A 56,865-nucleotide genomic window follows, 5' to 3' on the forward strand; every position below is an offset into this window, starting at 1 on the left:
TCGTGGGCGAGGCGTTCGTCGGGCTGTCCGATGCCGCGCTCGAATTGCATCTGGCCGAGCGCGCGTCGCGGCTCGGCCAGCAGATGAGCTATCGCATCCGAATGCGCAGCATCGACAACGTCGGGATGCTGGTCGAAGCGGGCATCGGACTCGCTATTTTGTCGGAGGCGTCGGCGCGCATGCTGGAGCGGCCCGCGCTCGTTGTCGTGCCGCTATCCGAGCCGTGGGCCACGCGCCGCCTGCATCTGTGCGCGCGCGACTTCCGCGCGCTTACGCCGCACGCGCGCCTGCTCGCGCAAACGTTGATGGACGGCGCGACGGACGGCGCAGCCGCGAGCTAGAACGGCCGCCCGACGATGAACGGATCGACCGCGCCGATCGCCTTGAGATCGCGGTTCGCATACGGCAGCCTGTGCAGCACATAGCGCATCGCATTAAGCCGCGCGCGCTTCTTGCAATCGGAGCGCACGACGGACCAGGGCGTATCCGCGCTATCGGTATGCGCGAACATGGCTTCCTTGGCGTCGGTGTATGCGTCCCACTTGTCGAGCGAAGCGAGATCGACCGGACTCAGCTTCCATTGCTTGAGCGGATGAATCTCGCGCTCCTTAAAGCGGCGGCGTTGTTCGGCGCGGCTCACGGAGAACCAGAGCTTGATGATGTGCGTGCCGCTTTGCGAGAGATGCCGCTCGAATGGGGGCACTTGCCGCATGAAGTCTTCGTATTCGCGGGGCGTGCAGAAGTCCATCACGCGCTCGACGCCCGCGCGGTTGTACCAGGAACGGTCGAAGAGCACGATTTCGCCCGCCGTCGGCAAGTGCTCGACATAGCGCTGGAAATACCATTGGCCGCGCTCGCGCTCGGATGGCTTTTCGAGTGCGACCACGCGCGCGCCGCGTGGATTCAGATGCTCCATGAAGCGCTTGATGGCGCCGCCCTTGCCCGCCGCGTCGCGCCCTTCGAAGAGAATCACGACGCGCTGGCCGGTGTCGCGCACCCACGCCTGCAACTTCAGCAGTTCGACCTGAAGCCGATACTTCTGCTTCTCGTACGCGCGCCGCGACATCAGATTCCGGTAGGGATAGCCGCCTTCGCGCCACGACGGCGACAGTTCGTCGTCCGGGTCGGGCGAGCCGCTGGCCGCTCGGAGAATCGGGTCGGCATCGAAAAGATGCTCGCGCAACGCCGATACTTCGTCCGGCGACATACCGCCGATCATGGTTCTGACGGTATCGACGACCGATTCCGGCTGCGTGCCCTCTCGTGGGTCGAATTGCTTCAGTATGTCATCGAGACTGCTCGTCAGCAGGTCACGCGCCGCTTCCACCGCGCCGTCCGTTTCTTCTCGTTCGATGGAGGCCAGCTCCGTTTGTGCCGCGATGTCGCCATCGCTCGATTCGGCAGTCTTACTTTGCGACATCAACTTCATTCCTTCTCAAGGTTGTTGCTCCGGTGTCTCTGTCTCTCACCTGGTTCGTCTTCAGGCGGCTTCGCGCGCCTTTTTCAAGACCGCGTACAGCTTGTCCTTCAGAAGCAGCTTTTCTTTTTTCAGCGATTCGATGGCGAAGGTGTCCGTGGGCGTGACGCCCGTCTCCATGTTGGAGATCTGATGATCGAGTTCGTTGTGGCGCTCGAAGAGCCGTGAGAAATGGCCGTCCTCGGTCTTCAGGCGCGAGATGAGATCGCGATATTCTGGAAACATGCTTGATCCTTTGGGTCGTTGAAAATTAGTATTTCGAAGTACATGTTACCGACCGGAGGAGCCGTTTTCTTAGACGAATATCAAGCGATGCTGCATTAGACCGCCGAGATCGAACCTGCCCGCACCTAGGCAAAACCCTCTTCCCGCCGGGTATCGTCCTTGCACACAATGATGTCGCCGGCCGGGCATCCGCGCGGCCGGCATGAGCCAAGGAGGCCGTCATGAAGAAATACCGCAATCGCGCGCAGGGCCGCGCCCTGCATATTGCGTTGATCGCCGCTGCTGGCTTGTGCTTCGCCACGGCAGCCAGCGCGGACAGCCAGGCCGCGAAGAAAATGGGGCAAATGGGCGTCATCAACCAGACCTTGCAGCCGAAGCCCATGAAACCGGCGACGCCGAACACGCCGAATGCGACCACGACCACGCCGAATTACAACGCGAATTCGACTTTCAACCCTAACGCGGGCAACACCGCGAACGGCGCAGCGCCCGGAACGGCCGCCGCCGCGGGCGCGAGTCCGAAGAAGTAACTTCAATTTGCGCGTCGGGCCGCATGCCGATCGGGCAGCGGCTCGGCTTTTCGACGGAGTTCCCCGACGAACCGGCGCGCGCGCATTCGCACACAGGCGCGCGCTTCCGATCTTTTATACTTGGCTCCAGGTCCAGCGTGCAAAGCGCGTATCCCTGAGTCCATGAAAAAGATCAAGCCCGGTCTCGTGCTCGAACTCGCCGCGAATCTGCTGCTTCCGTGGCTCGCGTACCGGCTCGCGCTGCCGTATTGGGGCGATGTCGGCGCGCTTTACGCATCGGCCGCGCCGCCGCTCGTGTGGAGCGTCGCCGAATTCGCGCGCTCGCGCCGGGTGGATGCGCTCTCCGCGCTCGTGTTGTTCGGCATCGCGCTGTCGATCGTGATGCTCGCGATGGGCGGCAGCCCGCGCATCCTGCTCGTGCGCGAATCGCTCGCGGCGGGCGCAACCGGCATCGTGTTTCTGATCTCGCTTTTCTTCGAGCGTCCGCTCGTCTTCTATCTCGCCCGCGCAACCGTCACACGCGAGCAGGAACACGGCGCGGAGCGCTTCGAGGCGTACTGGCGCGAAAGCGCTCCGCTGCGCATGTCGTTGCGGCTCATGACGCTCGTGTGGGGCGTCGGACTCTCGCTCGAAACGGTGCTGCGTTTCTGGTTTGCGTGGACGTGGCCCGTCGAGCGCTATCTCGTCGTCTCGCCGGTCGTGAGCTACGCGATTTATGGCGGATTGCTCGCGTGGACGTTCTGGTTTCGCGCGCGGCTTATCCAGCGTCAGGGAGCAAGCGCGTCGTCGCGCGACGGTCTGCTCGGCTAGGCTAGGCAAGCGGCGCGCACGTCGCACTGGCGATATGATCCGCGATCGCCGCGTTCACCGCGCAAGCATGCGTGAGCGGCCCCATATGTCCCGCGTCCGGCACGACGATCAGCTTCGCCGCCGGCATTAGATCGGGCAAGCTCTCCGCGATCAGCCGCGTGGGTGCGGGCGCGTGTTCGCCGCGCATGACGAGCGTCGGGATGCGCAGTCTCGCATACGCGCTCGCCGGCGTGGGCTCGTGGATCAGCGCGCGAAAATCGAGCGGCGCTTTCGGCACCCAGCGGGTAAGCATCGCCTGCACGGACGGCCGCAGCGCCGACCACGCGCCATGCCCGCCCCAATAGTCGACAAACGAACGCGCCGCGCCGCGCAGATCGCCCGCCACGACGCCCTCCGCGGTGCGCGCCGCGATTGCGAGAATCTCCGCGAATTCCGTCGCGCCGCGCGCGCCCATGCCCTTCAGCAGATGAAACGCCGAAGGCTCGTAAAGCGTGATGCTCGCGACGCCGTGGGGCCGCTCAAGGGCCGCGCGCAACGCGACGCCACCGCCATACGAATGTCCGACCAGATGCACCTTGCCGCGCTGACGATCGATGATCTCGACCGTGCGAGCCGCTTCGTCCGCAAGCGTGAACGCCCGCTCGCCGCTCCACGGCCCGACGCTGTCGCAGCCATAATGCTCCGGCGCCATCAACGTATAGCGCGCGTGATCCGTGTTGAGCGCATTAAGCGCATTGCGTGCGTCGAGCGTTTCGCCGAGTTGTCGCCATTGATTCGCGCCCGAGCCCGAGCAATGCAGCGCGATAACCGGCGCCGCCGTGTGTTCGTCGTTCGAAGCCATCATCGTTCGTCCTCGCTTTGTGATTGATCAGGCCTCGGTATCGCACGCGCGCATGCGGCGCTCAAGTTCGCCGATATCCGCGCACGATTCCAGATAGGCATCGCGGCGGCTATGCTCCGCACGGTCCAGCAGATTCCCGGTCCAGTGGATCAGATGCGGCAGCATTAAGTCCCTTCCGACATTGATTAGGTATCCCAACATGATTTGCTCCACTTGCGCCAACGAGTCGTTTCATGAAATGCCGGCCGAGCGATCGTGCAGGACGAGTAAAAACGGAGAGTCGCTGAGGCGGCGGTGTCGGTATGCAATGCAGCGACCGTGCCAGTTTCGCCAAACCTTTGTGCCACGAGGCCCGGCGCGAACTCAGTCGTGCGCGGGCCGTCCGGAGTGTCGGGCGCGAGCCAACGCTTTCGGTTCTGAAAGACGGCGAACCTCGAACATGTTTCCGGGCTTCGTCAGAAACGGCTCCTTGCGTGAGATACGGAAAAAGCCGCGAAAATATTCCCGTCGCAAGGGATCAAGCTTTCGCGACGCGGCGCCGTAAACAGGTCCGATAGCCGCGCAAAACGCATCATTCGCCTCGTCCGCCCATCGACCGGCTTCCCCCGAATGGCACGATAAGATACGGCAGCGTTCGATCTTTGCGCCCTACGTTCGCTCATTCGGAGACCAACGGCGTGCACAGTCGCCATTCGCTCACTTTCAGGATGACGCTGTTCATCGTCGTCGTCTGCGTGCTTCTGGTCGGCACCGATCTATGGCGCAGCGTCGCCGCGCGCCGCGTGCAGATCGACGAGATGACGTCGGCGACGTCCAACCTCGCGCGCGCGATGGCGCAGCACGCGAACGACACCTTCAAGGAAGCCGATACGACGCTCATCGGCATGGTGGAGCGCGTCGAGGAAGACGGCACGTCGCCCGCGGCGCTCGCGCGGCTGCATCGTTCGCTCGCGTCGCGCGTCGAGCAGTTGCCGCAACTGAACGGGCTCTTCATCTACGACAAGACCGGCGCATGGATCGTCAATTCGCAGCCGACGCTCGAATCGCGCTTCAATAACTCGGACCGCGAGTATTTCGCATATCACCGCACACATACCGATCAGGGGGCGCACATCGGGCCGCCGGTCAAGAGTCGCTCGACCGGAAAGTGGATCGTGCCGGTGTCGCGCCGCATCGATGCGCCCGATGGCAGCTTCGCGGGCGTCGCGCTCGCGACCATCGACATCGACTTCTTCTCGCGCTTCTACGACAGCCTCGATCTCGGCCAGTCGGGCGCGGCGGTACTCGTCCTGAACTCGGGCGTGATGCTCGTGCGCCGTCCGTTCGAGGACCGTTTTGTCGGCAAGAACGTGAACGACACGGCCCTCTTTCGCTCGCATATGGAACAGGGCGGCTCGGGCGTGTTCACGACGCGCTCGTCGCAGGACCACATCACGCGTCTCAATAGCCTGCGGGAATTGCAGGACTATCCGCTCTTCGTCGCGGCAGCGCTGGCGGAAGACGAAATCCTCGCGCCCTGGTGGCGCGACACGCTCTGGCACGCGTCCGTCACGACCGTGCTCGCGCTCGTCATCGCGATGTTCGGCGCGCGGCTCGTGCGCCAGGTCACGACGCGCACGCGCATCGAGCAGGCGCTCGCGCGCAGCCTCGCGACGACTCAGACCGTGCTCGACACCGCGATCAGCCCGATCATCACCGTGGACGAGCGCGGCGCGATCCGCTCTTTCAATTCGGCGGGCGAAAAGGTATTCGGCTACAAGGCGAACGAGGTCATCGGGCAAAACATCCGGATGCTGGTGCCGCCGCCGCATCTGGATTCGTATAACGAATACATAATGCAATTCAAGGGCGATGGCGGCGTTGCGACCGCCGACTGCGAACTCGCCGGACAACGCAAGGACGGTACCTCGTTTCCCGCGCATGTTTCGACGGGCGCGATGCGTCTCGATGGCGCTTTGCATTTTGTATCGGTAATTACGGATATTTCCCGGCAGCGAAAGGAACGAAGCGAACTGGCGCACGCGCGCGACCAGTTGCTGCTCGCGGCGGACATCGCCGAACTGGGCATCTGGTCCTGGGATCTCGCTTCGGGAAAGCTGCACTGGAACGCGCGCATGTTCGAGATTTATCAATATCCACCTGAGATGCTCGACAACGGCCTGCACTTCGAGCATTGGCGTCTGCGCATTCATCCCGAGGATCACGACGCGATCGTGGCGGGCCTGCGCGCGGCGGCCGCCGGAGAAACCGAGACCTTGCCGCCGTTTCGCATCGTCCTGCCCGACCGCACGACGCGGCGCATCCAGAGCGGCTTGCGCACGCAGCGCAACGCCAATGGAACGCCAGTCGTCATGACCGGCGTGAACTACGACATCACGGATCAATACGAGCTGGAGTTCCATCTGCGCAATGCGAAGGAACAGGCGGATGCGGCGAGCGCCGCGAAGTCGTCGTTTCTCGCGAACATGAGCCACGAAATCCGTACACCGATGAACGCGGTGCTCGGCATGCTGCATCTCGTGCAACTGACCGCGCTCGATGCGAGCCAGCAGGACTATGTGAGCAAGGCGGAAATCGCGGCCAGGTCGCTGCTGAGCCTGCTCAACGACATCCTCGATTACTCGAAGATCGAGGCGGGCAAGCTGCAACTCGACAGCCATCCGTTCGAGCCGGAGAAGCTGATGCAAGAGCTCGGGATCGTGCTCTCGGGCAATCAGGGCACGAAGGATGTCGAAGTGCTGTTCGACCTCGATCCGTCCTTGCCGGCGGTGCTCGTCGGCGATAGCTTCCGGCTTCAGCAGGTGCTCATCAATCTCGCGGGCAACGCGCTCAAATTCACGTCGGCGGGACAGATCGTCGTGGGCGTGCATCAAGTCGATGACGCGTGCGATGCAACCGGCGATGCAACGGGCGATGCGGTGCGCGTGCGCGTCGCGGTGAGCGACAGCGGCATCGGCATCAGCGAGCAACAACTCGGGCGCATCTTCGAGGGCTTCACGCAGGCGGAAGCATCGACGTCGCGCCGGTACGGAGGCTCCGGACTCGGGCTCGTTATCAGCAAGCGGCTCGTCGCGATGATGGGCGGCCAGCTCGAAGTCGAGAGCCGCGTCGGGGAAGGCAGCCGCTTCTGGTTCGACATTACGCTCGGCGTCGAAAGGGCGGACGCGTCGACGCACGACGACGGCGTGATCCTCGAACGTGGCGCGCGCATTCTTATCGCCGACGACAACGCGATCGCCGGCGAGATCATGTCGCGCACGGTGCATTCGCTCGGCTGGCGCGCGGACATCGTGACGAGCGGGACCGAGGCGATCGAACGCATCAGGGACGCCGCGTTGAGCGATGCGCCCTACGACATCGCCCTGCTCGACTGGCGCATGCCCGGACTCGACGGACTGCACGTCGCCAGGCAGATCCACGCGATGAAGGGCCGCGCCACGCCGCCGCTCGTGCTGCTCGTCACGGCGTTCGGCCGGGAGGTGCTCAGAGAGTCGCAGGAAAGCGGCGCCGCGCCCTTCGCCGGCTTCCTGACCAAGCCCGTGACGCCGAAGCAACTCGCCGCCGCAATCCGCGCCGCGCTGCCTCGCGGTATCGAAACGATGCGGCCCGGCACGCCGCCGCTCGCGAAAAAAGCCCGCCGCCTTGCCGGACTCGCGTTACTCGTGGTCGAGGACAATGCGCTCAACCGTCAGGTCGCCGAAGGCCTGTTGCTTGCGGAAGGCGCGTCCGTGACGCTCGCGCAAAACGGCCGTGAAGGCGTCGATCGGGTCATGGCCGCCGACGTGCTCTTCGATGCCGTGCTGATGGACGTGCAGATGCCCGATCTCGACGGGCTCGAAGCGACGCGCCTCATTCGCGCGGACGGCCGCTTCGCCGCGCTGCCGATCATCGCGATGACGGCCAATGCATCGGGTGCGGATCGCGACGCCTGTTTGCAGGCCGGCATGAACGAACACGTGGGCAAGCCGATCGATGTCGAGCGGCTGGTGACAGTGCTGCGAGAACACACTGGACACACGACGCCAGCGTCCGGCACGCAGCACACGAATGCGGATATCGAATCGATCATCGAGCCGCGCGATTCGATCGTCGCGCGCTTCGGCGGGAATGTCGATCTGATCCGCAACGCGATCGACGGCTTCGGCGCGCAGACGCGTAAGCAATTGACGACGCTTGCATCGGCGCTCACGGCGCATGACGTACAACGCGCGGCATCGATGCTGCATGCGATCAAAGGCAGCGCGGGCACAATCGGCGCGGCGGCGCTCGCGAAGCTCGCAGGCACACTTGAAAACGACGCGCATCTGCTCGAAGCAGCGCGCGCGAATGTGCCGCACATGCAGCGGTTACTTGCATCGAGCGTGGCGCAACTCGTCGATGAATTCGGGCCGGCTCAATCGCATGCGGAGGGTTCCGCGAACATCTCGTCGCTGAAAGACGAAGACTGGCGCGCGCGTCTTGGCGCTATCGTCGAATTGCTCGATGCATCGAATCTGCAAGCGATCGCGCTATCCGAGAAGTTGTCGCCGCATGCGCCGAACGCGTATCGCGAGGACTTCGGGCAATTTCTCGCGTGCGTGCGCGCACTCGACTTCGCGCGCGCATCCGAGATCGCGCGCGATATGCTCGAACAGGTCTGAGCGGAGCCGAAGACGCTATAAGTTAGTCGCCGTGCGCATCGCGAACGAATACCGGAAACGGATGAACGTTCGCGCCGCTCGCCGATTCCAGCAGCGCGCGCAATTCTTCCCGTGCCTTGCGCGCCGAAGCTAGCGCGCCTTGCACGCGCGCCTGCAAAACAGCGGATCTGGCCGGTTTCGCGATAACATCCGCCGCGCCCGCATCGAGCGTGCATCGCTCCGTTTCGACATCGTGTGCATCGGCAAGCACGACGATCGGCACGTGAGCCAGTTCCGACAGCAATGCGCGCACGGCTGCGCAAGGGTTATCGCAGTTACGCGCATCCAGCACGATTGCATCCGGCTCCTTGCTTCGTGCCAGACGCAGCGCGGCATCGCAATCCTTCACCAGGTCGAGTGCGCCGATGGCTTCGAGCGCATGCCTGTGCGCCTCGATCATGTCGTCCGCGAGGATGCCGAGCACACGCACACCCGTAGGCTTCGAGGCCGCCGCCTTGCCCTCCTGTTGCCGACGCGCCTGCGCTTGCATCACGCGATGCCGCAAACGAAGCTGTGCCCGCACGCGTGCCTGCAGGCGCGGCGCGACGAGCGGCTTGATCACGTAATCGGCCGCGCCGATGTTGAACGCGTCGACTTCGAGCGCGGGCGCGTCGTGACTGGTGACGAAAATCACCGGCACGCGCGCGAGCTTCGCATCGCGCTTGAGGATCTCGCAGACATCGAAGCCCGTCATGTTGGGCAGATTGGCGTCGAGAAGAATGAGGTCCGGCGTCGACTCACGCGCCAGCGCGAGGGCCGCCTCGCCGGTGGTGGCGAAGCGCTGGTCGGGAAACTCCGCGAGCATTTCTCCGATGATGCGAATCATCGCCGGGTCGTCGTCGACGAGAAGCAATCGCGGCTGATACGTTGAAGTGGAGCTCTCTGCTTTTTCCATGTTCGAACGGTTATTCATCAGACAAGAGGCACCCTCTGAACTCTACGCTCGCAATGCGAGCGCCGCAAACTCAAAAAATGCAACGAAGTGATTAATTATCTGATATTTCGTCGTTTGCCAACTTCGGTCGCACAAATACTTAAGTGACTAATCATATTCATAAGTAGATAAGTAAGTTATTCCGCCGCCGCGCCGAGGCTGCTTTCACGCTGGGATTGGCTTAGCCCGCTAAAGCACGCGCGTGCTGCCAATTTCCGCACGGGCGTCTCGCAAAAAATGCTATGACGTTTTTAATCGAATCCGCAGATCAATGTAAACATTCAAAATCGGCTTATCGTTTGCGAGGCTTTTTACATTGCGACATCCAGGCGCATACTGGCTTCCATATCTATAAAAGCCGGGGAAAAGCCATGTACGGGGAAGCCAGAACGCTCTATTTCGTGGGCCGCGTGTTATCGGACGATGTTTCCGAGCGTTTGTGCGCTCGTGGCTGGACAGTCGAGCGTATCGACCCGGCGAAGCCGCCCAAATCCGCCAAACACGGCAAACGCGCCGCCGCGGGTATTGTCGACCTGACGAGCCGGGGCTTTGCCCGAGATGCGGCCACGCTCACCGCGATGCTCGCAAGTTATCAGATCGGCTGGGTCGCGACCGTCGACGCCGAGCACGTCGATAACCCCGATATCTGCCGCCTGATTCGCGATTTCTGTTTCGACTATGTGACGGTGCCCTCCACCGCCGACCGTATCGTCGATGCAGTCGGGCATGCATACGGCATGGTCTCGCTGCGCGACACCGCGAACAGCGATCCGCGCAAGGACGATTGCAAGGAAGGCAGCATGCTCGGCTCCTGCGATGCGATGCAGGCGCTGTATCGCTCGATTCGCAAAGTCGCGATGACCGACGCCCCCGTTTTCATCTCGGGCGAATCCGGAACAGGCAAGGAACTCACTGCAGTCGCGATTCACGAGCGGTCGGTGCGGCGCGAGCAACCATTCGTCGCGATCAACTGCGGCGCGATTCCCGCGCATTTATTGCAGTCGGAACTCTTCGGTTATGAGCGCGGCGCGTTCACCGGCGCGACTCAACGCAAGATAGGACGCGTGGAAGCAGCCGACGGCGGCACGCTCTTTCTCGATGAAATCGGCGATCTGCCGCTCGAAAGCCAGGCGAGTCTGTTGCGCTTTCTGCAGGAACGCAAGATTGAGCGCCTGGGCGGACAAGGATCGACGGACATCGATGTCCGCATCATTTCGGCGACGCACGTCGACATGCAGGCGGCGATGCTCGAAGGACGCTTCCGCGCGGATTTGTACCATCGTCTGTGTGTATTGCAGATCGACGAGCCGCCGTTGCGCGTGCGCGGCAAGGATATCGAACTGCTGGCGAATCACATGCTCGATCGCTTCAGAAAGGATGCGAGCCGGCGACTGCGCGGCTTCGCACCTTGCGCGATTGCAGCGCTGCATAACTATGGCTGGCCCGGCAATGTGCGCGAGTTGATCAATCGCGTGCGTCGCGCAATCGTCATGTCGGAAGGACGGCAGATACTGGCAAGCGACCTCGAACTGGGCGAGTATGCAGAAGCCGCGCCGATGACACTTGCGCAAGCACGCGAAGCGGCCGAGCGGCAGGCTATCGAAGTGGCGCTCTTGCGTCATCGCGGACGTCTCGGCGAAGCAGCGGATGAATTGGGTATCTCGCGCGTCACGCTGTATCGCATGCTGACCGCTTATGGATTGCGCCCGAAATCCGACAGACCGCTGGAGGCGTCGGGCGGCTGACATGCCGCGCCCCGGCGCATGAATAGTGCGTGAATCATGATTCGCTTAAGAACGCCAAAGGGAACCTTCATTGGCGCGCATCGCTCCAACCACCGCATCGTGAAAGCCTGAGGTGGCATCGCGCAATTTGCGCCGTTAGCCCCGTCATGCATTTCCTCTCGTAGTCCGCTGGCGTATCTCGCGCCGCCAGAAACGCGCACTACGCAGTCTCGTTTCATTCATATGCGCCCGCCGAGTGTGTTCCGGCGCGCTCATATTGCGCTCATGCGCCATGCCATAAACTCGACTCGCACGCCGGATGCGTCGCGAATGCGTTGTGGCATGCCTAGCGAGTAACGTCGGGTTATCAGTCATGGTTTCGCATAACAATGCTTCTCTCGTTCGTCAATTTTCGAACTACGCAGTGCCCACCGTGCTCGCCGCATGGGTGTACTGCGTGCACTCCGTCATCAGCGGCATCTTCATCGGACGCCACGTCGGCCCCGATGCGCTTGCCGCGTTGAATCTGCTCGTCCCATTGCTTTATCTGCCTTATGCATTCAGTGTCATGATCGGCGTCGGCGGATCGACGCTCGTCTCGCGATTGCTTGGGGAGCGGCGCGAGCGCGACGCCGCCGAAGCATTCACGCAAGCGCTCTGGCTGCTCGGCTTATGTGGCGTTGCGTTCGCATTGGCGATTTATTTTTATGCCGATACCTTCGTGCAATGGACGGGCGCGCGCGGCGAGCTCGCACGCCTCGCAAAAGAATTCCTGCATGCGTATGCGCCATTCCTCCTGTTTCCGACCGCATGTTATGCGCTCGAATTGTTCTTGCGCATCGAAGGCGCGGCCAGATTCGGTCTCGTCTGCCTGATCGCGGGCGGCATCGCCGATGTCGCATTGACCTGGTGGATGGTGAGTCACATGCAATGGGGCATGCGCGGCGCGGCGCTCGCATCGGGCATCAGCCAGGCGCTCGCCTGCATGCCGATGCTGGCCTATCACTTTGTCAAGGCGCGGCACGTTCGCCCTGTCGCCCGTGCGTTCGCGCGGCTCGATCATGCGTGGCGCATGGCTTATAACGGCGGTTCGGAATTTCTCGGCGAGATAGCGCCGAGCGTCACGCTCTTCGCGTTCAATCACGCGGTTTTGCGCTGGCTCGGCGACACCGGTCTCGTCGCGTTCGCGGTCGTGGAATACATGACGATGATCGCGTCGGTAACAATGGTCGCGCTCGTGCAGAGCATGCAGCCGATCGTGAGCTTCCAGCGCGGCGCGGGCAATGCGCACGCCGTGTCGCGCGGGTTTTCGATCGGCATCGTGTTCGCCACCGGCTTCGCGCTCGCCGCCGCCTTCGCGATCCTCACGCTGGCGCAACCGCTCGGGGCGCTCTTCGTGCCCGACAGTCCAGCGGCACAGGCGCTTCTGCGCGACGCATTGCCGTGGTGCGCGCTCGCGTTCCTGCCGGCCGCGATCAACGTTGCGATCAGCGGTTATCTGACTGCGATCGAGGCGCCGCTCGCGTCGATGATCGTCGCCCTTTTGCGAAGCTGGTTATTGCTCTTGTCGATGCTCTGGCTTCTGACTGAATGGTTCGGTCCGCGCGGCATCTGGATGACCGTCGCTATCACCGAACTGGCGACGCTCGCGGTGAGCATCGTGTTATATCGCACGCGCGGCAGGCGCTTCGATTTACACGCCGCTACTACGACGAATCAGGCGCTCTTGTAGGCGATGAGTCCGGCCCATTCCCGGCCGTCGAGCGGGAAATACTCCGGATTCAGGCCGCGAGGACACGGCGTGAATTCCACGCATTCGAGGCGAAAGCCCGCACGCAGAAACTCGCGCGCAAGGACCGTCGGATCCATCAGGTTGACCGTTGCGGGCAAGAGTTTCGGCACGAGCGCGTAGCGGTCCGAATTCTCCGTTAGCCCGGGCCATGCACTACCCGATGCAACCGCGCGCTCGTAGTCCGGAATCATTTTCGCCATGAATCGATGATACGGCGTGAAACACAGCACGAATGCTTTGCCTTCGGGCTTCAGCCAATCGTATAACCTGGTTATGCCCACACGGAAATCATCGGGCGCGAGAAAATGCAGTACATGCGACGCGAGAATAGCATCGAGAGAAGAGGCTTCGAGATCGTAGTGCGGGAACGCGCCTTCCAGCAGAACGAGATTGCTCGCGAGCTCGGCCGGCGCCGCCTGCCGGATCTGTTCCAGTTGCGCGCGCGAGATGTCGTTCGCGATAACACGCGTGCGCTTGCTCAGCGCGGGCACCGACGCGGTTCCATAGCCCGCGCCGATATCGAGCACTACGCCGCCTCGCTTGCGCGCGAAACGAATGAACGCGCGCGTGTATTTCGACAGCGGGAAAGCCGAACCATGCCGGCTTTCCGTCAGGCGTTCACCGCTCATGTCTATCCTCGCGTTTCAAGCGTCGCGCGTCAGATGAAAGCGTCGATCGACCGATGCGAGCAAGCGTCTCGACAAGCGCGTGGCACGCCCTTGAATCAGCCGGTCCGACACGCGGGACAGGGCATAAGAGACGACGAGCACCGCGATCAGCGTCGTGCCGAATAGCGCGAGCGACGTCTCTCCATTCTTCTGCCCGAAGAAGCGGTCGAAGAAATGAAACGTCGTGTAGACGCAGATGAAGTGCCAAAGATAAATACCATAACTTTCTCGGCCGAGCGCAGCGGCGGCGCGACGAACGAGCGTGACGCGCGGCGCGGCATGCTTGCTATCGCGATGCTTGCGGGCATGGCGCGAACACACGAACAAGAGAAACGCCACCGCGCTGCACGCGGCGAACACGGGCGCGAGTGCATGCGCCTTGTCGAGCCACACGCCGAGCGCAGCGGTCGCGAGCGCGAAACCCAGGGCGAGAGAAAAATAGACCAGCGATACGCGCTTCGTCACATTGGACGCGCCGAGCAAATGCGAGCGGAATGCATACCAGGCCCACATGCCGACGATGAAACACGGACCCTGCACGGGCGGCCAGAAGTAGCTGAACGTGTTGTTGGCGACATTGCAATCGAGCGTGCCGTTGCAATCGCTCATCGACATCACGGCACAGGAAAGGCCGAGCAACAGCACGGTGGCGAGCAACAGACGCACGCGATTCATCGCAACGAAAAAGAGCAGAGGCGCGATCAGGTAGAACAGCATTTCCACGCCGATCGACCATCCGCCCGGCACGACGTTATTCATCGCAGTGGGCGATAGCGCGTGCAGAAAGACCATGTTGAGCAGAACATCCATTGGGCCATGCGCGCCGAGAATCCATGCGCGTTCGATGCCCGAGCGTGTTGCGCCATAGCTGATGAGACCATAGACCGCAATCGCGGCGTAGTACATCGGCGCTATGCGAAAGAAGCGCTTTATATAGAAGCGCAGCGTGACATGACGCGCATCCGCGCAGCGGGCGTGATCCATTTCGAGCGTCATGAAGATTGTAATCGCGCTGATTACGAAGAATAGCTGCACGCCATATTGGCCCATGCGCGCAATGAGCGTCACGGCGCCCGGCAGATTGGGAAACTGAAACGACAGGTGTACTGCGACTACCCCGACGATCGCGAGCGCCCGGCCTGCGTCGAGCGCGGCAACACGTCCTTTATCCATCGATACTCTCCTCGCGGTTCATGCCGACCTACAAAAAAGGCCGCGAGGCTCGTGGACAAAAACATTTTTAGCGAAGTTCCGCTAAATGGGTGATGTAGCGGCAACTCTTACAACAAGAAACTTCATACACGTATGGATACATTTTTCATTGCTAGATGGCTGGCGCATCCTGACGCAGGAATCGCAGTATGCGACTGACCACCGTGCTCGGTTGCTCCTGCTGCACCCAATGCCCCGCCCCTTCGATCAGATGCGTCGCGCGAAAGTCGGTGCAGGCCAGCACGCGCATTGCTTCGAAATCGCCGGGTCGCTGATAGTAGCCCCAGTCGCTCGCCCCCGCGATAAAGCATGACGGCACGTCGATCGTGCGTCCGGACCAGGTTCGTAGTGCAGCGGCGAAGCGTGGATCGGTGCCGCAGCGATACCAGTTCAATCCGCCTTGAAACCCCGTGCGCGCGTATTCGCTCGCATAGACGTTCAAATCCCGATCGGACAGCCACGCGCATTCGGCGATCTTATCGGCGTCCGGCATATGTTCAGCGACGGTTTGCGGCATCGTTGCATCTGCGTTCATCACGTAGTACGTGGGCAACGTGGCCAGTTCTTCGGCCGTGACGGAAGCCAGCGGATGCGGATGATTGCCCGGCCAATCCGCGCTCTTGACGTAGTAATACGCGCGCAGGAACGCGGCGAGTCCTTGCGGTGCTTGCCGCATATTTTCATTGGCCTGCGCGCCCGAGTAATACCATTGATAGTGCTTGCGCGGCGGATCGAGCGACGCGAGCGCCGCCACCGCCTCGGTCATGAGCGATTGAGCCGTTTCGACCCGCGCGAGCTTCGCATCGTGCTTCGCGGTATTGAACGCGAATGCGGGCGGCCCGGCGAAGGGCGCGCTCATCATCACGACCGATGCAAATACATCGGGGCGAATCAATGCGCACCATGCAGCGACGGGCGAGCCGAAATCGTGACCGATAACCGATGCGACCCTGCGATAACCTAGCGCCGCCACGAGACCCAGTACATCGCGCGCGAGATTCGGAAAGGTGAATTCGTCGAGCTCGGTTTCGAACGAGGCAGCACCGCCGATGGTGCGCCCATAACCTCGCTGATCCGGCGCGATAACATAGAAGCCTGCATCGGCAAGCGGCTTCATAACTTTGCGCCAACTGTAAGCGAGTTCGGGAAAACCATGTAGAAGGACGATGCAAGGCCGCTCGGGGGCGTCGAATCCGGCTTCGAGCACATGCATCGAAAGGCCATTGCCGTTATCGATCATGCGCGCGCGAATACCGTTCGGCAGAGGCAGATCGTTTGATGGTTCATTCATGCGTGTCTCCTGTCGATGCGCTCATGCTTCGAGCAAGGCGGCGAAGCGGTCCGCGAGCGTCGGGCGCGAGCGCATCGGCCATATTGCGCTGAGTTCGAACGGCGGCAGGTTATCGCCGTCGCGCACGTCGCAGAAGCGTACACCGGCGAACTGCAGCGCCGTCACGGATTGCGGTAGCAGCGATGCGCCGCATCCGGCCGCGACGCAAGCCAGCACGGTAAGCGAACGATTCGCGTCCTGCACGACATTGGCTTCGCAGCCCGCTTTACGAAAAGCACTCAGGATGCCCGCGCGAACAACCGGTAATTGATCGCTCGGAAACCAGACGAGGCCTGCATCGGATAACTCTTTCAAACCGACTTTTCCATCGGCGCCGCTGGAAAAAGACACGGGCAGCACCGCTAGCAAACGCTCTCTGACGATCAGCTTTTCACGCATGCGTCCGCCCACCGCGACAGGCGTATGCAGCAAACCGATATCGATCGTGCCTTTCTCAAGCGCACTGGCCTGCTCCGCGTTGCTCATTTCCCTGAGCGTGAGCTCGACGTTCGGAACTTCTTCGCGCAGCGCAGCAATCGCGCGGGGCAACAGACTGAAGAGCGCCGCCGATGCAAAGCCAACCGTCAGGCGACCGCCGCGCTGCGCGCCGATTTCGCGCGCGCGATGCGACGCGGCATCGATGCGCGCCACGCTCAATCGTATGTCTTCGACGATAGCCTCGCCCGCCGGCGTCAATTGCGCGCCACGCCGCGTGCGCTCGAAAAGCTTCACGCCGAGATCGCGCTCCATGCGTGAGAGCGCCTGGCTCAACGCGGGTTGCGCGATATCGAGTACTTCGGCCGCGCGCGTGACGCTGCCGGCATCGACCACCGCGAGAAAGTATTTGAGGTTACGCGTCTCCATATCGCGAGCATATCAAAATGCTATGAAAGATGAACGTATCCATAGTATGCGAGGCCGGCATTCGTTTCTAGAATGCAGTGACATATTGAACAAGAGCCGGCTTCGGGCCAGCACAGGAGACGCGAGATGAATTGGTACCGTGAGATTTCGAAGTCGGAAAGACGCACGCTATGGGGATGTTTTGGAGGCTGGGCGCTCGATGGCGTCGACACTCAGTTATTCAGTCTCGTCATTCCGACACTCATCGCGACATGGGGCATCGGTAAAGGACAAGCGGGCTTGATCGGCGGCGCGACGCTCGTCGCGGGCGCATTGGGCGGGCTCTTCGCAGGCGTGTTGTCCGATCGAATCGGACGCGTCAAAGCCTTGCAAGTGACGGTTCTCTGGTTTTCGCTTTTCACGTTTCTCAGCGCCTTCGCACAGAATTTCGAGCAGTTGCTCGTGCTCAAGTCGCTGCAGGGACTCGGCTTCGGCGGCGAATGGACGGCGGGCGCGGTATTGCTTAGCGAAACGATTCGCGCAAAACATCGCGGCAAGGCTATGGGCATCGTGCAAAGTGCATGGGGCTTCGGCTGGGCCGGCGCGGTTCTGCTCTATACGATCGTGTTCTCGTGGATCTCGCCCGACTGGGCCTGGCGTGTGCTGTTCGCCGTCGGTCTGATCCCGGCACTGCTCGTCGTTTATATGCGCCGCAATATCGAAGAGCCGCCGCGCGAATCGAAACCCGCCGAACGGGATCACGCGCAGCCTCAGAATACTTTCGCCATCCTCGCCGGCATCTTTCATCCTTCGGTGCTGCGCACCACGATCGTCGGCGGATTGATCGGACTCGGCGCGCACGGCGGTTATCACGCCATAACCACATGGCTGCCCACTTACCTCAAGACCGAGCGGCATTTGTCTGTGCTCGGCACGGGCGGCTATCTGGCTGTCGTGATCACGGCGTTCATCATCGGATGTTTCGTTAGTGCGTGGCTGCAAGACAAGATCGGCCGCCGCAAGAACGTGATTCTCTTCGCAATCTGCTGCGCGATCACGGTCAACATTTATGTGTTCCTTCCGATCGGCGATATCGGAATGCTCGTCCTGAGCTTTCCGCTCGGCCTCTTCTCCGCGGGCATTCCCGCGACGCTCGGCGCGCTCTTCAACGAACTCTATCCGCAAGGCGTGCGCGGCACGGGCGTCGGCTTCTGCTATAACTTCGGGCGCGTCGTATCGGCCGTATTTCCGGTGCTCGTCGGTCACATGGGCAATTCGATGCCGATCGGACAGGCTATCGGCATCGACGCGGGCGTCGCATATGGACTCGTCGTCGTGGCCGCGTTGCTGTTGCCCGAAACGAAAGGCCGTCGCATCGCGGCCGCGCCCGATCAAACCGCTTCGAGCGAGCGCTCGCCCAAGCATGTCTGATACATCCATGACGCATTCACTTCATTCAACGCTCGCCGACGAGCAATGGCTCGAAACGCGCCCTGCCAGCATACAGGCGATCGACAGTCACGCGCATGTCTTCGTGCGCGGCCTGCCGCTCGCACCGCATCGTCGACATGCACCCGACTACGACGCGACACTCGATGCCTATGCGGAGCACTTGCGCGCCAGCGGCGTTTCGCATGCCGTGCTCGTGCAGCCGAGTTTTCTGGGCACGGACAATTCATTTTTTCTCGATGTGCTGCAGCGCTTTCCGCAACGCTTTCGCGGTGTAGCCGTCATCGATCCTTCGATTAGCGACGCTGAATTGCATCGTCTCGCGGCGCTCGGTGTCGTCGGCATGCGGCTCAATCTTATCGGGCTCGCATTGCCCGATCTGCGTGAAGCGCGTTGGCAAGAGTTATTCAAGCGCATCAATGCGCTCGGCTGGCATGTCGAGATTCATCGCGATGCCGTGGATCTGCCGATGCTGATCACTCCGCTGCTAGAACAAGCCTGTACGATCGTGATCGATCATTTCGGCCGTCCCGATCCCGCATTCGGCGCGGACGATCCGGGCTTTCGCTATCTTCTGACGACGGCGCGAAGCGGTCGCGTGTGGGTCAAGCTATCCGCGGCTTACCGCAGCATGCACGGCGAAAGCGGCACACCGCTCGGCCAAACGCTCACATCCGCCTTGCTCGACTCATTCGGCGCCGCGCGGCTCGTGTGGGGCAGCGACTGGCCGCATACGCAACATCAAAGCCTGATCGACTACGGCGCTTCGCGCGACGCGCTCGACCGCTGGATTCCGGACGCATCGCTGCGTACCATCGTGTTGCGCGATTCGGCGCGCGCCCTGTTCCGCTTCGCGTGACGTTCGCGCGAGCGCCGATGCGCATCGCGCGTTAGCATTGCAGACGCCGGCGCATGAGTCGACGCCGAGCACGAACTCTCTTTCCGGAACCGAAGCCATGACCACTTCCTCTTCCCGCCGCCGTGCCGCCTTTCGCGAACGGGTGAACGCGCGCAGCGGCCTGCTCCTGCCCGGCGCGTTCAATGCAATGAGCGCGCGCGTCGCCGCCGATCTCGGCTTCGAGGCGATCTACATCACCGGCGCGGGCGTGACGAACATGTCGCTCGGCATGCCGGATCTCGGCTTCATGGGCCTCGCGGAAATCGCGGAGCATACGTCGCGCATTCGCGATGCAGTGGACCTGCCGCTTATCGTCGATGCGGACACGGGCTTCGGCAATGCGCTCAACGTGCGTCATACGGTACGCACGCTGGAGCGCGCGGGCGCCGATGCGATTCAACTCGAAGATCAGGTTATGCCGAAGAAATGCGGCCATTTCGCGGGCAAAGCCGTGATCTCGACGAACGAAATGGTAGGCAAGATACGCGCGGCGGCGGATGCCCGCGAAGACGATAACTTTCAGATCATCGCGCGCACCGATGCGTGCGCGGTAGAAGGCTTCGATGCCGCGATCGAGCGCGCGCGCGCATTCGTCGAAGCGGGAGCGGACATTCTCTTCGTCGAAGCTATCGAAACGCCGGAGCAGATCGCATCGTTGCCGAAGCTGCTCGATGCGCCGCAATTGATCAACATCGTGATCGGCGGCAAGACGCCGGTTACGGATCGGGCGGATCTCGAACGCCTGGGCTTCAGCCTCGTGCTCTATGCCAATGCCGCATTGCAAAGCGCCGTGCGCGGCATGCAGACCGCGCTCGGCGCATTGAAATCGCAGGGACGGCTCGACGAAGATCCCGCTGTCGTCGCGCCGTTCGCCGAGCGCCAACGGCTCGTGAACAAGCCGCTCTTCGATGAACTCGACCGCAAATACGCGGCGGACTGAATGCATAGCCTGAAGCGGCCATAAAGGACCGCTTCAGGCATTCACGCCTTATCGCGAGTACATTGCGTTCCAGTCCGATTGCGACACGCGCGCGCCGCCCGATTGCGATGCGCCGTTAGCCGCGCCGCCATAAGCCGTCGCGCCATCGCGTGCGGCGAGCTTCGCCTCGGCCGCCTGAATCGCTTCGGGGTAGTGCGTCTGATCGCCGTCGCCCACGTGATAACCGACGCTATGCAATGCGTCGAGTTCCGCACGTACCTGAGCGCGCGTGATCTGGCTTTGCGCGAACGAAGCGACGGGAATGACGAGAGCGGTGGCGACGAGTGCTGCGCGAATGATCGACTTCATGATGAAACTCCAGTGTTATGAGGTGCCCGGCTTCGAACACAGTGCCGTTCGAAGCAGTGAGAGCAGTTTATGACGCTAGATGTCTCGGGTTAACCCCTAACGCGAGAAAGCACTCTTCTCTGAAACGTGCGGAATCGCCGGACGATTCGACGGCGCAAGCCATGGCGCTAGTTGCGTCCAGGAATTTGCTATGCTGGCCGCCAGACTGAACGCAAATGCGCATTGCGTTCGCCTCATGGCGCAAAGCGCCTTCAAACACTGGAGATACAGATGGCAAAAGGTTATTGGATCAGCGTGTACAAGACGATCATGAAGCCCGAGCAGGCTGCGGAATACGCGAAGATCGCGACGCAAGCTATCGCGGAAGGCGGCGGCCGTCCGCTCGTGCGCGGCGTGGCATCGATGGTGCAAGGCGAAGGCGCGCTCGAACGCACCGTGGTTATCGAATACGATTCGCTCGATGCAGCCGTCGCCGCTTATAACAGCGCGACGTATCAACGCGCGCTGGAAGTGCTGGGCGACTCGGTCGTGCGCGATTTCCGCATCGTCGAAGGCGTCGCTTAATACTGCGCTCTATCGGCCGATGTTCGCGGCGCTCATGCGCCCACGGCATCGGCCAGTTCGTTCATGTCGCCGGCAACGACATCCCAATCGCTCTCGGCTTTCAAATCGACAGTTTGACCGAGGCCGCGCTCATACGGACGGGCGATGAACGCCGTGCGCAAACCGCAGTTTCTTGCGGCCGCGAGATCGTCGTTATGCGCGGCAACGAGACATACTTCCTGCGGCGTCAGCATCAACACTTCGGCCGTGCGCAAATACGCTCGCGGATCGGGCTTGTAAATCTGGGCGATCTCCGCGCCGAGAATCGCATCCCACGGCAGACCGGCGCGCTTCGCCATATCCACCATCAGCCTTATGTTGCCGTTCGAAAGCGGCGCGATGATATGGCGCGTCTTGAGTCGTTGCAGGCCCGCTATCGAATCCGGCCACGGATCGAGCCGATGCCACGCGAGGTTCAGTTCGTCGAGCGCTTCGGCAGGCACCGCGTTCGGATCGATGCCGAACTCCGGCAGCACGTCGAGCAGATTTTCGCGGTGCAGCACATCGAGCCGCACGAATGGTCGCTCGCCGCTGATCACCTTGCGCATCGCGGGCACGTAGCGGCTCCGCCATGCATCGGCGAACGCGTCGGGCCGCGCGTGCGTTGCACCGTAGCGTCGAAGAAACGGCGTCGCCTCGCGTGCGACGCCGCCGCGCCAGTCCACTACCGTGCCGAATACATCGAAAACGAATGCCTTCACGTGGAGCAGTGTCACGTCGTTTCTCCGGTTGATTCATTCTTCTGATCGATTCACCGCGGCGCATTTGTTCCTCGCACGCAAGACTGATTGTCCATCGCGGGTGTACGCAACGAATCACGAAAGGCCTAGATTACGAGCCATCGGAGCCGTCGGTCCGATCCGCAACAGGCCCACATCGACATCTATCGAGGTTCATCATGAGCAACGCAAACAAAGTCGCTATCGTTACCGGTGCATCGCAGGGCATCGGCGCTGAAATCGTCAAGGCTTTCCGCGCGCAAGGTTATCGCGTCGTCGCGACCGCCCGTTCGATACAACAGCCGGACGATCCGAATGTAGTAACGGTCGCAGGCGATATCGGCGATCGCAGCACCGCACAGCGCGCAGTCGAAGCCGCGATCGCGAAATTCGGCCGCATCGATACGCTCGTTAACAATGCGGGCATCTTCATCGCCAAGCCTTTCACGCAATATACGCAGGAAGACTTTGACGCGTTCCTGAACGTGAACGTGAACGGATTCTTCCATATCACGCAGTTGGCTATCGCGCAGATGGAGAAGAACAGGAGCGGTCACGTCGTCAACATTACAACGACGCTCGTCGATCATGCGATAAGCGGCGTACCTTCGGTGCTGGCATCGCTCACCAAGGGCGGTCTTAATGCCGCGACGAAGTCGCTTGCAATCGAATACGCGAAGTCCGGCATTCGTGTGAATGCGGTGTCGCCCGGCATCATCAAGTCGCCGATGCACGCGCCCGAAACGCACGAAGCACTCGGCGCACTGCATCCGATGGGGCGTATCGGCGAAATGAGCGACATCGCCAACGCCGTGCTGTATCTTGATTCCGCACCGTTCGTGACGGGCGAGATCCTGCACGTCGACGGCGGTCAAAGCGCGGGACATTGATCGATTTTTTACCAAGGAGATCGTCATGCCGATCGTTACGATTCAGGTGACACGCGAAGGGAACCAGCCCGGCACGAATGCGGTTACTGCCGAGGAAAAGAAGCGGCTCATCGAGGGCGCGAGCCAGCTCTTGCTCGATGTATTGAACAAGCCGCTCGACACCACGTTCGTCGTCATTCAGGAAGTGGACATGGAGAATTGGGGCGTGGGCGGTTTGACGGTTCCGGAATATCGGCGGCAAAAGAAGGCTAAGGCTAGTTGACGCGCATCCATACGCGGATATCGCCGCATAAGAAACTGCGGCGATATCCTCCATCGCGTTGCTTAATGCCCGGGCGAATAAAGATCGAGTAGCTTCAACGTCACGCCGTTCGTCCATCCGAAGCCATCCTGCAACGGATACTCGCCACCTCCGCCGCCGCCCGTTCCATCACCCTCCACGATGTACTTTTCCACGAGCTTCTGTTGAGTGTTATAGACGTTATTCACGTCGGCTAAAAAGCGCGTGCCGATCTGCTGCGCGAGATCGCTGCGTCCATAGCGCTTCAATCCTTGCACTGCGATCCAGTGCAACGGCGCCCAGCCATTCGGTGCGTCCCATTGCTGCGTCGTGTTGTACGTGGTCGTCGTGAGTCCGCCCGGTTTGAGCAGAATCGCCTCGACGGTTTCCGCGGTCTTGTGCGCGCGCTCGGGCCACGCCGCGTTCGCGAAGAGCGGATAAAGCATCGCCGCCGATGGATTGTTGCGCGGTTGACCGAGCTTCCAGTCGTAGTCGCCGTAATATCCGTTCTTGTTCCAGAGATACTTGTTGATGGCGATCGCGCGCTTGGCTGCACGCCCTACGAATTCGCCGACGCAACCGAAATCGCGCGCCTCGCCGCACCCGATCGCGATCGTCGTTTCGAGGTGGAACATCAGGCTATTCAGATCGACGGGAATGATCGATGTCGTGCGGATCGTCGCGAGTGTCATGTTGTCGCCGAACCAGCGCGAGCTGAAGTCCCAACCGCTTTCGGCCGCCGCGCGCAGGTCGCGATACACCTCGTTAGCCGGACGGTTCGTGACCAGCTTGGCAGTGGCTACGTCTTCCGAATAAGATTCGTCGCGCGGCGTGTCGCGCTCGTCCCAATAGCGATTGAGCACGGTCTTGTCCTGCAGCATCACGACGTTGCGCACCGCGCCGCCCGGCTGCAGCGTATTCGCCCCCTGCATCCAGTAGTTATATTCACGACGTAATTGCGGCAAATACTTCTGATAGACACGCCCGCCTTCCTTGTGCGCAGCAAGTTCGACCATATAGGAAAAGAACGGCGGCTGCGAGCGGCTCACATAGTACGTGCGATTGCCGTTTGGAATATGCCCGATCGTATCGATCAGATACGCGAAGTTATCGAGCATGTCGTCGACGAGATCTTCGCGGCCTGCTTCCTGAAGACCGAGCATCGTGAAATAGGTGTCCCAGTAATAGCCTTCCCGAAAGCGTCCGCCCGGCACGACGTATTGCTTGGGCATAGGAATCAGGGAGCTATTGGCTGGCACATTGGCGGTCGTCGTCAGACGCGTGAGTTCGGGCCAAAGCCAGTCGATATGTTCGCGCAGCGACTGATTCGGCGGCGGCGTGATGACCTGATCGGTCGGAGGCGTGAAGTATTGCCCGACGAACGTCGCAAGCGAGAAGCCCGGCACCGACATCTGCTGATGGTAGGCCTGCACGATCTGCGCGGGATCTATCTTGGGTACGGCATCGACGAAAGTCTTTTGATCCGGATAAATGCCCTGCGTCTGCACGGCGACGAAAAGGTCGCCGTATAACTCGCTGGGCGGAGGCAGAAGCGTATAGCCGGTTTGTGCGTCGGCATAGGCGAGATTGGCTGCCGCGCCCATGACGAGCCAGGCGCATAGCATTCCGCGTGCCCTGAACTTGAAACGCCGCGACGCGTCGTGCGCCGCTCGATGCGATAACAGTGCGATCATGCTCACTCCTTCGAAGGGTGATTGAACCGGACTGGTCTCGCTCGGGCCGTTGTTGTTTTGATTGATTCACAGCACGGCGAAGCATCGCACGCTTGTACGACGGTGGCAACCCTCGAACACCAGAGTGAACAGGTTATTGAATGGCCAGCGCCTTGTGCGCTTCGGCCTGAAATTGCGTGGGCGTGACGCCGGTCTGCTTGCGAAAATAGCGGCTGAAATACGCGATATCGTCAAAGCCCAATCCATGCGCGATCTGCTTGACCGACATGTTCGAATACACGAGATCGCGCTGTGCCTCCCGCACCAGATGCTCGTTGATCATGGCAAGCGGTGAACTCGATATCTCTTCGCGGCAAATGCGCCCGAGTTGCGTGACCGTCATGCCGAGCTTCTGCGCATAAAAATCCACGGGTTGATGCTCGCGAAAATGCGCGGCCACCAGTTCCCTGAAGCGCTTGATCTGTTGCGCGCGCCTTTCCGTCGATGCGACACTCGGCGCCGATGCGCTCTCGCAAAGGCGAGCGACATGTACGAAAAGTGCGATCAATAGCGACATGCCCGCCGCCATGTGTCCGCGATTCGTCGCGCGAAATTCCTTCTCCAGCAATTCGACGATCGGCATGAACGCGCTTTCCTTCACGGACTGGGCACTCATTCGCGAGACGCCCGCACGTTGCAGCACGGGAATGAGACCCGGCGCGGTGATCGACGCCAGGGCTTCGATCGACCTTTGCGCGACGGTCACGACGAGACCATCGACGTTCGGCGCGAAGTTGAATCCATGCACCGTTTGCGCTGGCAGCATGATCACGCACGGCGGCACGATATCGATCATGCTGTTCTCGATCAGCACCTGCCCCGCGCCGCCCCGAATGTACAGAAATTGCAAGAGCGCGTCATGGCGATGAGCATCGATGTGCCAGTCGTTCGGCGCGCTGCGCTCGACGATCCATTCGAAGTTGAACGCGTCATACCACGGCGGACGCGCCGATTCCCCGTACAGGCTGTAGTTAGGGATTTTCCTCATATCACGCGTCTCCTGATGCACAAATTGTCCTGTCGTCTGCCGCCTTTGTCCAATCTTTCGTGCATGGCCGTGAATATACTTTTTTCACGGGCAAGGCTATCGGCGCCTTCGCATCGAATGGACTCAGGAGACAAGGATGACTAATCAGGTCGCGCGGGATCATACCGCGCAGCATTGGCTCGGCCTCGAATCAAATGTATGTGTGGTCACGGGTGCCGCCGGCGGAATCGGCCGCGCCATTTCATCGACATTCGCCGATGCGGGCGCACGACTCGCATTACTGGATCGCGATGAAGCGGGTTGCAACGAAGCGGCGCAAGCATTGCGCGCGCGCGGCGTCGATGCTATCGCCATAACCTGCGATATCGGCGACGCGGCAAGCGTGAACCGCGCACGCGATCAGGTCGCGCGCAAATTCGGCCACGTCGATGTACTCGTGAACAACGCGGGCCTGTTGCGAGCCGGCGGAATCGAGGATATCGGCCTCGATGCGTGGAATGCGATGCTCGCCGTCAATCTGACCGGCTACATGTTATGCGCACAGGCATTCGGGCGCGAAATGCTTGCGCGCGGCGCGGGAAGCATCGTGCATATTGCATCGGTGGCCGCCCATCATCCGCAGACGTGGAGCGGCGCCTATAGCCCGAGCAAGGCGGGCATAGCAATGTTATCGCGCCAGATCGCCGCTGAATGGGGCGCGCGCGGCGTGCGCAGCAACACGGTATGCCCCGGCATGATCCGCACGCCGCTTTCGAAGGCGTTCTATGAGCAAGGCGATGTGGAAGCGCGCCGCAGCGCAATGATCGCGAGCCGGCGTATCGGCGAGCCGCGCGATATCGCCGAAGTCGTGGCGTTTCTCGCAAGCCGACGTGCGGGTTATGTCAACGGTGCGGAGCTTGCCGTCGATGGCGGCTTCGAATGCATGCTGATGGACCTCGTTCCGCGTCCAGGCTTCGAAGCGCCGCGCAACGCCTGACGCACGACTGCTCATCTCACGGGCGCGCAAAGCGCCCGGTTCCAATCAAAGGACTTCATCATGACTACCGTAACGCGGTCGTCCGATCTCGCTTGCGATGTGCTCGTGATCGGCTCGGGCGCCGGCGGCCTTTCGACGGCCATTACAGCGCGAAAACAAGGGCTCGACGTGATCGTCGTCGAGAAAGAGGAATACTTCGGCGGCACGACCGCGTTCTCGGGCGGCGTCTTGTGGATACCCGGAAACCGTCACGCGCGGGAAGCGGGCGTTGAGGATACGCGCGAAGCCGCACTTCGATACATGCGCGGCGAAACCGGCGCCATGTACGACGAAGCGGCCGTCGAAGCGTTTCTCGACAATGGCCCGCGCATGATCGATTTCTTCGAGCGCGAGACCTCGGTTGAATTTCTGCCGACGCTCTACCCCGACTATCATCCCGATGCGCCGGGCGGTGTCGATGTAGGACGCTCCGTCGTCGCAAAGCCGTTCGATGCGCGCGCGCTCGGCAAGGACATCGCGCGCCTGCGCCCGCCGCTTAAGACGATCACGTTCATCGGCATGATGTTCAATTCGTCGAGCGCGGATCTCAAGCATTTCTTTAACGCGACGAAATCGATCGAGTCCGCGTGGTATGTCGCGAAGCGCCTCGCGAGTCATCTCAGGGAACTCGCGCTTTATAAACGCGGCGTGCAGATCACGAGCGGCAACGCGCTCGCCGCGCGCCTCGCGAAATCCGCGCTCGATCTGGGCATTCCGATTCACACACGCACGGGCGCGAAGGAACTCATCACGGTGAAGGGTCGCGTGAGCGGCGCAATCGTGATCTCGGACGGACGTGAAACGCGCATCGCCGCGCGTCGCGGTGTCGTGCTGGCGTGCGGCGGTTTCTCTCACGATGCCGCGCGCATCGCGAAAGCCTATCCACATGTGCGACGCGGCGGCGAGCATGTCTCGCCCGTTCCGCCGGGCAATACCGGCGATGGCGCGCGCATGGCCGAGCGCGTGGGCGGACGTGTCGATATTCGCTATGCGCAGCCTGCCGCGTGGATGCCGGTCTCGCGCGTGCCGCTGAAAGACGGCAAATTCGGCGTGTTTCCGCATCTTCTCGATCGTTACAAGCCGGGCGTAATCGGCGTGACACGCAGCGGCGTGCGCTTCACCAACGAATCGAATTCTTATCACGATGTCGGCGCGGCGATGATCGAAGCATGTCGCGATGAAAACGAAACCGCGATGTGGCTCGTCTGCGATCACGCGACGATCCGCAAATACGGTCTCGGCTTTGCAAAGCCCGCGCCGATGCCGCTCGGCTCTCATCTGAAGAGCGGCTATCTCGTCAAAGGCCGCACGCTTGCCGAACTCGCGCGGCGAGCGGGCATCGACCCAACCGCGCTGGAAGAGACGGTCCGCGAATACAACCGCGATGCGACGCACGGCAAGGACACCGCTTTCGGCCGCGGCACGACGTCGTTCAATCGCTATCTCGGCGACCCCGCTCACAAGCCGAACCCCTGCGTTGCACCTATCGGCGATGGTCCGTACTACGCGCTCAAACTCGTGATGGGCGACCTCGGCACGTTCGATGGCATCGCGACGAACCCGCACGGCGAAGTCCTCAAGGGCAGCGAGCCGATTCCCGGCCTCTATGCCGTCGGCAACGACCGCGCGAGCGTCATGGCTGGCAACTATCCCGGCGCGGGCATTACGCTCGGGCCAATCATGACATTCGGTTATCTCACGGGACTACGTCTCGCGGGCAGCATCGACGCGCGCGCGAAGTCCAGCGAATTGAGGAGCGCAGCATGAGCAAGCCATTCATCGATCACCGTATCTACACGATCAGGCCGCGCGGCATGGCGGAATTCATCGATGTATTCGACCGTCTTGCAATGCCGATTCAACTCAAGTATCTCGGTGCGCCCGTTGGTTTCTATATGAGCGATATCGGCGCGTTGAATCAGGTCGTGCATCTGTGGGGATACGAGAGCATCGCGGATTACGACCAGCGGCGCACCGCGCGCGACAACGATCCCGAATGGCCCGCGTATCTGCAAGCGTCGGCGCATCTGATCGTGGCGCAGGAAAGCCGCATCATCAAACGCGTCGAGTTCAAGAGTCTATCGCCAGCCGTGCGCTGAAGCGCGGCGAAGCGGCACGACGAAGGCCGCATTTTTCCGCTTATACATAAACGAATGGAGACATAACGGTATGGAAAAGAACTTCGGGACCATCGAGGTCCAGAGCTTCATCGACGGCGAACGCTTCTCGCCCTATCAATGGGTCATTCTGATCCTGTGCTTTCTCGTCGTCGCGGCCGATGGCTTCGATACGGCGGCAATCGGTTTCATTGCGCCGTCGTTGATCGGTGACTGGGGCATCACGCGCGCTGCATTGGGACCGGTTATGAGCGCGGCGCTCGTCGGCCTCGGTATCGGCGCGCTCGTGGCGGGACCGGCCGCCGACCGCATCGGACGCAAGGCGGTACTCGCGCTTTCCGTGTTCTTCTTCGGGGTGTGGAGTCTTGCATCGGCACAGGCAAGCTCGATCGAGACGCTGACTGCGTGGCGCTTTCTCACCGGCCTGGGTCTCGGCGCCGCGATGCCCAACGCGGTCACGCTGATGTCCGAGTACGCGCCAGCGCGCATTCGCGCGGTAGTTGTCAATACGATGTTCTGCGGCTTCTCCGTGGGACTCTCGCTCGGCGGCCTTTGCGCCGCATGGCTCATCCCGCACTTCGGCTGGCCGAGCGTGCTCGTCGCTGGCGGCCTCGGTCCGATCGTGCTCACGGTGCTGCTGCTCGTTCTGTTGCCCGAGTCCGCGCAATTCATGGTCGTGAGGAAGCGCTCGACGCAAGAGGTCGCGCGTGTCCTGCGCCGCATCTCGAACGATCCGCGTCTGGCTGAAGGCGCCCACGTCTCGTTCATCGCCGCCGATACGCGCGAGAGCAGCGCCGATAAATCATCGCTCGGGATCATCGTTTCGCGGCCTTATCGCTTTGGCACTTCGATGTTATGGCTCGCCTATTTCATGGGCCTGATGATCTTCTATCTGCTCACCAACTGGCTCCCTACCCTCTTCAGGGATGCAGGCTTCTCCGCCGAACGCGCCGCCTTAACGACATCGCTCTTTCCGCTCGGCGGCATTCTCGGCAATCTGTGTCTCGGCTGGGTGATGGGCAAGGCCAATCCGCGACGCGTGAACGCATGCGCCTACGTGCTCGCAGCGGCGATGGTGCTGACGATCGGACGAGGCGTCGCGGATCAGTTCTGGCTTGCCGTGCTGATCTTCCTGACGGGGACGGCAGTGACGAGCGCGGTCACGTCGATGTCGGCGCTCGCGGCGTCGTTCTATCCGACGCGAAGCCGCGCGACGGGCGTCGCCTGGATGCTTGGCATCGGGCGCATGGGCGCGGTCGCAGGCGCGATGGCCGGTGGCCTTCTGATGAGCATGGGTCTGCAATTCGGCGCGGTCTTCACGCTGCTTGCGATTCCCGCGTTCATCGCTGCGTTCGCGTTGGGCGCGTTGAGCCGGCGCGACGCATCGGCTGAATCACGTCAACTCGATCAGACGGCGCGCGTGCCTGCCGAGTGACGTGATCGTCTCAAGGCGCGTCCGATGAATCGTTGTTAGTTGCGAGTGAAACTATGTTGACGATACCTTGGCGCGCCATCTTCGTATAAGGACAAAAACGCTCGGTGTTGCGCACGAGTTCCTCCGACACGCTGCGTTCGACGCCGGGCATATGCACGCGCGTGTCCGCGCTCAGCACGAATAGACCGTCCATCGGATCGCGGCCGAATTCGACTGTGACGGACACACTTGCGGCCTCGACGACGATGCCGGCGCGCGTCGCCAGCAAGACCATCGCGCCATGAAAGCATGCGGCATAAGCGGCGGCGAATAACTGCTCCGGGTTCGTGCCGCCGCCGGGACCGCCGAGCGCCTGGGGCATGCGCAGATTCAGCGCGAGATTGCCGTCGTCGGAGCGAGCCACGCCCGACGCGCGGCCGTGTCTCGCATCGCCGCCCGTCACTGCGACGGTCGTCGAATACAACGGTTGCATGTCATGTCCCCGATACTTGTCGAGCAGGCTGACGGGCGGCGGATCGAGCGGCTCCATAGCGGTCTCTTGATCTGAACTCGAAGACTTCGACGCTCTGCTCAATGCGGGGCTTGCGTCTGACTCTGGCTTTGCTGAAACCATGCATCGAAGTTCACCGTGCCGAGATGCGCTTGCGCGCCCGGCAGCAGCGTGTCGGCCGCGAGCAGTGCGCCGAAGTAAAGCGCGCTTGCATCGGCGATAACAGTGCGTGCATCGCCTGTCGCCTTGAAATAGCGCTGCATAAGATCCGAAAGACGCGACTTCTCCGGTCCCGCAATCTCGACGACATCGTTCACCGGGGCTTCGACGGCGCGATCCGCGACGGCACTCGCGACGTCGCCGGAAGCAATCGGCTGAATGTATGCGTCCGACAGATGCACCGTGCTCTCGTTGGCGCAAGCTTTCGCAATGCCGCCGAGGAACTCGAAGAACTGCGTCGACTGAACGATCGTGTACGGCACGCCCGATTCGCGAATCAGCTTCTCTTGCGCGATCTTGGCGCGGAAATAGCCACTCTGCGCGAGACGATCCGTGCCGACGACCGACAGCGCCACATGATGCGCGACGCCCGCCGCTTTCTCGGCGGCGAAGAGATTGCGGCCCGACGTCTCGAAGAATGCGAGCACGGCCTGATCCTCGAACGAAGGCGAGTTGGCGACATCGACCACCACGCGCGCATCCTGCAGCGCTTCTTTCAGACCCTTTCCCGTCATCGTATCGACGCCCGATGCAGGCGATGCCGCCACGACCTCGTGCCCGCGCGCTCGCAGGTTCTCAACGACCTTGCTGCCGATGAGTCCGCTTCCGCCGATAACCACGATCTTCATGATTGTCTCCTTTAAACGATGCGCTCGAAATCGCTGAATGTGCCCTACGTGAAGCATCCTAAGCTTGCTGGTGCGCGTCCGGTAGCGCCGCCGTTGAACGCGCAATGTTGCCTTGGATGCATCAATCCGCAGTGACGAGTTGTGACGCGCTCGCGTTCGCGATGAACGTCGTCAGGCAATGCAGATCGAGCGCGCGCGTGTGCTCGGTCATGTAGTCGACGAATACGCGCACGCGCGCGGGTAAATGCTTGCGGCTGAGATAGCAAAGATAGTGGCCGCCGTCGTCGGGCGCATGTTGTGCGAGACACATGACGAGGCGCCCCGCCTTGAGCGAGTCGCACACGAGATACGCGGGCAGTTGCGCGATGCCCTGCCCGTCGAGCACCGCTTGCAGCATCAGGTCGATGTCGTTGAAGGTTTGCCGCGCCGCGGGCGAGCGCTTCTGCGCAAAGCCATCGACCTTGAACTCCCAGTCGGCGATACGCCCCGCCGACGCGCGGAAATTGATGCAGCGATGTCGGTCGAGATCATCGATATGACGCGGCAAACCGTGCTCTCGCGCATAGGCTGGCGATGCGCAGACGATCATCTGCATCGGAATCAATTGCTTTGCGACGACTTCGCTATCTTCCATACGACCGTCGCGAAACGCGACATCGACGCGGTCTGCCGTGAAATCGCACGGACGTTCGCTGAGCAGCAGTTCGAGCGCGATGTCGGGATAGCGCGCAGTGAAGCCAGCAAGAAGCGGCGCGACGACCTTGCGACCGAAGCCCGGCGCCGATGCAATACGCAAGTGCCCGCGCGGCGGACCCTGGCGCAACTCGCGCATGTCCTCGATCGCCTGCACGATGCGCTCCACGCCTGGCTGGCAATTCTTATAGAAGAGTTCGCCTTCGCGCGTGAGCGACGTGCTGCGCGTCGTGCGCAGAAAAAGACGCGCGTCGAGTTGTGCTTCCAGCTTCTGCACGTTGCGGCTCACGGCGGAACGTCCGATGCCCAGGCGATCGCTCGCTTTCGCGAAGCTGCCTTCGTTGGCGACGGCGAGAAATGAAACGACGCCCGCATAACTCGTCGCGAAGCTATACGCGAGCGAATCGTCGGAATGACACGCAAGGTCTGATGGCATGGCGGCACGAAACGTAGTGGCTCTGTCTCACAAGACGTTTGCGCCGCTTGTTTTGTGACGCGCCATGCCGATTTTTTTATTTCACGGGCGTGAGAACCGGTTTGTCCTTGTCCTTGAGCAGCAGCACGATGAACTTCGCGCGCTTCGTATTGCTCGCATTCCGGCCCACGGTGTGAATATCGTCAGGACCTTCATAAAAGGTATCGCCGGGTTTGAGCGTCACGGCCTTGCCGCCGCGAAGCTGCATGACGATCGTGCCTTCGACGACATACACGTAGGCATGCGCATCGTGACGATGCACGGGATCGACGGCGCCCGGCGGATATTCCACGCTGATCATCAGCGCCTCCTTGCCCGGATAGTCGGGAAGCGGCTTCGTCATGAGTTCCTTGACGATAGCTTGTGGCGCGGCCTGCGCCGTGTTCGCGACGAGCGCCGCGCATCCGACGACGAGCGCGAGTCCCGCGCGTTTGATGCTGTGCATGATCCGTTCTCCCATGATCGAATGACGGCGCGAACGCACTACGAGAGGTTCGCCTTGTCGAGACCGAAGGCCTTGTCGGACGATCCCGGCACCGTCTGAAATGCGACATTCGCGCGGTTCCAGCCGTTGATCGCCATGATGGCGTACGTCAGATCGGACAGCTCCTTCTCCGAGAACTGTTCACGCACGCGTGCATAGAGATCGTCGGGCACGCCGTGTTCCGGAATGCGCGTCAACACTTCGGTCCACGCGAGCGCGGCGCGTTCGCGCGGCGAGAACAGCGTCGATTCGCGCCAGATCGCGACGTGATGCGTACGCAGTTCGCGCTCGCCGTGAATCTTCGCTTCCTTCACGTGCATATCGACGCAAAAGGCGCAGCCATTCATCTGCGATGCGCGAAGCGTCACGAGATCGCTGGTCGTCTGCTCGATCGAGCATTCGCGCAACGCCTGGCTGAACTCATAGAACTTCTTGAAAAGCTCGGGCGATTGTTGAATGTAGTTGATTCGCTGCGTCATGATGACTCCATGCCTGGTGGAAGATGTCGGCCGGCGATTTCATTTCCGGCCTGCATGTCATCGTAGGTTTGCGCGGCGTTTCGCGGTAGACGCGCGAGTGTGCGCACGCTGTTGCCTCGTGCGCATCAATCGCCGTGCAATGATTCACGCATTGCCGTGGCGAGCCGCGATGCGTTCGAGCTTCTCCGGATTGCGCTGCACCTGAATGCGCACGATGCGCTCGTCTTCGATCTCGTAGGTCTGGGCCGATTCGAGCTTGCCGTCGATGAAGCGCAAGAGCGCCCATTGTTCATTGAGCATGACGAGTTCGAGACGCACGCCTTCTCCATGACGCAGAAAAGCCGCATAGAAAAGCTGTGCGATGCGCTTGCCGCCGAGAAGCGGTTTCGGGAAACTCTGCACGTGGCCGCCGCCGTCGCCGATGAGCATCGCGTCTTCCGCGAGCATCGCGTGGATCGCCGCGAAGTCGCCGTGCTCGATGGCACGCGCGAACGCATGCAGCAAGCGCCGGTGAATCTCGCGCGGCACCGAACGTCGCGGGCGCTCTTCACGCAGTTGTGCCTTGGCGCGGCTCACGAGCTGACGACACGCGGCTTCCGTCTTGCCGATGATGTCCGCGACTTCCGCATAGTCGGCGTCGAACACCTCGCGCAGCAAAAACGCCGCGCGTGCTTCGGGCGTGAGGCGTTCGAGCAGCATGAGAAACGCGACGGATACATCGTCCGCGCGCTCGGTGACTTCTTCCGGCGTTGCGGGTGGCTCGGTGATCAGCGGCTCGGGCAGCCAGATGCCCGTGTAATGTTCGCGCTGCATTTTCGCGGCCCGCAGCCGGTCTATCGAGTGGCGCGTCGTCACCGCGACGAGCCACGCCTCCGCGTTCTCGATAACTTCGCGAGCCGCCGCATGCCAGCGCAGCCATACGTCCTGCACGATGTCCTCGGCTTCGGCGACCGAACCGAGCATGCGATACGCGATGCCCTGCAAACGGGGGCGCAAGCGGTCGAACTCGCGCGTGGCGTCATCCATGAAGGCGATTCCATCATATTTGAAAGGTGATCGTATATTACGCGTGCGTGCGCGCCCGTGTATTGCTGATCGATCGACAGAATCGGCATGCAGCGTTAAAGATATGAGTAATACGGCCGTTAATATCGATGGCCAGAGTCGAATGCATCGATCTCCATTCATTCATGACTGAAACCGAATATCGAAACGCGCCGGCGAACCTGAGACGCATCATCGTGGCGACGGTAATCAGCAACGGCTTTGTCGCCTACGACTTCACCGTGTACGGCTTCTCGGCGGCAATCATCGGGCGGCTGTTCTTTCCGGCGCACGATGCGACTTCGTCTTTGCTGTTATCGCTCGCGACATTCGGCGCTGGCTTCGTCATGCGTCCGCTCGGCGCGGTGCTGATCGGAAGATACGCGGACCGACGCGGGCGCGAAGCCGGCATGCGGCTCTCGATTGCCTCGACGGCGCTGGGCACGTGGCTGATCGCATGCTTGCCGACACACGCGGCGATCGGCGCGAGTGCAACCGTGCTCATCGTGCTCGCGCGGCTCTTGCAAGGACTCGCGGCGGGCGGCGAGATCGGACCGGCGTCGGCGCTGCTGATGGAATCCGTGCCTTATGAACGGCGCTGTTTCAGCGTCAGTTGGCGCGGTGCGAGCCAAGGCGCGGCCGCGTGCGTGGCGGCGCTCGTCGGCGCGTGCACGTCCGCGCTGCTGTCGCCCGAGCAACTCGCGCAATGGGGATGGCGCGTGCCCTTCGTCATCGGTGGACTGATCGCGCCGCTCGGCTGGTTCCTGCGCCGCATGCCGGGCGACACATCGGCATCGAAGCCTCGACCCGCGCGCACGCCGCTCGCGATCCTGTTGCGCGAACACGCGCGCCCGCTCGCATGCGGCATCCTGATGATGGCCGCGCCTTCATCGAGCATCTACATCGCCGTGCTGTACATGCCGAGCTATCTGATTCACACGCTCCAGCGGACCCCTGTAATCAGCTTTCTGATTGCGTCGCTCGCAGGCCTCGTGATTCTGATCGTCACGCCGCTCGTCGCGCTCGCCGCCGACCGTCTGACGAGCCGCAAGACGCTGCAATATGCGTCGCTCGTCGCCGCGCTCGTCACGGCTTATCCCGCGTTTCATGCGCTCACGCGCGGCGCGCCGGATGCGCTCGCGCTCGTGATCATCCTGTTCTATGTCGCGGTCGCGTTGAACAACGCGGGCGCGGCCTCGGTGCTGATGCTCGAAGCCTTTCCGAAGCATCGGCGCGCGGCGAGCCTCTCGGTGATCTATACCTTCGGCGTCGTCATCTTCGGGGGATTCTCGCCGCTCGCGGTCGCCTGGCTCATCGGCGCGACCGGCAACGCGATGACGCCCGCCTGGTATCTGCTCGCCGCGAACTGCCTGACGCTCCTTGCGCTCAGCCGCTTTCCGGAACGCCCTTCGAGTGCGCGGCGCGCATCCGCGTGATGGGATCGCCGGTCGTCGCGCGCAACAGATCGAGCGCGCGCAGACGCATCTCCAGCGGACTTACGTCGAAGGCGCGGCGAAACGCGCGTGTGAAATCCGACGCGCTCTTGAAGCCGAGGCCGAATGCGATGTCCGCGATCTGCAAGTTCGGAAACCGCGCGAGTTCGTCAGCCGCCTCGCGCAAGCGGCGATGTCGAATGTATGCGGCGAGGCCGCCTTCCTGTTCGAACCATCGGTAGACGGTCGCGCGCTTGAGCCCGAGCGCCTCGACGATCGTCGTCGGCGTGAGATCGGCTTCATGCAGGCGCGCTTCGATATAACGCTTCACCTGGCGCTTCACGGCCGTTTGCAGCGCGGCGCGTGAATCGCTCAACGCATGCGGCTTGTCGGCGAATGCGGCGAGCAGGAGTTGCGCGCCGGCATCGAGCACGTCGATGGCATCGGGTCGTTCGAGCGCCGGCAATTCGCGCGCGGTCACATCGAAATGCTCGAATACGAAGCGCGCGAGCGGCGCGTGCTCGGGCAGCACGCGACCGTGCAGCGCCTCGCAGTCGCCGATATGCGCGGCCACGATTGCACGCGGCACGAACATCGTCAACACGCGGCACGCCGGTCGTTCGATGCGAAAGCGCTGATTCAGATCGAACGCGATGATGCCGCGCACCGAACCCGGCGCGCTGCGCTTCACGCTCAAACCGCTGACATGGCCGGTCTCGCCTTCGGCGTAGACGTGAAATGCGAAATCGCGGCGCATATCGGTCGAAACGCGCGCGATCGATCGTTCGAGCACGAGCGCGTCGGTACGTGCCTGCGTGAACACGAGGCCACCCGCCGCATGCAAATCGATGCTGCCCGCAAAGCCGCGCGCGATTTGATCCTTGTCGGGCACGACATCGATCACATGCCCCACGCGATCGCGCCATGCGAGCAGTTGACGCTCGCGCGGACATGCGAGCGTCGAAAAGCGCGTGGATAACTTCGGCGGGTCGGAATCGGCGGGCATGAATGGCAGTCGATGTCGGTTGAATCGTCCTTTGGATGAATCACACGCGCACGATACGCGCCAGCAAATGAGACGCATGGTAAAGCGCACTTCGAGTGCGGGTATATCGTGCTTGTCGAGGAGCAGCGTGTGCGGCGTCGCGGGCGGTTCAGGTCGGCGATTCCTTGCCGTCATCCCGCTGTCACATCGCTGTCTCCCCCTCATAGGGTTTACGGCTAGTCAATACTAAAAATACAGCAGCACGCAAAAGATAAAAGACGTTTCGGGGCGTCACAATGGAAAAGTCGAAAATCTTGCAAGTCAGGCGCGCCACGCAGACCACGCGAGCGGCGCTCAGGCCCGCGCGCGGCGCGGACGCTCAGCTCGATCATCTTGAGCACATGATTCGTTCGCTCGCGCTTTCGGGTGATTCGAAGCCGTTAGCCCATCTCGATCACGCCTACTGGAAAAGGCGGCTCTCCGCGCTCGGCGACGAAAGCGATCTCGTCGCCACGCAACGCGCACGCGTGCTGCGGCTCCTCGACCGTCTTGAACAGAATCAGGCCACCGGCTCGGCCAAGGCCGCCGCGTAGCACTCCAGCGGACACGCATGCGAAATGCAAAACACAAAACGGCATTTCGAATGCAAAACTCAAAAGACCAATAGCGTCGAATGATTTCAGAAGGGCCAGCCTGAGAGAGAGCACGCGCGATGCAGGGTCTTTTTGACCGTCGCGTAGAAAAGTGCTATTACGACGGGGCTTCGCGTCCCGTACATACTTCGCTCACAGCGCGCGAAGCTATGCCGGGACGCGAAAGCTCTTCGTAATTGCATCGCCGCCAGAGCGCGCGCGTCAGCATAAGGTCATCGTGAATTCAACAACCCTCGCCCCCTGGTCTGCCCACGACACTCAACTCCTGATCGCCTGCGCACTCGGCCTCGCGATCATCATCGTTTCCATCAGCGTGCTTAAGCTCGCGCCGTTCCTGTCCATTCTCGTGGGCACGTTCGCGGCGGGCTTCACCGCGCATCAGCCGCTCGAAGCGATCGCGCAAGCGTTCAGCAAGGGCGCGGGCGCGTTGCTCGGCGACGTCGGCATCATCATCGCGCTCGGTGCGATGCTCGGCGCGCTGATGGCCGAGTCCGGGGCCGCCGACCGGCTCGTCACCACCTTGCTCGATCATTCGACGCCGCGCCGCCTGCCGTGGATGATGGCGTTCGTCGCGATCATCGTCGGCCTGCCGCTATTCTTCGAAGTCGGCCTCGTGATGATGGTGCCGATCATCTTCGTGATGGCGCGCCGCTCGAAGCAGCCGATCCTGCGCATCGCGATTCCCGCGCTCGCCGGCATGACTACGCTGCATGCGTTGCTGCCGCCGCATCCGGGTCCGCTGATCGCGGTGAGCGCATTGCATGCCGATCTCGGTCTTACGCTCGGCCTCGGCCTGATCGTCGCGCTGCCCGCGGTGATTCTCGCGGGGCCGATCTACGGCAACTGGTTGTCGAAGCGGCTGCATATTGAAGAGCCCGAGGAAATGGGCAAGCTCTTCACCGCGCACGAAGACGGAGCCTCGACGCCGGGCTTCGCGATCTCGCTCGTGACGATCCTTCTTCCTGTGGTGATGATGCTCGGACGCACCGTCGCCAAGCTCGCGCTCACGAAGGACACACTGCTCTACGACACGCTCGATTTCGTCGGCGAACCGCTCGTCGCGCTGGCCTTGACGGTGCTCTTCGCGATCGTGATGCTTGGCTGGTCGCGGGGCATGGCGCGTGAGCGTGTGGGCGGCATCTTGCGCAAGAGCCTGCCGCCGATCGCGGCGCTCCTGCTCACCATCGGCGCGGGCGGCGGGCTGAAGCAGATGCTCGTCAATGCGGGCATCAGCGCGACCATCGGCAAGATCGCGGTCGGCACGCATTTGCCGCTGATCCTGCTCGCGTGGCTGATCGCGGTCGCGCTGCGTCAGGCTACGGGTTCCGCGACCGTCGCCACGACAACGACCGCAGGCATCGTCGCCCCGGTCGTGAGCGGCCTCTCGGCGACCCACAACTCGCTGATGGCCCTCGCGATCGGCGCGGGCTCCGTGTTCTTCTGCCACGTCAACGATGCGGGCTTCTGGATGGTGCGCGAGTACTTCGGGCTCAAGCTGAAGCAGACGGTCGCGGTGTGGTCAGTGTTGCAGACGATCGTGTCGGTGGTGGGACTCGCGCTGACGCTCGTGTTATGGAGCGTGCTGAACTGAACGCCTGTGCCACCGGCACAAACTGACCATCGGCGCGCACGCACGGACCCAACGCATCCGCCCAGGTCTTGACGCTAGCGCACGCCGATTTTCCAGACGGTGACTTCGTGATACTCGTCGCCGGGCTTGAGCTCGGTCGACGGGAATGCGGGCTGGTTCGGCGAGTCGGGGAAATGCTCGGCTTCGAGCGCGAAGCCATCGGTTTGCCGATACGCCGTACCCGATGTGCCGATGGCGCTGCCATCCAGACCATTGCCCGTATAGAACTGCAAGCCCGGCTGCGTCGTATAGACATCGAGCACGCGGCCGCTCGATGGATCGTAAGCGCGCGCGGCAAAGGCCGGTTCACCATTGCGCTGGCCGTTCTTGTTGAGCTTCCAGTTGTGGTCGTAGCCGTGCGCATAGCGCATCTGCTGATTCGACGAACGCAAGCGCGCGCCGATCGGCGTCAGCGCTCGCAAATCAAGAGGCGTGTTCTCGACGCTCGCGATCTCGCCGGTCGGAATCGAATCGGCGCGCACGGGCGTATAGCTCGATCCCGCGATCAGGATAAGTTGTCCTTCGACATTGCCGCTGCCCTCGCCCGCGAGATTGAAATAGCTATGGTTCGTGAGGTTCAGGACGGTCGGCTTGTCGGTCTTCGCGCGATAGTCGATACGCACTTCGTTATCGTCCGTGAGCGTGTAGGTCACGTCGACAGTGAGCGTGCCGGGAAAGCCGTTCTCGCCATCGGGACTCACATAGCGAAGCTGCACGCCCGCGCCCTGAGCGCCCTGAAACGTTTTCACCACGGTCCAGACTTTCTCGTCGAATCCGTGCGGGCCGCCATGCAAAGTATTCGGCGGCTCGTTGATAGGCAGCTTGTAGCTATGCCCGTCGAGATCGAACTTTCCATCGGCGACGCGATTGGCGTAACGGCCGATCAGGCCACCGAAGTGAATCTTGCCGTTGTACTTTTCATAGTCGCCGAGCGAGCCGAAGCCGAGCACGATATCCGCGCGACGTCCGCGCCGGTCGGGTACATCGAGACGCGTCACGATGCCGCCGTAGTTGATGCAGTTCATCGTCACGCCGCGCGCATTCGAAAGCGTGAATTGCGTAACCGCTTGCCCTTGTTGCGTCGCGCCATAAGGTGCGGAAGCGATCGACGCCGCGAAGCCGCACGGCGACAACCCTGTCGCACATGCGATGGCGGCAAAACGAATGAGCGTGTTTTTCGCGTCCTGCATAACCTGTCAGAAGAAAGAACGTTCGAAGCGGCGCGTCGCAATGTGAGCATCGGTTGTACCTGAAGACGTCGGGCACAGTCGATGCGCCTTTCGTCCGCACGCAAACAACGCAGGCAAGGAGCCATTCATGAATCAGCAAACCGATCGTTCCACGCCGCCGAAACAAACGCCCGCCGACCCTAACGTGGCGGACCGCCGCTTGTCCGACGAACAAGAGCGCGCGATGAAAAACGAACCCGCGCCGCCGAAGCACATCGATGAGACCAAGGAAAGCAAGTTGCCCAATCCGAAGGAAGTCGGCGAGGCTGGCTAAGCTTGGTGCGCCCGCGCGCCATGCCATGCATGGAATATGGCACGCGATTATTCATTAGATGAATCAGGGATCAGCACGTACAAATTACATATAAGCTCCCGCACGATGTTAGCCATAGCTTCGTATCGCGGTGTAAGCGATAGCTTTTGTTGTATGGTATGCATAAGCTATCCCAGCCTTCGACACAGCGCGCGGTGACGCTTTTCGCCGGAGTATAGAAGCAAGGACGCCCATGCACGATCCTGCTCATTTTCTGCCGTCGTTCGTATGGCGCGCGGCGCGAGACGGGGTAATCCAGTACGCCAATCCATGGGCTTGCCGCTATCTCGGCATTCCATTTCCCGAACTCGTCGGACAGCATTGGAAAGATTTCGTCCACCCCGACGATATCCCGCCCGTTCTCGATGCACTGCGTCAAATGCGCGACGGCACGCTGCTTCGCAATGTCGATGTCCGCCTGTTGCGCAACGACGCCGCATTCCGCTGGCATACGCTGCATCTTCAGGCGCGGCGCGACGAAGAAGGACAGATCGGAGAAACCGTCGGCGTCGCGATCGACATTCACGAGTGCCGCCATGCATGGGCGATGTACGAAGCGAGCGAGCGGCGACTGCAGGCCGCGTTCGCGGGCGCGCGCATGGGCGCGTGGGAATGGGACATGAAAACGCGCGTCGTGCGCATGACCGCGCAACTCGCCGCGCTCTATTCTTTTCCGCCCGGAACCGAAGCGGTTCTTCTTTCGGAAGTGTGGGACCGCGTCGCGCCCGAGTATCGCGAGCCGTTTCAGCGCAAGCTGACCGCGGCATTGCGCGATGGCGGTCCGTTCGAATTCGACTTCGTGCTGGAAGGCGATCAGGGAAAACGCCGCTGGCTGCGCATGCGCGGGCATCCCGAGTTCGACCGTCAGGGCGTGCTCACGCGCGTCTATGGCGTGAGCTTCGATATCAGCACGCAACGCGCCGACGAAGATCGCCTGAGCCTTTCCGAGCGACGCTATCGGGCACTCGTCGAGACGACGGGCGCGCTTGTCTGGTCCGCCGATGCGAACGGCGAAATCCGTCCTTCCGGCGGCGAATGGGAAAGTTTCACGGGCACGTCGCCGGAAGTACTGTCCGGCTGGGGCTGGCTCGACTACATCCATCCCGACGATCGCGAGCGCACGCATCAGGCATGGCTCGACGCATTGCGCGAGGGCGTCGCGTGCACGCTCACCTTTCGCATGTACCGGCATGATGGCGTCTATCGCATGGTGCAGGCGCATGCCGCGCCGCTCTACGACGATCAGGGCAACTTGCAGGAATGGTTCGGCACGACGACCGACGTCACGCCGCGCTTCGAAGCGCAAGCCGCGATCGAAACGCGCAGCTTGCGCCTGACGGTTGCGATGCAGGCCGCGAATGTTCATATCGCGTCGCTCGAACTCGCCACGTGGACGCTGTCGCTCGAAACCGGCGGCGAGCGCCAAATCTCCGAAACGCTCGGCTACGAAGCCGCGCTTGCACGCGTGCATCCCGATGACAGCGCGACGCTCGACCGCTACGTGCGCAGCATCGCGGCCGGCGAAAACCCCGACGGCCACTTCGAATTTCGCGTGCGCAACCGGCACGGCGAACAGTGGATGCAGGGCAGCGCCTTACTTCAGCGCAGCAAGGACGGCGAGCCGCTGCGCATCATCGGCAGCGTGATCGACATCACCGAGCGCAAGCATATGGAGCTGATGTTGCGCGAAGCGGGCCGCCGCAAGGACGAGTTCCTCGCGATGCTCGCGCATGAACTGCGCAATCCGCTTGCGCCGTTGCGCACGGCTATCGCGCTTCTGCAAAAGGATCAGGATGCCGACACGCATCTGCGCGATCTGATCGATCTGATGCGCAGGCAAGTAGAGCACATGACCCGCATCGTGGACGACCTGCTGGAGGTGTCGCGCATCACGCAGGGACGCATCGCGCTGCAACTCGAACCGATTCTCGTCGGCACGGCCGTGTATCACGCGGTCGAGGCGATCGCGGGCATGGTCGAGTCGCGTTCGCAGAACATTCACGTCGATGTATCCGATGCGAACACCTGGGTCTGCGGCGATCCCACGCGTCTCTCGCAAATCCTCGTCAACGTGCTGAACAACGCGAGCAAATACACGCCGGAGCAAGGCCGTATCAGCGTGAGCGTGCAGGCGGCGGATGAGTCGGTGTCGATCGTGATCGCCGATACGGGCACCGGCATTTCGGCGGATCTTCTGCCGAAGGTATTCGAGCTATTCGCGCAAGGCGAGCGCACGCTCGACCGCTCGAACGGCGGACTCGGCATCGGGCTTTCGCTCGTGAAGAAGCTCGTCGAAATGCATAAAGGCACGATCACGGTGCAAAGTCCCGGACCGGGGCTCGGCACGACCGTCAGCGTGCGGCTGCCGCGTCTGCATCATCACGAAAGACACTCCGCGCTCGCGCTCTCGGAAACGAGCATGCGCGAGGCGCGCAAGGCGCTGCGCATTCTTGTCGTCGACGATAACCGCGATGCCGCCGATTCGCTCGCGATGTTATGCGAGTCGGAGGAACATGTCGCGCGCGTCGCGTATTCGTCGGCGGAAGCGCTCGAAGCCGCGCCGCTATTGCAGCCCGATGTCGCGCTACTCGATATCGGCCTGCCTGATATCGACGGCTATGAACTCGCGCGGCGCCTGCGTCGCAAGGGTGACACGACGCCGCTGCTGATCGCGATCACGGGTTATGGACAAGCGGAAGACCGATTGCGCGCACAATCGGCGGGCTTCGATTATCACTTCGTGAAGCCGGTGAACGTGGAAAGCCTCTTGAAGTTATTGTCGTCGCTCACGATCACGCGCTAAGGGTCCTCACACTACAATGGGCGTTCGATCAACGCCTTCGAGGACGTCATGACGCACAAGCCCATCAGCCGCTATCCCGTTCCCGATCCGCAAGACTGGCCCGACGATATCCGCGCGCGCATTCTCGAAGTGCAGGACAAGGCGGGTTTCGTGCCGAACGTGTTTCTCACGCTCGCGCATCGGCCCGCCGAGTTCCGCGCGTTCTTCGCCTATCACGATGCGCTGATGCTGAAGGAAGGCGGCTTGAGCAAGGGCGAGCGCGAGATGATCGTCGTCGCGACGAGCGCGGTGAACGATTGTCTCTATTGCGTCGTCGCGCACGGAGCCATTCTGCGCATCTATGAAAAGCATGCGCTGGTCGCCGATCAGATCGCGGTGAATCATCGCAAGGCGGATATCACGCCGCGCCAGAAGGCGATGCTCGATTTCGCGCTCAAGGTGTGCCGCGCGTCCGGCGCCGTGGATGACGCCGATTTCGCCGCGTTGCACGCGCATGGTTTCAGCGACGAAGACGCGTGGGATATCGCTGCGATCACGGCATTCTTCGGGTTATCGAATCGCATGGCGAACGTCATATCGATGCGCCCCAACGACGAGTTCTTCCTGATGGGGCGTGTGCCGAAGGAACCGAAGTAAGCATCCATGCGTCTTCCTCCGCTCAAATCCATCATCGCGTTCGAGAGCGTCGCGCGCACGAAGAGTGTGAACCGCGCCGCCGACGAACTCGGCCTCACGCCTTCGGCCGTCAGTCATCAACTGGCGAATCTCGAAAGCATCGTCGGGCGGCCGTTGTTCACGCGGCTGGGCCGCGGCCTCGTCCTCACGCCGACCGGCACGCAATATCTTTCCGACGTCACCGGCGCGCTCGCCGAACTCAATCGCGCAACCGAGCTTGCATCGAGCGAGACGTCCGTCGAAATCCTGCGCATTCATTCGAGTCCGAGCTTCGGCCTGATGTGGCTTCTCCCTCGTCTCGCCGCGTTTCAGGAAGCCAATGGCGACATACAGATGAACCTCGCGTGCTCGTATGAAGACGTGTCGTTCACTTCGGGTTACTACGATATCGCCGTGCGTCATGGCTATGCGCACTGGACCGATGTCGAAGTGAAGACGCTGCGCCACGAAACCATCGCGCCGCTCGCGTCACGCGCCTATCTGGAGCGTTTTCCCGTCGCCTCGCCCGACGACCTGCTCGACCGGCGTCTGATTCTCTCCGAGACGCCGCTCGTTCAATGGCAGCAATGGTTCGGGAAATTCGGCGTCGCGGCGAAGCGCAAGGCGTTCGACTTTTCGTTCGACCGCTCGTACATGTCGCTCGAAGCGGCGGCGCTCGGTCACGGCATCGCGCTCGAAAGTACGATGCTCGCGTCCGTGCATCTGGAACGCGGCTCGCTCGTACCGGTATTCGGCAAGGAATACGCGGTCGAAGTCGGCGCGCATCATCTCGTTTACCCGAGTCAAAACGCCGGATTGCCGCGCGTCGCCAAGTTTCTTGCGTGGATGGATCGGCAAATCGAGCCTCGCGCCCATACCTGAAAATTTCTCAGCAATAGTTGAGACAAACTGCGTTGATCGTCAGGTCGAAGGCGGGGAAACTGCGCCTACACCAGACAACCAACGGAGACAACGATGTTGCTCGAAAACCAGGTAGTGATCGTCACGGGCGCGGCTTCGGCGCGCGGTATCGGTAAGGCGACGGCGAAGGCGCTCGCAGCGCAAGGCGCGCGCATCGTCGTGCTGGACCTGAAGGAAGCGGACGCGCAAGCCGCCGCGAACGATCTGGGCGCAGGCCATCTCGGTCTCGCTTGCGACGTCACCGACAAAGCCGCGTGCGTCGCCGCCGCCGATGCGACCATCGCGAAGTACGGCCGCATCGACGCGCTCATCAATAACGCGGGCATCACGCAGCCAATCAAAACGCTGGAGATCGGCGCGGATAACTTCGATGCGGTCATCGGCGTGAATCTGCGCGGCACGCTGTATATGTCGCAGGCCGTCATTCCGCAGATGAAAAAGCAGAAGAGCGGCAGCATCGTGTGCATGTCGTCGGTGTCGGCGCAACGTGGCGGCGGCATCTTCGGCGGGCCGCATTACAGCGCGGCGAAGGCTGGCGTGCTCGGTCTCGCGAAGGCGATGGCGCGCGAATTCGGCGCGGACGGCATCCGCGTGAATTCGATCACGCCGGGCCTCATTCAAACCGACATCACCGGCGACAAGCTGACGCCCGAGATGCGCGCGGACGTCATCAAGGGCATTCCGCTCGGCCGCCTCGGCGACGCGGCGGATATCGCCAACGCGTGCCTCTTTCTCGCGAGCGATCTTTCGTCTTATCTCACCGGCGTCACGCTCGATGTCAACGGCGGCATGCTGATTCATTGATTGCACGCGCAGACGCATCTGGAAACCAGGGCGTCGAACATGGATGGAGACACAAATGAAATCAAAGTTATCCGCTGCGGCGGTAAGCGCCGAATTCGCATCGTCCGACGATGCCAACAGCTTCGAAGCAAAGACCTACGCCAAGGTCGGACGCCGCCTGATTCCGTTTCTGATGCTGTGCTATCTCGGCGCGTATCTCGATCGCGTGAACGTGGGCTTCGCCAAGTTGCAGATGCTCAACGACTTGCGCTTTAGCGAAACCATTTACGGCGTCGGCGCGGGCATCTTCTTTCTCGGCTACTTTTTATTCGAAGTGCCAAGCAACGTCATCTTGCATAAAGTGGGCGCGCGCAACTGGCTCGCGCGCATCATGCTGACATGGGCCGTGATATCCGCGTGCTTCGTGTTCGTGAAGTCACCCACGATGTTCTATGTCCTGCGCTTTCTGCTCGGCGTCGCCGAAGCGGGCTTCGCGCCGGGCGTGATTCTCTATCTCACGTACTGGTTCCCCGCCGCGCGCCGCGCCAAGGCACTCTCGCTGTTTTTCATGGCGATTCCGCTCGCGGGCATCGTCGGCGGACCGCTCTCCGGCTACATCCTGCATGCGTTCCAGGGCGTGCAAGGGCTCGCCGGATGGAAGTGGCTCTTCATGCTGGAAGCGCTGCCTTCGCTCTTTCTCGGCGTCGCGATCCTGTTCTATCTCGACAACGGCATCGCCGGCGCGAAATGGCTCAGCGACGAAGAGAAAGCGCTGCTCAAGCGCAATGTCGAAAAGGACAGCGCGCAAACGGTGAAGCACGTGTCGATCCGCGCCTTCATCGGCGACCGGCGTCTGTGGTTGATGGCCGCGATCTACTTCTGCGTCGTGATGGGTCAATACGGGCTGACGTTCTGGCTGCCGACGATCGTCCGTCGCACCGGCGTGGCGGACCCGCTGTGGGTCGGCATCCTCACCGCGATTCCGTATCTCTGCGCCATCGTCGCGCTGCCGCTGATCGGCGCGAGTGCCGACAAGCGTCGCGAACGCCGCTTGCATCTCGCGATTCCGATGCTCGTATCCGCAGCCGGCTTCGCCACCTTGCCGATGCTCGGCAGCGTGGGTGCGTCGATCGTCTGCCTGAGCATCGCGGCGGCCGGCATTCTCGCGTCATCGTCGCAATTCTGGTCGCTGCCCACGGCGGTGCTGGGCGGCATGTCGGCGGCGGCGGGCATCGCCGCGGTCAACTGCTTCGCCAATCTCGCGGGCTTCTTCTCGCCGGCTATCGTCGGATGGCTCAACGATCTGACCGGCAAATCGACCGCGGGCCTGATCTTCATTTCGATAGCCATCGTGATCGGCGCGGTGCTCGTGTTCTTCGTGCCCGCCAAAACGGTCAATCGCTGATTTCATTCATTCAAGGAGACAACACATGAACACTCCCGTTATCGAGGAGGTGACGCTCGCCGAGCGCGCCTATCGTATCCGCCGCAACGCGCTTTTGATGGGCGAAGTGCAGGGTCAAGGTTATATCGGTCAGGCGCTCGATATCGCCGATGTATTGGCCGTCGCTTACTTCGGCGCGATGAACTACCGCCCCGAAGATCCCGCGTGGGAAGGCCGCGACCGCTTCCTGCTGTCGAACGGTCACTATGCGATCGCGCTGTACGCCGCGCTTTTCGAAGCCGGCATCCTGCCGCAAGAGGAACTCGAAACGTATGGCAGCGACGATAGCCGTCTGCCGATGTCCGGCATGGCGAGCTATACGCCCGGCATGGAAATGTCGGGCGGCTCGCTCGGACAAGGTCTCACGATCGCGGTGGGCCGTTGTCTCGGCCTCAAGCGCAAAGGCTCGAAGTCCTTCGTCTACACGCTTTTCTCCGATGGCGAACTCGACGAAGGATCGGTCTGGGAAGGCCTCATGTCGGCGGCGCACTGGAAGCTCGACAATCTCATCGCGATGGTCGATGTGAACAATCAGCAGGCCGATGGCCCCTCGACGCAGATCATGTCGTTCGAACCGCTCGCCGAAAAGCTCGAAGCATTCGGCTGGTACGTGCAGCGCGTGGACGGCAACGACATCGATGCGGTGAAACAAGCCTTCGACAACGCGCGCAATCTGCAGGACGCGAAGCCGCGCATCATCGTGTGCGATACGAAGATGGGCTGCGGCGTGCCCTTCCTCGAACAACGCGAGAAAAACCATTTCATCCGCGTCGATGCCCACGAATGGCAACTGGCGCTCCAAGCGCTCGAAGCAGGGAGACAAGCATGAGCACACGTCTGAAAACATCCGCGATGATCGCGTCGATCGCGAGCGAAGGACAACTCACGCGTTCCGCGCCCTTCGGCCATGCGCTCGTGGAAGAGGCGCGCGCGAAGACGAACATCATCGGCATGACGGCCGATCTCGGCAAGTACACGGACCTGCATATCTTCGCGAAGGCGTTTCCCGAGCGTTACTACCAGATGGGCATGGCCGAGCAATTGCTCATGGGCGCGGCGGCGGGCTTCGCGCATGAAGGCGCGCAGCCCTTCGTGACCACGTATGCGGTATTCGCGACGCGCCGCGCGTATGACTTCATCCACCAGACGATCGCGGAAGATAACCTCGACGTGAAGATCGTCGCCGCGCTGCCGGGACTCACGACAGGTTATGGCCCGAGCCATCAGGCCGCGGAGGACCTCGCGCTGATGCGCGCGATGCCGAACATGACCGTGATCGATCCGTGCGACGCGCTCGATATCGAGCAGATGGTGCCCGCGATCGCCGCGCACAAAGGCCCGGTATATGCGCGACTCTTGCGCGGCAACGTGCCCGCCGTGCTCGACGAATACGACTATAAGTTCGAACTGGGCAAAGCGAAGCTTCTGCGCGATGGCCGCGACGTGCTCATCATCTCGTCGGGTATTTTGACAATGCGCGCGCTCGAAACCGCCAAGGCATTGCAGGCCGATAACGTCGATGTCGCCGTGCTGCACGTGCCGACGATCAAGCCGCTCGATACGGAGACGATCATTCGCGAAGCGAAGCGCTCGGGGCGTCTCGTGGTGGTGGCGGAAAACCATACGGTGATCGGCGGACTGGGCGAAGCGGTCGCGACCGCGCTGCTGACCGCTGGCGTTACGCCGGCTTATCGTCAGATCGCGCTGCCCGATGCGTTCCTCGACGCGGGCGCGCTGCCCACGCTGCACGATCGCTATGGCATCTCGACGAACGTGATGTCGAGCACCATCAAAGGCTGGCTCGCGTAATACGCGTAATACGCGTGCGCCGCGCGGTTCGACGAATCGCGCGGCGCTTCATTACTTCTTCTTGCGTGCGCCCTTCTTCGCGCCCGCCGCCTCTTTCGCGACGATCACGCCCGGTCCGTTCATCGATTCGATCCAGGAAAGTGCATCGACGTATGCGAGGAATTGCTCAAGATAACCCGGCGATACTTCGCGCATGAGCGACAACGACCGATGCACGAGACTGCTTGAATTAAGCGGTCCCGCGTTCCTGGGCACCTGCGCGAGCGAATCGCGCAATTGCTTTTCCGCGCTGACTTTCGACCATACCGCGCGAAAGTAATCGAGCAATTGCGCATGCGATGTCTCGTGCATCGACGACGCCTTCCCGATATCTGCGACGAGCATTGCAAGCGGTCCGCGTTCGCTCTTGTTTGTAGCGTGGCACGATGCGGCGCGCTCGATATCGCTTCGATAAGCATCGAGCAATTGCGCGACGCGCTCGTCGAGCATGCGGCGCGTCTCGCCTTCGTATGCGGCCGCGCGCTTGTCCAGCGCATCGATGAGATGGAAGCGCACGGGATTCGCGCGATCGTCGCCGTTCGCGCGCCACGCTTCGAGCATTGCGCGTGCCGGCGTCGCGCTAATCATGAGCCTTCACCGCGCCATCGGCCGAACGCGGCACGGCGGAAATCTCCACGCGACGATTCTTCGCGCGCCCGATTTCATCGGCGTTGGAACTCACGGGCTGTTCCGAACCGAACGCGGCCGAGAACACGGACGACGAAGGCACGCCGGCATCGATCAACGCTCGCGTGACCGTCAACGCGCGCTTCGCCGAAAGCTCCCAGTTGTCCGCGAAGCGCCGGTTGCCTTCATGTACCTGTTGATCGTCGGCGAAACCGCTCACCATGAGGATTTCCTCATGCGCGCGCAGATACGTGGAAAGCGGCCCGGCGAGACTCTTCAGCACATCGCGGCCCTGCGGCTGCAACTGATCGGAATTGAGCGCGAAGAGCACGCTGCCGCTAATGCCGATACGCCCGTTCACGAGCGTCACGCGCCCCGATGCGAGCGGACCCGCGAGCGCCTGCTCCAGCGTCTTGCGGCGCTGCGTTTCCTCCTGCCGATGCTTCACTTCTTCGTCGAGCTTGTTCTCCAGCTGCAACTGCACGCCGATCACGCCGACGAGTATCAGTACGAACGCGCCCAGCAACACCGCCATCAGATCGGCGAAGGCTGCCCAGATCGGCGCGGCGTTTTCCGCGCCGCCGTCGATTTCCTCGTTCATGCCGCCCGCGCTCCGGCCACGCGTTGCCCCGCGATATTCTGCAAGTCCTCGACGATCTGCTTCTGCGACATCATGCTCAGATCGATGACTTCCTTCGCCTGCGCAACGTAATACGCGAGCTGTTCGTCGCTGCGTGCGAGCGATTTGTCGAGCGCGCTTTCGATGCGTTCGAGATGCGCCACGAGCTTGTCGTTCGATTCGCCGAAGGACTGCACGGCCGCGCCGAACGCATCCGAGAGGCTCGCCATTTCGACCGCGCTCGTCGTCACTTGCGCGGCCATCGCGCCGAGCTTGCCGGCTTCGGCTTCGACCGTGCCGGTGAATTGATTGCCGACGCGCTCAAGCAGCGTCGCCGATGTGTCGACCAGCGCGTCGATCGCGGCGCGCTGCTCGTTCGATGCGAGGTTCACGGCGTCGAGCAGCGTTTCGACGGTGGCGAGCAGGCGGCTGCGTTCATCGAGCATCGCGGTATCGCGGACCATCGAGTCGGAAAGCTTCTGACGCATTTCCGCGACGACTTCGGCCGCCGCCTTCGGCGCTTCCGATGCAGCCTGCACGAGCCGTTCGATCTCCGCGATGGTCGCGCTCGCGTGCGTCTGCGATTGCGTGGACATGTCGCGCGCGGTTTGCGCGAGCGCGTCGCAGATGTCCTGCTGACGATTCGCGGCCACCGCGCTCGTTTCCTGCCATTGCTCGCGCAACGAGCCGGCCATCGTGTCGAGCGCGCCGCTCCACGCGGCAAGGCGTTCCTCGCCGCGTTGCGCGAGTTCGGCGCGCAAGTCCGCGTGCGAACGATCGACCGATTGCACGAGCGCCGCCGCGTGTTGCCCGAAACTGGCCGTCGCGGTCGTCAACGCATTCTGGTTCTGCGCGGATGCTTGCTCGTTGGCGCGCGCGTGCTGTGCGAGCGCATCGCTCCATGCTTGCGACATGTTGCTCGTCGCGGTGTCGAGGCGCGCGGAAACATCGCCGATCAAGCCGGACGAACGCGTATCGAATGTCTCGGCAAAGCGTTCGAGCGATGCACCCATGCGCGTGACGAGCGCATCGCGCGATTGCTCGTGCTTCGCAACCGACGACTCCAGCGCGCCCGACACGCGGTCCATTTGCGCCGACACGCCTTCGACGAGGTTCGTCGCGCGTTGATCGAATGTCTGCGCGAAACGATCGAGCGATCCGCTCATCTCGCCGACGAGCGCCGCGTTCGACTGCGCGTGCTTCGAGAGCGACGCGTTCCAGATGTCCGCGACCTTCGCCGACGACGCCTCGAAGCCGCTCGACAAACCTTCCAGTTGACGCGCGACCGCCTGCTCGACGCTGCCGTGCAAAGCGGTGACTTCGCGCGCGATGCCGTCCATCGTCGTCTGCATGACGGGCTGCAATGCGGCGCTCGCGGCACGCGCGCTGTCGGCCACGCTTTGCTTCAACGACAGTTCGACCGATGTCGCGAGCCGCCGATACGACGTCTCCGCTTTCGCATGAAACGCATCCTGATTCGCCATCTGGCGCTCGCTCGCGGCAAGACTTTGTTGCTCGATCGCGATGGTCATCGACTGAAGACGATCGACGAGCTTCGGCATCAATTCCGTCTGAAGCTGAAGCAGCTTGAACGTTTCGTCGCGCTGATGCGCCTGCGTGAAAACGCGCAGCGTCGTCGCGATTTTCATGTCGAGTTGCTGCGTGACGAAGAGACGTTCGCGACGGCACAGCGCCGACAGCAAACCGAGCATCGCGGACGTCGCGACGCCTGCGATCGACGTGCCGAACGCGAAACCCAGGCCCGTAACGGGCGCGGCGAGGGATGCGCGGATCGCGCTCAGATCGGATGCGCTTTGCAACGCCGTGCCGGTGCCGCGCAAGGTCGCGACCATGCCGAGCAGCGTGCCGAGCATGCCGAGCAACACGAGCAGGCCGACGAGATACGGCGCGAGCACCGGACCGGGCAACGCCGCGCGCTCGCCTTCGACGCGCAGACGCACCGCATTGCGCAGGCTCGGATCGAGGCTGTCGAGCCACACGGCGAAACTGCGCGGCGCGCTCGCGAGTTGCGCGACGGCCTGTTCGAGCGTGCCCGTGATCTGCTGATAGCGGCGCAATTCCGCCGCGCCCGCGAGATAGCATGCGGCGACCACGAGCGTGACGGCGAACGCGATTGCATTCGACGCGATATACGCAATGCCGATGCCGAGCACCGCGGCGAGGCCAATCGAAAAAACAACGATGTTCAAAAGATTTCGGGGCATAGCGAGCCAGTTAGCGGGGGCGAAGAGCCGCGAGCAAGCCTTCGATCGGTTGAAAACGAACATCCAGTTCGGCGAGCAACACGCTTTGCAGATCCTTGCGAAACACGTCGAGCCAAGTATTGCGCGCGGATGTTTCGACGGCGGCATGAGCGCGCTTCATGCGCTCGAAATGCTTGCCGAGCAGAGCGGGCACGTTGGCGAGCAGATTGCGCTCGCGCGCGCTCAACGCCTGTTCCATCACGGCATCGACGACGGCCAGGCGTGCCATGTCCGGCGACCTCGCAGCGAGCGTCGCGCGCAAACGCGTGCGCAGCGCGCCGATGTCGGATTCCATCGCCTGCTGCAAGGACACGTAGCGCTGACGAAATTCCGCATAGTCGATGGGCACATCGTCCGGCGACGGTTGCGCGGGAGCACGATGCCTGCGGCGCATCGCCGCTTCCTCGCGTGTGAACGCGCCCGCGAGCGAGGCGCGTACGCGCGCGCACTCTTCTTCCACGTCGCGAGGGACGGATCGCGCGCCGGGCACGGCGGGCGGATCGGTGGCGAGCGCGGTGGACAGCGCAATCGCATCGGTCCAGCCGAGCCATTGGCTCAGGCGGTCCGCGAGCGATTGAGCGGGTTCGTGAACGTCGAGATCGGCAAAATGCGCCAGCAGGCGCACGAGCGCCGGGCCGCTGAATGCCGTGCGCTTCATGCCTTGCACAGGGTTCCCGGGGGCAAAAGGACGCTATTTTACCTGCGCGGGCGGGCTCGATGCCCCGTTTTCATGTCGAGCCGCGGCAACACGGGCGGCAACAGGGCCGCAAACGCCGGCTCACGGCGCCTTCGCGGGCATGAACGCGAACGGCTGCGTCGCGACGAAACTTCCCGCCGTCTCGCCCGAGAAAAGTTGCCCCGCGTCGATCGTCAGCTTCATCACCGGCGCGCCCGGGTTCAGGTTGAGCTTTTTCAGCGACACCCAGAACGTATCGGGGCGCGTTGCCGAATCGAAGTAATAGATCAGGCTCTGCTGATCCGACACCGTGCGCCATATCGTCGACGACAGATTCGGCTGCTCCGGCGTGCTGATGCCAAGCGGCACGCTCACCGAACGCATGACGCTCATCACGCTCGCCACCGCCTGAAACGCATACGACTTTTGCGGCACGCCCGCCATGTAGTTGGGGTCGGCCTGCTTCGGAATGGCATCGAGCAGAAACGACGCGCGCACGAAGCGGTCCGCCGCGCGATTCGTGCCCGGCAGGAAGCCGAGCCCGCCGACGCTTTTCCAGTACGTATCGATGGCAAGCTGTTCGTCGTAGATCGGCGAGTTGGTCATCACCTTGTACTTCTTCCCCTGATGGATGACGAGCTTGCCGTTGATGTACTCGAAGATCGCCGAATCGCCGCGCGCGTCGGAAAGCGAAAGATGGATCGTCAGCGGTTTGCCGTTGGGCAGCGGCGGCGCGATGATCTGGAACGGCTCGCGCGAGAGCACATAGACGGCCTGCCCGACGGTCGCGAAGTTATCGAGCGCATATTGCGCCCACAGGCTGATCGACATCGGATCGCGCTTCGGGTCGGGCTTGCCGTAATCGGTCTCCGCGAGATAAAGCGCATTGGCGACGAGGCCGCGCTCGTTCATGCCATCCACCGTGCCGATCTCGTAGCCCGACACCACCACGCTGCCGTACTTCGATTTCCATTTGACGGAGCGCGGTCCCGCGTTGCCATCGCGATCCATGCCCGCGGGCATCACCCACAGATTCGAACGCATGTCCTCGGACCAGTCCATCGAACGGCCCGTTATCACGAGACCTTTGTCGCCGACATACAGTGCGCGCGTGCAGGCAAGCGCGAGCGACGTGGAGAGCAACGCCAGCGCCACGAGGCACGCGAGCTTTCGGGTCAGACGGGTCATGGCCGTGTTCCCTTTGTCGTTGGTTATTCATTGAGCGGCGGCGGCGCGGACGCGCTCGATCGATGCGAAGGCGTCTATCGCGTTGGCGCGATGCTTCGTGTCTGACTGCGCGAGTTCATCGAGCCGCGCAGGGACGGGCGAGGCGCGGATAGAGCCCCACGCCACGACCGAAAGCCGCCTTCAGCAATATTGGAATCCATCGGCTTTGTAAAGCACGCGGCGAGCAACGCGCGGGTCATGAATATGATTAACTAATCGGTGAAAATTGCTCAACAAAAACCAAATCGCCTAATAGATTCAGGATTTATTGCCGATGGTCATTGAGAAAGGACACGAGTGGAAAACGCACGCGAGCCGCATGCGCTGAAGAACGATTCGGTCTTCACGAAGGAAATCCCAGCGCCGTGGCCTTCGCGCGCAAGCCGGCGAAGCGACCGCCCGGCGTCGGCGTTTGCGATGCGCCTTCGGCCGCTTTCGCCGTCCGCGACTTATCGATTGGGCCGAGACCCGACCCGCCCGACGGCGTGTTCGAGCAGTCGAGGCCGAACGGCCCTTGCGCCACCGTGAGCGCGGGCGCATCGGTGCGCGGCGCATCGCTCAGTTCGAGTGCATAAGCCATGTTGAACGTGGTCGGATCGCTCGCGCGCACGCCCAGCGGATCGAGCCCGAAGCGCCACGCAAGCAGTTGATGAATCGAGCTCGGATCGAACGGATAGCGCGCCACGTCGTTCGCGCGCACGCGGGGCCCGAGCAGCATGCAGGGCACGCGAAAACCCAGACGGCCGTCGTTGCCGAGCTTCTGTTCCGCCGACGACAGCGACTTGACCGGCGGCGCGACATGCTCGAAGAAGCCGCCCCACTCGTCGTAGACAATGATCATGAGCGTCGTGCTCCAGTTCGGGCTCGTGCGCAGCGCTTCGTAGATTTGCGCGAGCAGCACCTGGCCGTTGCGCACATCGGCATGCGGATGATCGTCGTTTGACGTGCCGTTCGCCTCGCCGCCGAAACGCGGATCGACCATGCAGAACGATGGCAGCGTGCCGCCGGCCGCATCGGACAGAAATCTGGAAAAGAGCTTCGAGCGGCCGAGGTAGCGCGTGCCATAGAGCGCCGTGAACGGCACGTCGTGAAAGTAATACTTCGACGACACGTTCTTCGCATCGAGCCGGTCCCAGATCGTCGAAAGCGACGATGTATAGAGCGTATCGCGCAGGCGATCCGTCTCGCCGCTATGCAGATAGACGCGGTTCGAAAACGTCTCGGAGAGAATGCCGCTCATGTAGTAATCGCAGACCGTGTATTGCGTCACGGCCTGTCGATAGAATTCGAGGTCGCTGCCCGTGTAGTAACCGATCGGCAGCAGATCGCCGCGCGTTTCGTTCGTATCGGGCGTGAGCAGGAATCCGTTCATCGCGCCATTCGCCAGATGCGTGCGGCCCCCGTCGTATTCGTGATCGGGGTCCGCGAACTGGCAGCCCTGAAAGCCGTAGGCTGCATTGACCGACAGCGCGAAGGTCGCTTGCGCAACGCCGAATGCATCGGTGAATTGCTTGCCCGCCTGCGCGCCCTCCGCGCCCGGCACCCAGCCGAGCATGTGATCGAAAGAGCGATTCTCCATCGTGACGAGCACGACGTGATCGATACCCGATGTACCCGGCGCAGGCAGAGCCGGACGCGGAAGACTCGCGCGATCGGGCGGAATGTCGCCGATGGGACTCGTCGGCGTGACGGAGCCGGAAGCGTCGTCGCTGCCGCCGCCACAGCAAGCGGACAACATCGCCGTGCTGGCGAGCGTGGTAAGC

54 protein-coding genes (1 of these 54 only partly in view) are annotated in these 56,865 nt (G+C 62.2%); 27 read left to right on the plus strand and 27 right to left on the minus strand.

The annotated features are described in order from the left end of the window. Positions 1-341: LysR substrate-binding domain-containing protein (locus tag AWB82_RS02770; protein ID WP_235023143.1), on the plus strand; the 341-nt coding region annotated here is incomplete at its 5' end. Here the strand turns inward: AWB82_RS02770 and ppk2 are convergent. Further along, a complete protein-coding gene (gene ppk2, locus AWB82_RS02775; protein ID WP_407642968.1) occupies positions 338-1,420 on the minus strand; it encodes a polyphosphate kinase 2 in 1,083 nt (360 codons plus the stop codon). The genes AWB82_RS02770 and ppk2 overlap by 4 nt on opposite strands. 60 nt (positions 1,421-1,480) lie before the next feature. Beyond that, on the minus strand, positions 1,481-1,702 hold the full coding sequence (locus AWB82_RS02780; RefSeq protein ID WP_086965624.1) for a YdcH family protein: 222 nt from the start codon (positions 1,700-1,702) through the stop codon (positions 1,481-1,483). A gap of 221 nt (positions 1,703-1,923) precedes the next feature. Between AWB82_RS02780 and AWB82_RS02785 the strand changes: the two genes are divergently transcribed. Both AWB82_RS02785 and AWB82_RS02790 read left to right on the plus strand, forming a co-directional pair. Then, positions 1,924-2,232: a hypothetical protein gene (locus AWB82_RS02785; RefSeq protein WP_086965625.1), complete on the plus strand. Its 309-nt coding sequence runs from the start codon at positions 1,924-1,926 to the stop codon at positions 2,230-2,232. Positions 2,233-2,394: 162 nt separating this feature from the next. Continuing rightward, entirely contained in the window at positions 2,395-3,042 is a 648-nt protein-coding gene (locus AWB82_RS02790) for a VC0807 family protein (RefSeq protein WP_086965626.1), read from the plus strand. 1 nt (position 3,043) lies between these two features. On the opposite strand, the gene AWB82_RS02795 is transcribed toward AWB82_RS02790, so the two are convergent. Next, positions 3,044-3,886, minus strand: a complete 843-nt coding sequence (locus tag AWB82_RS02795; protein WP_407642969.1) for an alpha/beta fold hydrolase — start codon at positions 3,884-3,886, stop codon at positions 3,044-3,046. Positions 3,887-3,910: 24 nt separating this feature from the next. After that, positions 3,911-4,048: a DUF3563 family protein gene (locus AWB82_RS36925; protein WP_143756673.1), complete on the minus strand. Its 138-nt coding sequence runs from the start codon at positions 4,046-4,048 to the stop codon at positions 3,911-3,913. Positions 4,049-4,560: 512 nt separating this feature from the next. Between AWB82_RS36925 and AWB82_RS02800 the strand changes: the two genes are divergently transcribed. Beyond that, the gene (locus AWB82_RS02800; RefSeq protein WP_235023144.1) at positions 4,561-8,523 is read left to right on the plus strand and encodes a response regulator; all 3,963 of its coding nucleotides are present in this window, start codon (positions 4,561-4,563) and stop codon (positions 8,521-8,523) included. Positions 8,524-8,545: 22 nt separating this feature from the next. Here the strand turns inward: AWB82_RS02800 and AWB82_RS02805 are convergent, their stop codons facing one another. Then, positions 8,546-9,475: a response regulator gene (locus AWB82_RS02805; protein ID WP_268811015.1), complete on the minus strand. Its 930-nt coding sequence runs from the start codon at positions 9,473-9,475 to the stop codon at positions 8,546-8,548. Between the two features lie 392 nt (positions 9,476-9,867). Between AWB82_RS02805 and AWB82_RS02810 the strand changes: the two genes are divergently transcribed. Beyond that, positions 9,868-11,241, plus strand: coding sequence for a sigma-54 dependent transcriptional regulator (locus tag AWB82_RS02810; RefSeq protein WP_086965630.1), 1,374 nt, complete (start codon positions 9,868-9,870; stop codon positions 11,239-11,241). Between the two features lie 403 nt (positions 11,242-11,644). Further along, positions 11,645-12,952 (plus strand): MATE family efflux transporter, encoded by a 1,308-nt coding sequence (locus tag AWB82_RS02815; protein WP_235023146.1) that lies wholly within the window; start codon positions 11,645-11,647, stop codon positions 12,950-12,952. Here the strand turns inward: AWB82_RS02815 and AWB82_RS02820 are convergent. From AWB82_RS02820 to AWB82_RS02835, 4 genes are all read right to left on the minus strand, one after another. Then, on the minus strand, positions 12,937-13,641 hold the full coding sequence (locus AWB82_RS02820) for a class I SAM-dependent methyltransferase (RefSeq protein WP_086965632.1): 705 nt from the start codon (positions 13,639-13,641) through the stop codon (positions 12,937-12,939). The two genes, AWB82_RS02815 and AWB82_RS02820, sit on opposite strands and share 16 nt — an antisense overlap. Positions 13,642-13,656: 15 nt before the next feature. After that, positions 13,657-14,853 carry an acyltransferase family protein gene (locus AWB82_RS02825; RefSeq protein ID WP_086965633.1) on the minus strand — a complete coding sequence of 399 codons (1,197 nt, stop codon included), beginning with the start codon at positions 14,851-14,853 and terminating at the stop codon, positions 13,657-13,659. Positions 14,854-15,004: 151 nt separating this feature from the next. Next, positions 15,005-16,183 carry an alpha/beta fold hydrolase gene (locus tag AWB82_RS02830; protein WP_086965634.1) on the minus strand — a complete coding sequence of 393 codons (1,179 nt, stop codon included), beginning with the start codon at positions 16,181-16,183 and terminating at the stop codon, positions 15,005-15,007. A 21-nt stretch (positions 16,184-16,204) separates the two neighbouring features. Beyond that, the gene (locus AWB82_RS02835) at positions 16,205-17,086 is read right to left on the minus strand and encodes a LysR family transcriptional regulator (RefSeq protein ID WP_086965635.1); all 882 of its coding nucleotides are present in this window, start codon (positions 17,084-17,086) and stop codon (positions 16,205-16,207) included. A gap of 126 nt (positions 17,087-17,212) precedes the next feature. Between AWB82_RS02835 and AWB82_RS02840 the strand changes: the two genes are divergently transcribed. From AWB82_RS02840 to AWB82_RS02850, 3 genes are all read left to right on the plus strand, one after another. Beyond that, entirely contained in the window at positions 17,213-18,496 is a 1,284-nt protein-coding gene (locus AWB82_RS02840; protein WP_086965636.1) for an MFS transporter, read from the plus strand. Further along, a complete protein-coding gene (locus tag AWB82_RS02845) occupies positions 18,489-19,373 on the plus strand; it encodes an amidohydrolase family protein (protein ID WP_086965637.1) in 885 nt (294 codons plus the stop codon). Before AWB82_RS02840 ends, AWB82_RS02845 begins: the two co-directional genes overlap by 8 nt. Positions 19,374-19,470: 97 nt before the next feature. Then, positions 19,471-20,352, plus strand: a complete 882-nt coding sequence (locus AWB82_RS02850) for an isocitrate lyase/PEP mutase family protein (RefSeq protein WP_086965794.1) — start codon at positions 19,471-19,473, stop codon at positions 20,350-20,352. Between the two features lie 48 nt (positions 20,353-20,400). Here the strand turns inward: AWB82_RS02850 and AWB82_RS02855 are convergent, their stop codons facing one another. Then, positions 20,401-20,700, minus strand: coding sequence for a DUF4148 domain-containing protein (locus tag AWB82_RS02855; protein ID WP_086965638.1), 300 nt, complete (start codon positions 20,698-20,700; stop codon positions 20,401-20,403). Positions 20,701-20,970: 270 nt separating this feature from the next. On the opposite strand from AWB82_RS02855, the gene AWB82_RS02860 reads away from it, so the two are divergent. Continuing rightward, positions 20,971-21,264 carry a DUF1330 domain-containing protein gene (locus AWB82_RS02860; protein WP_086965639.1) on the plus strand — a complete coding sequence of 98 codons (294 nt, stop codon included), beginning with the start codon at positions 20,971-20,973 and terminating at the stop codon, positions 21,262-21,264. A gap of 32 nt (positions 21,265-21,296) precedes the next feature. On the opposite strand, the gene AWB82_RS02865 is transcribed toward AWB82_RS02860, so the two are convergent. After that, positions 21,297-22,019 (minus strand): haloacid dehalogenase type II, encoded by a 723-nt coding sequence (locus AWB82_RS02865; protein WP_086965640.1) that lies wholly within the window; start codon positions 22,017-22,019, stop codon positions 21,297-21,299. A 182-nt stretch (positions 22,020-22,201) separates the two neighbouring features. On the opposite strand from AWB82_RS02865, the gene AWB82_RS02870 reads away from it, so the two are divergent. Further along, positions 22,202-22,912 carry an SDR family NAD(P)-dependent oxidoreductase gene (locus AWB82_RS02870; RefSeq protein WP_086965641.1) on the plus strand — a complete coding sequence of 237 codons (711 nt, stop codon included), beginning with the start codon at positions 22,202-22,204 and terminating at the stop codon, positions 22,910-22,912. Between the two features lie 25 nt (positions 22,913-22,937). After that, a complete protein-coding gene (locus AWB82_RS02875; protein ID WP_086965642.1) occupies positions 22,938-23,174 on the plus strand; it encodes a tautomerase family protein in 237 nt (78 codons plus the stop codon). A gap of 62 nt (positions 23,175-23,236) precedes the next feature. Here AWB82_RS02875 and treA read toward each other — a convergent pair whose 3' ends face one another. Together treA and AWB82_RS02885 are read right to left on the minus strand one after the other, a co-directional pair. After that, positions 23,237-24,886, minus strand: a complete 1,650-nt coding sequence (gene treA / locus AWB82_RS02880) for an alpha,alpha-trehalase TreA (protein WP_096031412.1) — start codon at positions 24,884-24,886, stop codon at positions 23,237-23,239. Between the two features lie 133 nt (positions 24,887-25,019). Further along, positions 25,020-25,913, minus strand: a complete 894-nt coding sequence (locus AWB82_RS02885; protein WP_086965643.1) for a helix-turn-helix domain-containing protein — start codon at positions 25,911-25,913, stop codon at positions 25,020-25,022. A gap of 136 nt (positions 25,914-26,049) precedes the next feature. Between AWB82_RS02885 and AWB82_RS02890 the strand changes: the two genes are divergently transcribed. From AWB82_RS02890 to AWB82_RS02905, 4 genes are all read left to right on the plus strand, one after another. Next, on the plus strand, positions 26,050-26,889 hold the full coding sequence (locus AWB82_RS02890) for an SDR family NAD(P)-dependent oxidoreductase (RefSeq protein WP_086965644.1): 840 nt from the start codon (positions 26,050-26,052) through the stop codon (positions 26,887-26,889). A gap of 60 nt (positions 26,890-26,949) precedes the next feature. Beyond that, the gene (locus AWB82_RS02895) at positions 26,950-28,695 is read left to right on the plus strand and encodes an FAD-dependent oxidoreductase (RefSeq protein WP_086965645.1); all 1,746 of its coding nucleotides are present in this window, start codon (positions 26,950-26,952) and stop codon (positions 28,693-28,695) included. Continuing rightward, positions 28,692-29,027 (plus strand): NIPSNAP family protein, encoded by a 336-nt coding sequence (locus AWB82_RS02900; RefSeq protein WP_086965646.1) that lies wholly within the window; start codon positions 28,692-28,694, stop codon positions 29,025-29,027. Before AWB82_RS02895 ends, AWB82_RS02900 begins: the two co-directional genes overlap by 4 nt. A 70-nt stretch (positions 29,028-29,097) precedes the next feature. Next, positions 29,098-30,480, plus strand: coding sequence for an MFS transporter (locus AWB82_RS02905; RefSeq protein ID WP_086965647.1), 1,383 nt, complete (start codon positions 29,098-29,100; stop codon positions 30,478-30,480). 10 nt (positions 30,481-30,490) lie between these two features. Here AWB82_RS02905 and AWB82_RS02910 read toward each other — a convergent pair whose 3' ends face one another. From AWB82_RS02910 to AWB82_RS02935, 6 genes are all read right to left on the minus strand, one after another. Continuing rightward, a complete protein-coding gene (locus tag AWB82_RS02910) occupies positions 30,491-31,009 on the minus strand; it encodes an Ohr family peroxiredoxin (RefSeq protein ID WP_086965648.1) in 519 nt (172 codons plus the stop codon). Between the two features lie 41 nt (positions 31,010-31,050). Beyond that, positions 31,051-31,818 (minus strand): SDR family oxidoreductase, encoded by a 768-nt coding sequence (locus tag AWB82_RS02915; RefSeq protein ID WP_086965649.1) that lies wholly within the window; start codon positions 31,816-31,818, stop codon positions 31,051-31,053. A gap of 121 nt (positions 31,819-31,939) precedes the next feature. After that, positions 31,940-32,947, minus strand: coding sequence for a LysR family transcriptional regulator (locus AWB82_RS02920; RefSeq protein ID WP_086965650.1), 1,008 nt, complete (start codon positions 32,945-32,947; stop codon positions 31,940-31,942). 76 nt (positions 32,948-33,023) lie between these two features. After that, positions 33,024-33,431, minus strand: coding sequence for a cupin domain-containing protein (locus AWB82_RS02925; RefSeq protein WP_086965796.1), 408 nt, complete (start codon positions 33,429-33,431; stop codon positions 33,024-33,026). Between the two features lie 38 nt (positions 33,432-33,469). Then, positions 33,470-33,949 (minus strand): carboxymuconolactone decarboxylase family protein, encoded by a 480-nt coding sequence (locus tag AWB82_RS02930; RefSeq protein WP_086965651.1) that lies wholly within the window; start codon positions 33,947-33,949, stop codon positions 33,470-33,472. Positions 33,950-34,093: 144 nt separating this feature from the next. Continuing rightward, complete coding sequence (locus AWB82_RS02935; RefSeq protein WP_086965652.1) at positions 34,094-34,975, minus strand: RNA polymerase sigma-70 factor; 882 nt, start codon at positions 34,973-34,975, stop codon at positions 34,094-34,096. A 164-nt stretch (positions 34,976-35,139) separates the two neighbouring features. Between AWB82_RS02935 and AWB82_RS02940 the strand changes: the two genes are divergently transcribed. Continuing rightward, complete coding sequence (locus AWB82_RS02940) at positions 35,140-36,429, plus strand: MFS transporter (RefSeq protein WP_086965797.1); 1,290 nt, start codon at positions 35,140-35,142, stop codon at positions 36,427-36,429. On the opposite strand, the gene AWB82_RS02945 is transcribed toward AWB82_RS02940, so the two are convergent. After that, positions 36,380-37,432: a helix-turn-helix domain-containing protein gene (locus AWB82_RS02945; RefSeq protein ID WP_086965653.1), complete on the minus strand. Its 1,053-nt coding sequence runs from the start codon at positions 37,430-37,432 to the stop codon at positions 36,380-36,382. The genes AWB82_RS02940 and AWB82_RS02945 overlap by 50 nt on opposite strands. A 275-nt stretch (positions 37,433-37,707) precedes the next feature. Here AWB82_RS02945 and AWB82_RS02950 point away from each other — a divergent pair, with 275 nt between their 5' ends. Together AWB82_RS02950 and AWB82_RS02955 are read left to right on the plus strand one after the other, a co-directional pair. Next, the gene (locus AWB82_RS02950; protein ID WP_086965654.1) at positions 37,708-38,004 is read left to right on the plus strand and encodes a hypothetical protein; all 297 of its coding nucleotides are present in this window, start codon (positions 37,708-37,710) and stop codon (positions 38,002-38,004) included. Positions 38,005-38,281: 277 nt separating this feature from the next. After that, the gene (locus tag AWB82_RS02955; RefSeq protein WP_086965655.1) at positions 38,282-39,655 is read left to right on the plus strand and encodes a GntT/GntP/DsdX family permease; all 1,374 of its coding nucleotides are present in this window, start codon (positions 38,282-38,284) and stop codon (positions 39,653-39,655) included. A gap of 74 nt (positions 39,656-39,729) precedes the next feature. Here the strand turns inward: AWB82_RS02955 and AWB82_RS02960 are convergent, their stop codons facing one another. Further along, positions 39,730-40,884, minus strand: a complete 1,155-nt coding sequence (locus tag AWB82_RS02960) for an aldose epimerase family protein (RefSeq protein WP_086965656.1) — start codon at positions 40,882-40,884, stop codon at positions 39,730-39,732. A 127-nt stretch (positions 40,885-41,011) separates the two neighbouring features. On the opposite strand from AWB82_RS02960, the gene AWB82_RS02965 reads away from it, so the two are divergent. The 8 genes from AWB82_RS02965 to AWB82_RS03000 all read left to right on the plus strand — a co-directional run bounded on the left by AWB82_RS02965 (position 41,012) and on the right by AWB82_RS03000 (position 49,650). Continuing rightward, entirely contained in the window at positions 41,012-41,197 is a 186-nt protein-coding gene (locus tag AWB82_RS02965; RefSeq protein ID WP_086965657.1) for a hypothetical protein, read from the plus strand. A gap of 232 nt (positions 41,198-41,429) precedes the next feature. After that, a complete protein-coding gene (locus tag AWB82_RS02970) occupies positions 41,430-44,039 on the plus strand; it encodes a PAS domain-containing hybrid sensor histidine kinase/response regulator (protein WP_086965658.1) in 2,610 nt (869 codons plus the stop codon). A gap of 48 nt (positions 44,040-44,087) precedes the next feature. Beyond that, the gene (locus AWB82_RS02975) at positions 44,088-44,675 is read left to right on the plus strand and encodes a peroxidase-related enzyme (RefSeq protein ID WP_086965659.1); all 588 of its coding nucleotides are present in this window, start codon (positions 44,088-44,090) and stop codon (positions 44,673-44,675) included. Between the two features lie 6 nt (positions 44,676-44,681). After that, positions 44,682-45,575 carry a LysR substrate-binding domain-containing protein gene (locus AWB82_RS02980; protein ID WP_086965660.1) on the plus strand — a complete coding sequence of 298 codons (894 nt, stop codon included), beginning with the start codon at positions 44,682-44,684 and terminating at the stop codon, positions 45,573-45,575. Positions 45,576-45,668: 93 nt separating this feature from the next. After that, positions 45,669-46,418 carry an SDR family NAD(P)-dependent oxidoreductase gene (locus AWB82_RS02985; protein ID WP_086965661.1) on the plus strand — a complete coding sequence of 250 codons (750 nt, stop codon included), beginning with the start codon at positions 45,669-45,671 and terminating at the stop codon, positions 46,416-46,418. Positions 46,419-46,473: 55 nt separating this feature from the next. Then, on the plus strand, positions 46,474-47,802 hold the full coding sequence (locus AWB82_RS02990) for an MFS transporter (RefSeq protein WP_086965662.1): 1,329 nt from the start codon (positions 46,474-46,476) through the stop codon (positions 47,800-47,802). 25 nt (positions 47,803-47,827) lie between these two features. Further along, positions 47,828-48,670: a transketolase gene (locus AWB82_RS02995; protein WP_086965663.1), complete on the plus strand. Its 843-nt coding sequence runs from the start codon at positions 47,828-47,830 to the stop codon at positions 48,668-48,670. Then, positions 48,667-49,650: a transketolase family protein gene (locus AWB82_RS03000; RefSeq protein ID WP_086965664.1), complete on the plus strand. Its 984-nt coding sequence runs from the start codon at positions 48,667-48,669 to the stop codon at positions 49,648-49,650. Before AWB82_RS02995 ends, AWB82_RS03000 begins: the two co-directional genes overlap by 4 nt. Before the next feature lie 51 nt (positions 49,651-49,701). Here AWB82_RS03000 and AWB82_RS03005 read toward each other — a convergent pair whose 3' ends face one another. From AWB82_RS03005 to AWB82_RS03030, 6 genes are all read right to left on the minus strand, one after another. Continuing rightward, positions 49,702-50,277, minus strand: a complete 576-nt coding sequence (locus tag AWB82_RS03005) for a DUF2894 domain-containing protein (RefSeq protein WP_086965665.1) — start codon at positions 50,275-50,277, stop codon at positions 49,702-49,704. After that, positions 50,270-50,917 carry an OmpA family protein gene (locus AWB82_RS03010; RefSeq protein ID WP_086965666.1) on the minus strand — a complete coding sequence of 216 codons (648 nt, stop codon included), beginning with the start codon at positions 50,915-50,917 and terminating at the stop codon, positions 50,270-50,272. Before AWB82_RS03010 ends, AWB82_RS03005 begins: the two co-directional genes overlap by 8 nt. Then, positions 50,914-53,160, minus strand: coding sequence for a DUF802 domain-containing protein (locus tag AWB82_RS03015; RefSeq protein WP_086965667.1), 2,247 nt, complete (start codon positions 53,158-53,160; stop codon positions 50,914-50,916). The genes AWB82_RS03010 and AWB82_RS03015 overlap by 4 nt, the downstream gene beginning before the upstream one ends. Positions 53,161-53,170: 10 nt before the next feature. After that, the gene (locus AWB82_RS03020; protein ID WP_086965668.1) at positions 53,171-53,857 is read right to left on the minus strand and encodes a DUF3348 domain-containing protein; all 687 of its coding nucleotides are present in this window, start codon (positions 53,855-53,857) and stop codon (positions 53,171-53,173) included. A gap of 120 nt (positions 53,858-53,977) precedes the next feature. Next, positions 53,978-55,063 carry a linear amide C-N hydrolase gene (locus AWB82_RS03025; RefSeq protein ID WP_086965669.1) on the minus strand — a complete coding sequence of 362 codons (1,086 nt, stop codon included), beginning with the start codon at positions 55,061-55,063 and terminating at the stop codon, positions 53,978-53,980. A 382-nt stretch (positions 55,064-55,445) separates the two neighbouring features. Then, on the minus strand, positions 55,446-56,865 hold the 3' portion of the coding sequence (locus tag AWB82_RS03030; protein WP_086965798.1) for an alkaline phosphatase family protein. The gene runs 47 nt beyond the window's last position; the window shows 1,420 of its 1,467 coding nt (coding positions 48-1,467); its start codon lies beyond the right edge, outside the window; its stop codon occupies positions 55,446-55,448.

This window comes from Caballeronia glebae (assembly GCF_001545035.1).
GTDB lineage: Bacteria > Pseudomonadota > Gammaproteobacteria > Burkholderiales > Burkholderiaceae > Caballeronia > Caballeronia glebae.

Bases quoted from the DNA above. Each gene is read 5' to 3' on its own strand.
- AWB82_RS02980 (WP_086965660.1), top strand. From the start codon at position 44,682: ATGCGTCTTCCTCCGCTCAAATCCATCATCGCGTTCGAGAGCGTCGCG.
- AWB82_RS02780 (WP_086965624.1), bottom strand. From the start codon at position 1,702: ATGTTTCCAGAATATCGCGATCTCATCTCGCGCCTGAAGACCGAGGAC.
- AWB82_RS03010 (WP_086965666.1), bottom strand. From the start codon at position 50,917: ATGAACGAGGAAATCGACGGCGGCGCGGAAAACGCCGCGCCGATCTGG.
- AWB82_RS03020 (WP_086965668.1), bottom strand. From the start codon at position 53,857: ATGAAGCGCACGGCATTCAGCGGCCCGGCGCTCGTGCGCCTGCTGGCG.
- AWB82_RS03005 (WP_086965665.1), bottom strand. From the start codon at position 50,277: ATGATTAGCGCGACGCCGGCACGCGCAATGCTCGAAGCGTGGCGCGCG.
- AWB82_RS02790 (WP_086965626.1), top strand. From the start codon at position 2,395: ATGAAAAAGATCAAGCCCGGTCTCGTGCTCGAACTCGCCGCGAATCTG.
- AWB82_RS02995 (WP_086965663.1), top strand. From the start codon at position 47,828: ATGAACACTCCCGTTATCGAGGAGGTGACGCTCGCCGAGCGCGCCTAT.
- AWB82_RS02940 (WP_086965797.1), top strand. From the start codon at position 35,140: ATGACTGAAACCGAATATCGAAACGCGCCGGCGAACCTGAGACGCATC.
- AWB82_RS02925 (WP_086965796.1), bottom strand. From the start codon at position 33,431: ATGCACAGCATCAAACGCGCGGGACTCGCGCTCGTCGTCGGATGCGCG.
- AWB82_RS02845 (WP_086965637.1), top strand. From the start codon at position 18,489: ATGTCTGATACATCCATGACGCATTCACTTCATTCAACGCTCGCCGAC.
- AWB82_RS02910 (WP_086965648.1), bottom strand. From the start codon at position 31,009: ATGGAGCCGCTCGATCCGCCGCCCGTCAGCCTGCTCGACAAGTATCGG.
- AWB82_RS03015 (WP_086965667.1), bottom strand. From the start codon at position 53,160: ATGCCCCGAAATCTTTTGAACATCGTTGTTTTTTCGATTGGCCTCGCC.
- AWB82_RS02950 (WP_086965654.1), top strand. From the start codon at position 37,708: ATGGAAAAGTCGAAAATCTTGCAAGTCAGGCGCGCCACGCAGACCACG.
- AWB82_RS02970 (WP_086965658.1), top strand. From the start codon at position 41,430: ATGCACGATCCTGCTCATTTTCTGCCGTCGTTCGTATGGCGCGCGGCG.
- AWB82_RS02965 (WP_086965657.1), top strand. From the start codon at position 41,012: ATGAATCAGCAAACCGATCGTTCCACGCCGCCGAAACAAACGCCCGCC.
- AWB82_RS02810 (WP_086965630.1), top strand. From the start codon at position 9,868: ATGTACGGGGAAGCCAGAACGCTCTATTTCGTGGGCCGCGTGTTATCG.
- AWB82_RS02875 (WP_086965642.1), top strand. From the start codon at position 22,938: ATGCCGATCGTTACGATTCAGGTGACACGCGAAGGGAACCAGCCCGGC.
- AWB82_RS02825 (WP_086965633.1), bottom strand. From the start codon at position 14,853: ATGGATAAAGGACGTGTTGCCGCGCTCGACGCAGGCCGGGCGCTCGCG.
- treA (WP_096031412.1), bottom strand. From the start codon at position 24,886: ATGATCGCACTGTTATCGCATCGAGCGGCGCACGACGCGTCGCGGCGT.
- AWB82_RS02975 (WP_086965659.1), top strand. From the start codon at position 44,088: ATGACGCACAAGCCCATCAGCCGCTATCCCGTTCCCGATCCGCAAGAC.
- AWB82_RS02830 (WP_086965634.1), bottom strand. From the start codon at position 16,183: ATGAATGAACCATCAAACGATCTGCCTCTGCCGAACGGTATTCGCGCG.
- AWB82_RS02890 (WP_086965644.1), top strand. From the start codon at position 26,050: ATGACTAATCAGGTCGCGCGGGATCATACCGCGCAGCATTGGCTCGGC.
- AWB82_RS02960 (WP_086965656.1), bottom strand. From the start codon at position 40,884: ATGCAGGACGCGAAAAACACGCTCATTCGTTTTGCCGCCATCGCATGT.
- AWB82_RS02990 (WP_086965662.1), top strand. From the start codon at position 46,474: ATGAAATCAAAGTTATCCGCTGCGGCGGTAAGCGCCGAATTCGCATCG.
- AWB82_RS02820 (WP_086965632.1), bottom strand. From the start codon at position 13,641: ATGAGCGGTGAACGCCTGACGGAAAGCCGGCATGGTTCGGCTTTCCCG.
- AWB82_RS02795 (WP_407642969.1), bottom strand. From the start codon at position 3,886: ATGATGGCTTCGAACGACGAACACACGGCGGCGCCGGTTATCGCGCTG.
- AWB82_RS02915 (WP_086965649.1), bottom strand. From the start codon at position 31,818: ATGAAGATCGTGGTTATCGGCGGAAGCGGACTCATCGGCAGCAAGGTC.
- AWB82_RS02885 (WP_086965643.1), bottom strand. From the start codon at position 25,913: ATGAGGAAAATCCCTAACTACAGCCTGTACGGGGAATCGGCGCGTCCG.
- AWB82_RS02805 (WP_268811015.1), bottom strand. From the start codon at position 9,475: ATGAATAACCGTTCGAACATGGAAAAAGCAGAGAGCTCCACTTCAACG.
- AWB82_RS02855 (WP_086965638.1), bottom strand. From the start codon at position 20,700: ATGAAGTCGATCATTCGCGCAGCACTCGTCGCCACCGCTCTCGTCATT.
- AWB82_RS02835 (WP_086965635.1), bottom strand. From the start codon at position 17,086: ATGGAGACGCGTAACCTCAAATACTTTCTCGCGGTGGTCGATGCCGGC.
- AWB82_RS02905 (WP_086965647.1), top strand. From the start codon at position 29,098: ATGGAAAAGAACTTCGGGACCATCGAGGTCCAGAGCTTCATCGACGGC.
- AWB82_RS02945 (WP_086965653.1), bottom strand. From the start codon at position 37,432: ATGCCCGCCGATTCCGACCCGCCGAAGTTATCCACGCGCTTTTCGACG.
- AWB82_RS02900 (WP_086965646.1), top strand. From the start codon at position 28,692: ATGAGCAAGCCATTCATCGATCACCGTATCTACACGATCAGGCCGCGC.
- AWB82_RS02985 (WP_086965661.1), top strand. From the start codon at position 45,669: ATGTTGCTCGAAAACCAGGTAGTGATCGTCACGGGCGCGGCTTCGGCG.
- AWB82_RS02860 (WP_086965639.1), top strand. From the start codon at position 20,971: ATGGCAAAAGGTTATTGGATCAGCGTGTACAAGACGATCATGAAGCCC.
- AWB82_RS02785 (WP_086965625.1), top strand. From the start codon at position 1,924: ATGAAGAAATACCGCAATCGCGCGCAGGGCCGCGCCCTGCATATTGCG.
- AWB82_RS36925 (WP_143756673.1), bottom strand. From the start codon at position 4,048: ATGCTGCCGCATCTGATCCACTGGACCGGGAATCTGCTGGACCGTGCG.
- AWB82_RS02840 (WP_086965636.1), top strand. From the start codon at position 17,213: ATGAATTGGTACCGTGAGATTTCGAAGTCGGAAAGACGCACGCTATGG.
- AWB82_RS02850 (WP_086965794.1), top strand. From the start codon at position 19,471: ATGACCACTTCCTCTTCCCGCCGCCGTGCCGCCTTTCGCGAACGGGTG.
- AWB82_RS02895 (WP_086965645.1), top strand. From the start codon at position 26,950: ATGACTACCGTAACGCGGTCGTCCGATCTCGCTTGCGATGTGCTCGTG.
- AWB82_RS02930 (WP_086965651.1), bottom strand. From the start codon at position 33,949: ATGACGCAGCGAATCAACTACATTCAACAATCGCCCGAGCTTTTCAAG.
- AWB82_RS02920 (WP_086965650.1), bottom strand. From the start codon at position 32,947: ATGCCATCAGACCTTGCGTGTCATTCCGACGATTCGCTCGCGTATAGC.
- AWB82_RS02935 (WP_086965652.1), bottom strand. From the start codon at position 34,975: ATGGATGACGCCACGCGCGAGTTCGACCGCTTGCGCCCCCGTTTGCAG.
- AWB82_RS02870 (WP_086965641.1), top strand. From the start codon at position 22,202: ATGAGCAACGCAAACAAAGTCGCTATCGTTACCGGTGCATCGCAGGGC.
- ppk2 (WP_407642968.1), bottom strand. From the start codon at position 1,420: ATGTCGCAAAGTAAGACTGCCGAATCGAGCGATGGCGACATCGCGGCA.
- AWB82_RS03000 (WP_086965664.1), top strand. From the start codon at position 48,667: ATGAGCACACGTCTGAAAACATCCGCGATGATCGCGTCGATCGCGAGC.
- AWB82_RS03025 (WP_086965669.1), bottom strand. From the start codon at position 55,063: ATGACCCGTCTGACCCGAAAGCTCGCGTGCCTCGTGGCGCTGGCGTTG.